This is a genomic window from Legionella maceachernii (genome assembly GCF_900167045.1).
GTDB classification, from domain to species: Bacteria; Pseudomonadota; Gammaproteobacteria; order Legionellales; family Legionellaceae; genus Tatlockia; species Tatlockia maceachernii.
On record NZ_FUXJ01000009.1, the window covers coordinates 1 to 56136 of the forward strand.

Here is a 56136-nt window from a genome sequence, read left to right on the forward strand (position 1 = left end):
CACGCGGATTATGTGAAGAACATGATCACAGGAGCGGCGCAAATGGACGGTGCGATTTTAGTTGTATCAGCTGCGGATGGCCCGATGCCACAAACGAGAGAACATATCTTGTTATCCCGTCAGGTTGGTGTGCCCTATATTGTTGTATTTTTAAACAAAGCGGACATGGTTGATGATGCAGAGCTGTTAGAGCTTGTAGAGATGGAAGTACGTGATTTATTGAGCAGCTACGAATTTCCTGGCGACGATATACCGATTGTGGTTGGTTCAGCGTTAAAAGCCCTGGAAGGTGATACGAGTGAGATAGGTGTTCCAGCGATAGAGAAATTAGTTGAGACGATGGACTCGTATATTCCTGAGCCAGTAAGAAATATCGATAAGAGCTTCTTGTTGCCGATTGAAGATGTATTCTCAATTTCTGGACGTGGAACGGTAGTAACAGGCCGAATTGAGAGCGGAATTGTTAAAGTGGGTGAAGAAGTTGAGATTGTGGGCATCCGTGATACGCAGAAGACGACGTGCACAGGGGTTGAGATGTTCCGCAAATTGCTTGACGAAGGTCGAGCTGGTGACAACGTTGGGATTTTGTTACGAGGTACGAAACGAGATGAAGTGGAGCGTGGTCAAGTTTTGGCTAAGCCTGGTACAATCAAACCTCATACGAAGTTTGAAGCTGAAGTTTATGTATTGTCCAAGGATGAAGGAGGACGTCATACGCCGTTCTTTAACGGATATCGGCCCCAATTTTATTTCAGAACGACAGACGTAACGGGTTCATGTGATTTGCCTGAAGGAATAGAAATGGTAATGCCAGGTGATAACGTCAAATTGATTGTTAATCTGCATTCCCCAATTGCTATGGATGAGGGATTACGTTTTGCAATCCGCGAAGGTGGCCGCACCGTTGGTGCTGGTGTTGTATCTAAGATCATTGAGTAATAGAAATGAGCAGCAATCAAAATATTAAAATACGTCTTAAATCTTTTGACCACCGGTTAATCGATTTATCCACTCGTGAGATCGTGGAGACAGCAAAACGTACGGGCGCCCAAATAAGGGGCCCCATACCTTTGCCCATTCGCAAAGAGAAGTTCACTGTATTGATCTCTCCGCATGTCAATAAAGATGCGCGCGATCAATATGAGTTACGCACCCATAAGCGCTTAGTTGTTATTGTTCATCCTACTGAGAAAACAGTGGATGCATTAATGAAGCTAGACTTAGCTGCTGGGGTGGACGTGCAGATTAGCCTTGATGACGAATAGTCATAATAGGGTAAAGGTTATTTAACGAGGTGTTAAAATGACGATTGGGTTATTAGGCCGCAAAGTCGGCATGACACGTGTATTTACCGAGGAAGGGATTTCTATACCAGTATCGGTTATAGAAGTTTTACCTAATCGCGTGTCTCAGATCAAAACCATGGATAAAGACGGTTATCTTGCGATCCAGGTTGCAGGTGGCATGAAAAAATCTAGCCATGTGAATAAACCATTGACGGGTCACTTTGCTAAGGCACAGATCGACGCAGGCGATATGCTTTGTGAGTTCCGCGTAGACTCGATTGATGAGTTTACTGCGGGGCAGGTTATATCTATTGGTGATGTTTTTGATGAGGGGCAATTAGTTGACGTTGCCGCAAATTCTAAAGGTAAAGGATTCGCCGGTACTGTAAAACGATACAATTTCCGTACACAGGACGCGACTCACGGTAACTCCAGATCGCATCGAGTAGTAGGTTCTATTGGACAAAACCAAACTCCTGGTCGTGTATTTAAAGGCAAAAAAATGGCCGGACATATGGGAAATGCGCGTTGTACAACACAAAATTTAGAGTTGGTTCGTGTGGACAAAGAGCGTAATTTACTTTTGATAAAAGGTGCTATTCCCGGGTGCCCAGGTGCAAAAGTTGAAGTAAGGCCCGCTGTTAAGAAAAGAGTGAGGGGCAAATAATGGAACTTAAAACAATCGATACTAACACTGAGTTAAAAGTAAATGATGAAGTGTTTGGCTACAGCTATAATGAAGGCTTAATCCACCAAGCAGTAGTTACATTTATGAACAATGCGCGAAGTGGAAACAGTGCACAAAAGACACGTTCTGAAGTTCGCGGCGGCGGAAAGAAGCCTTGGCGTCAGAAAGGAACGGGTAGAGCAAGAGCTGGAACTATCCGCAGCCCTCTGTGGCGCTCGGGAGGAGTTACATTTGCTTCAAAGAAACGAGATTATAGCCAAAAACTTAATAAAAAAATGTACAAACGCGCATTGCGTAGTATAATCTCCGAACTTCATCGCACCGGTAATTTAATTGTAGTCAGTGACTTCCAATGTCAATCGCATAAAACGAAAGATTTCATTGCCAAAATGAAAGAGCTGAATTTGCAGAATGCATTAATAGTTATGCATGAAGTAGGAGAGCAAGAATACTTGGCTTCTCGTAATTTAATACAGTTTGATATCTGTGACGTAAGTTGTCTGGATCCAGTGAGCCTACTGCGTTTCGAGAAAGTGCTTATGACTGAAGAGGCCATTAAAAGTTTAGAGGAGCAGTTGCAATGAACGCTGAACGCTTATTAATGATATTACGTGAGCCTCATACCTCTGAAAAATCAACAGTGATGGCTGATAAATTTAAGCAGTTTACTTTTAAAGTGCTAAAAACTGCCACAAAAGATGAAATTAAATCGGCTGTTGAGCAGATGTTTAATGTTAAAGTTAGAAGCGTGTCCGTTGTGAATGTTAAGGGAAAGAGAAAGCGTTTCAGACAACTGAACGGTAAGCGATCCGATTGGAAAAAGGCTTTCGTCTCTTTACAAGAAAATTATGACATCGACTTTAGCGTGACAGAATAAGGTAGACTAAGATGGCATTATTAAAATCTAAACCGACATCACCAGGAAAACGTGGTGAGATAAAAGTTGTCCACCATCATATTCACAAGGGACAGCCTCATGCTGCGCTTGTAGAAAAGTTAAATAAAACTGGCGGAAGAAACAATCAGGGCCGAATTACAGTCCGACATATTGGCGGTGGTATTCGTGCTAAATATCGCATAATAGACTTTAAGCGAAATAAAGATGGCATTGAAGCTAAAGTTGAACGAATAGAGTATGATCCAAACCGTTCCGCATTAATTGCATTAATTGTTTACAAAGACGGTGAACGACGGTACATTATTGCACCTTCCGGATTGGCTGCGGGTGATACAGTTGTAAGCGGTGAAGATTCTCCGATAAGCGTCGGAAATTGCCTTCCCTTACGCAATATACCTGTTGGTACTACCATTCACTGCGTGGAAATGAAGCCAGGCAAAGGCGCGCAACTGTTAAGAAGCGCTGGTTGCAGCGGACAGATTGTTGCTAAAGAAGGTATCTATGCAACTTTAAAATTGCGTTCCGGTGAAATGCGTAAAGTATTAACTTCATGCAGAGCGGTTATTGGTGAAGTAAGTAATAGTGAACACAGCTTGCGTGCCCTTGGAAAAGCCGGTGCCAAACGTTGGCGAGGTATAAGACCTACAGTTCGTGGAGTTGCCATGAACCCTGTGGACCATCCGCACGGTGGTGGTGAAGGACGGACTTCAGGTGGGCGTCATCCTGTTACTCCATGGGGTGTACCAACAAAAGGATATAAGACAAGAAGTAACAAACGTACTGATCGTTTTATTGTCAGAAGTCGTAAGAAAAAGTAATTAGCTAAGAGGATATCAAGGTGGCACGTTCTATTAGAAAGGGTCCTTTCGTCGACCATCACTTATTAAAGAAAGTTGAAACGGCGATTGAATCTAAGTCCAAGAAACCAATTAAAACCTGGTCCAGGCGCTCAACAATTGTTCCAGAGATGATTGATCTCACAATTGCAGTTCATAATGGTAAAGATCATGTTCCGGTTTATATCACTGATAATATGGTTGGCCATAAACTGGGCGAGTTTGCCATGACTCGTACATTCAAAGGCCATTCTGGAGACAGAAAAGCCAAAGGTAAGTAAGAGGGTCAATGATGGAAGTTACAGCAAAATTAAGAAATGCACCACTTTCTGCCCAAAAGGGTAGACTTGTTGCCGATATGATTCGCAAGATGAATGTTTCAAGAGCAATAGATGTTCTAAAATTTACCCCTAAAAAGGGCGCGCAATTAATGTTGAAAGTATTAGAGTCAGCTATTGCGAATGCAGAAAACAATAATGGCGCTGATATCGATGAACTAAAGGTTGGTGTGGTATGTGTAGATGAGGCAGCAACTTTAAAAAGAATTAGTCCTCGCGCTAAAGGACGTGCAAATCGTATATGTAAGCGCACTTGCCACATTACAATTACAGTGTCTGACGAGGAATAGCAATGGGACAAAAAGTAAACCCAATAGGTATACGATTAGGTATAACCCAAGATTGGAATTCAAAATGGTTCGCTAGTAAAAATTACGCACAACTTTTGAATCAAGATATCAATCTGCGAAAAATGCTAAAAAAGAAGTTGATGGCTGCTGCAGTAAGTAAGATTCGAATTGAAAGGCCAGCGAACAATGCCGTCGTTACAATTCACACTGCACGTCCAGGCGTCCTTATTGGCAAAAAAGGTGGCGGTATCGAAGCCTTGAGAGCAGAAATTGCGGATAAACTCGGCGTGCCTGTGCATTTGAACATCGAAGAAGTACGCAAGCCAGAACTGGATTCTACTCTAGTGGCCGAAGGCATTGCTCAGCAGTTGGAGCAACGTGTGATGTTCCGCCGTGCAATGAAACGAGCAGTTACATCAGCGATGAAAGCGGGTGCTAAAGGAATCAAAATTTGTGTGAGCGGACGCTTAGGCGGCGCTGAGATCGCCCGAAGTGAATGGTACAGAGAAGGAAGAGTTCCTTTGCATACTTTCCGTGCAGATGTTGATTATGGTACTGCTGAAGCAAAAACCACCTATGGAATTATTGGTGTTAAAGTTTGGATTTTCAAAGGTGAAGTACTTCCGCAGAAAAACCGCAATATTGAAAGCGGTAAGTAAGTGAGGAATTAAATCATGTTACAGCCAAAACGTACGAAATATCGTAAACAAATGAAAGGGCGAAACCGTGGTTTGGCTCAAAAGGGTTCTACAGTCTGCTTCGGTGAGTTTGGTCTTAAAGCTCTTGAAAGAGGGCGGCTAACAGCGCGCCAAATCGAGGCAGCACGGCGAGCAATGACAAGACATATTAAAAGGGGCGGTAAAATCTGGATCAGAGTTTTCCCAGATAAGCCAATTACACAAAAACCCCTCGAAGTTCGTCAAGGTAAAGGTAAAGGTAATGTTGAATACTGGGTTGCGCAAATTCAACCTGGAAAGGTCCTGTTTGAAATGGAAGGTGTTACCAAAGAGCTAGCAATGGAAGCATTTGATCTTGCTAAAGCAAAGTTACCTTTCAAAGTTATGTTTGAAGAGCGCAAGGTGATGTGATGAAAGATTATGTTAAAGAGTTAAGAGGCTTTACTCATCAGCAACTGGAAGACGAATTGCTTTCGCTGCGTAAAAACCAATTCAATTTACGAATGAAAAAGGCAAATGGCACTCTTGATAAGACACATCAGGTTGCTCAAGTTAGAAAAGCTATTGCTCAAGTTAAAACAATTATGTCTGAGAAGGTAGGAAAGAGCGATGACTAATAGCAGCGAAACAAACGGTAGAACCCTTGTAGGTAAAGTTGTCAGTGATAAAATGCAAAAAACTATCGTCGTCATGGTTGAGCGCACTGTTAGACATCCTAAGTATGGAAAAATCATGAAGCGCAAGACTAAGCTTCAGGCGCATGATGAGAATCAAGTTTGTAAAATTGGAAATATCGTTAAGATACGTGAATCTCGACCAATTTCGAAAATGAAAAGCTGGGTTTTAGTCGAAGTAATTTCCTAATATCCTTATTTGATTACTTTTAAAAAACCGAGAGGGCTGATATAATCAGCAGCCTTTTTCTGGTCGAATTTAGAGCTGGAGAATAGAATGATACAAATGCAGACAGTGCTCGATGTTGCAGATAACAGCGGAGCACGCAAGGTGATGTGTATCAAGGTACTTGGTGGGTCACATAGACGTTATGCCCGCGTTGGTGATGTTATTAAAGTAAGCATTAAAGATGCGATACCACGCAGCAAAGTAAAAAAAGGCGCGGTGATGAAGGCAGTCGTGGTTAGAACAAGCCAGGGTGTGCGCCGTGATGACGGATCTCTCATTCGCTTTGATGGTAATGCTGCTGTGCTTTTGAACAACCAAAATGAACCTATAGGTACACGTATATTTGGGCCAGTAACTCGTGAGCTAAGAGAGCGGTTTATGAAAATCATTTCTCTGGCAGCAGAAGTATTGTGAGAAGGATTAGTTATGAAGCGCATAAGATCAGGTGATACTGTCGTTGTTATCGCTGGCAAAAGCAAAGGCCACATTGGTAAAGTGAGCCGTGTTTTAGGTGAAAAACTTGTTGTTGAAGGTGCAAACCTCATCAAGAAACATGTGAAACCTAATCCACAACTCGAGCAAAGAGGCGGAATTATTACTCGTGAAGCTCCTTTAGATGCTTCTAACGTTGCTATTTACAATCCCGTATCCAAGAAAGCGGATAAGGTGGGATTTAAATACCTTGAGAAAGACGGTAAAAAGCACAAAGTTAGATACTTTAAATCAAACAATGAAGTCATTGACTTTGTCTAATTAGGTGATGGAAATGGCAAGACTTAAAGAGTTTTATAAAAAAGAAGTAGTCGATATGATGATGAAGAAATTCGGCTACAAAAGTGTGATGGAAGTACCCAAGATTCTAAAAATCACTTTGAACATGGGTGTCGGCGAAGCTGTGGGCGATAAAAAAGTCATGAATCATGCTCTTGAGGATATGGCTTTGATATCAGGTCAAAAGCCTGTCGTAACAAAAGCTAAAAAATCTATTGCGGGTTTCAAAATTCGTGAAGGTTGGCCAATCGGTTGTAAAGTGACTTTAAGACGCGAGCGCATGTATGAATTTCTTGACAGACTAATAACAATTGCCTTGCCCCGCGTACGTGACTTTCGTGGTTTAAGCCCAAAATCATTTGATGGTACAGGAAACTATAGCATGGGGATCCATGAACAACTCGTTTTCCCAGAAATTGATTTTGATAAAACCGATGGAATTCGTGGGCTTGATATTTGTATAACAACTAGTGCAAAGACGAACGAGGAAGCGAAGGCTTTGCTAGAGGCATTCAATCTGCCTTTAAAAGACAGAGATAAACACTAAGAAGGGTAAACTATTGTGGCTAAAAAATCGATGATCGCTCGTGAAAGAAAGCGCACAAAATTGGTTGCGAAGTATCAAGAGCGACGAAATGAATTAAAAGCTTTGATTAAGTCGTCTCAGGATTCTGATGTCATTGCGGATGCTCAGGCTAAGCTGGCTAAGCTTCCACTGAACTCAAACCCTGTGCGGCATTGTACGCGCTGTCAACAATGTGGTCGCCCGCATGCCGTTTATCGTAAATTTGGACTCTGCAGGATTTGTCTAAGACAACAACTGATGACGGGTAATGTCACAGGTGGTCGTAAATCCAGCTGGTAAATTTTATTCTACGGAGAATAACTGTGAGTATGCATGATCCTGTCGCTGACATGTTGACTAGAATTCGTAATGGTCAGCAAGCTAAACATCGAACTGTTACCCTTCATTCTTCTAAGTTGAAAGAAGAAATTGCAAGGGTGCTGAAAGAAGAAGGCTATATATTAGATTATGATGTAGAGTCTTCAGAGAATAATCTTAAATCAATAACAATACATTTAAAGTATTATCATGGCAAACCCGTAATTGACAGAATTTTGCGTATTAGCCGTCCTGGTTTAAGAGTATACAAATCATCAAAAGAGCTCACTTCAATTCCGGGCTTTGGTGTAGCTATTGTATCCACTTCAAAAGGGGTAATGACACATATAGCTGCAAAAAGAAATGGTCTTGGTGGCGAAGTTCTTTGTGAAGTGGCCTAATACTTGAGAGGAATAAAATGTCTAGAGTAGCAAAAGCCCCGATACACTTGCCAGCCAATGTTGAACTGACTGTAGGCAAAGATACTTTAACGGTTAAGGGACCAAAAGGTTCTTTGGCTCAGTCTTACAATAAGCATGTAGAGGTTAGTAAGTGTAAAGAAGATAATAACAAAATTGTCTTCAAACCGGCTTCTAATGATCCAAATGCTTGGGCGCAAGCAGGTACTGTTCGTGCTTTGGTTAATAATATGGTTAAAGGCGTGACCAACGGTTTTGAATTGACTTTAGAGTTGGTCGGTGTTGGTTATCGGGCGCAAGCAGGAAATAAAGCAGTAACTTTATCATTAGGTTATTCGCACCCTATAGAATATAAATTACCTCAAGGCGTAACCGTAGAAACACCAAATAATACAACTATTATAATCCGAGGTATTGATAAACAGCTCTTAGGTCAGGTTGCTTCTGAAATCCGCGCTTTTAGACCGCCAGAACCTTATAAAGGCAAAGGTATTAAGTATGCGGGTGAAGCAATTGCTCGTAAAGAAGCCAAAAAGAAATAAGGTGTAAATCATGATGAATAAACATAAAGCCCGAATTCGACGTGGTTTAAAAGCAAAGGCTATCCTGCGTCATTCAACTAGACCAAGACTAGTTGTTCATAGAAGTGGTGAACATATCTACTCACAAATTGTCGTTCGCGGAGAAAAGGGTGATATCGTTATTGTCGCTTCGTCTACTCTTGATAAAGAGCTCAAATCTTCACTAGCAAAAACAAAAGTAGAGCAGGCTCAACAAGTTGGCAAGCTACTCGGCGAGAGAGCAAAAGCTAAAAACATTATTGACGTCTCTTTTGATCGTGCGGGATATAAATACCATGGCCGCGTAAAAGCTTTAGCCACTGGAGCACGTGAAGCTGGGCTGAATTTTTAAGGAACGGTTATGGCATTTGATGAATCTACAAAAACCGAAGGTTACCAAGAAAAGCTTGTATCAGTAACCCGTACAGCTAAAGTAGTTAAAGGTGGTCGTGTTTTTGGTTTTGCAGTATTGGTGGTTATTGGTGACGGTAAAGGCAAAGTTGGTTACGGTCGTGGCAAAGCACGCGAAGTGCCAATCGCGATCCAAAAGGCGATGGAACAAGCCAGAAAGAATATGACTTACATCCCTTTAGCTGGAAAATCTATCCATCACGAAATTACCTGGTCTTATGGTGCTTCAAAAGTATTTATGAAACCAGCCAGTGAAGGTACGGGAATTATTGCTGGTGGCGCAATGCGTGCCGTGTTAGAAGTGCTTGGTGTGCAAAATATTCTTGCTAAGAGTATCGGTTCCACTAACCCTAGCAATATTGTTCGTGCTACTATTGCGGCGCTTACTAATATTGGAACTCCTGATTATGTAGCTGCTAAGCGCGGTAAATCAGTCGAAGAAATAATGGCGGAATAGTAATGAGTAAAAAATTAAAAATTACTTTGGTGAAAAGTACGATTGGCCGAAAGCCTAAGCATGTTCAGATTGCGAAGCAACTTGGTTTGGGTAAATTGAATTCCAGTGTTGTTCATCAAGATAATCCTGCCATAAGAGGATTGGTCAATTCAATCTACTATATGGTACAAGTTGAGGAGTGCGCAAAATGAATTTAAATTCGCTATCCCCAGATCCAGGTTCAAGACACAGTAAAAAGCGCCTCGGTAGAGGTATTGGTTCTGGCTTAGGAAAAACATCTGGTAAAGGCCACAAAGGACAAAAAGCACGTGCTGGCGGATTCCACAAAATTAATTTTGAGGGTGGGCAAATGCCTATCCAGCGTCGTTTGCCAAAAATGGGTTTCAAATCCAGAGTCGGTAGAACCATTGACCAAATTACATTGGGTGAATTGGCTGGCTTAAAAGCTGAAGCAATTGATTTAGAAGTGTTAAAGGCCTCAGGTTTGGTGAATAAGTCAATCCGTGAAGTTAAAGTTATTCTTTCCGGTGAAATTAACGTTCCGGTAAAGCTTAAAGGGCTACGCGTTACCAAAGGAGCGCGCTCAGCCATTGAGCAAGCTGGCGGTAGTGTTGAAGAGTGACTATGAATAACCAAAGGCTACCATCAGGCCAATCTAAAAGTGGATTGGCTGAGCTTAAATCACGCTTGTTTTTTGTTGTCTTAGCAATATTAGTCTATCGATTAGGGGCCCACATCCCTGTACCCGGGCTTGACCCCCAAAAGTTGGCTAACTTTTTTGGCGAACAGCAAAATACGATTTTTGGTTTATTCAATATGTTTTCAGGGGGAGCATTGTCTCGAGTGACAGTGTTTGCCATTGGAATCATGCCTTATATTTCTGCATCCATTATCATTCAATTGTTTTCGGTCGTTTCACCGAAACTTGAGCAGTTGAAAAAGGAAGGAGAATCGGGCAGGAGAAAAATTAATCAGTATACGCGCTATCTAACTCTTGTTTTAGCTGTATTTCAGTCTTTAGGCATGGCTAGATGGTTAGCAGGGCAGCAAATTGCTCTCCATGCAGATGTGTTTTTCTATTTTACTGCAGTAGTAACCTTGGTTACTGGAACAATGTTTCTTATGTGGCTTGGAGAGCAAATTACAGAGAAAGGAGTAGGTAACGGTATCTCATTGATTATTTTCTCTGGGATTGTATCCAGTATGCCGAATGCAATTGCTTCCGTTTTCCAACAGGTTAGAGAAGGGCAGATGCAAGCTTTGACTCTGATTCTGATTGCATTAATTGTAGTAGTTGTAACAGGTTTTGTTGTATTTATGGAGAGAGCTCAGCGTCGCATAAGGGTTAATTATGCGCAGCGAACGCATGGACGTAAGGTTTATGCTGCACAAACGAGTCATTTACCGCTGAAAATTAATATGTCTGGAGTGATTCCGCCTATTTTTGCTTCTAGCATAATACTTTTGCCAGCAACGTTAGCTCAGTTTTTTGGTAAAGGGAAAGGCATGGATTGGTTGGCTGACATTGGTATGGCTTTGTCTCCTGGGCAACCGCTATATCTCATCGTTTATGCTGCTGCTATTTTGTTCTTTGCTTTCTTTTACGCGGCGCTAGTGTTTAATCCAAAGGATACTGCGGATAATTTAAAAAAATCGGGTGCGTATATCCCGGGGATTCGACCAGGTGAACAGACGACTCGATATATTGATTCGGTTATGACACGTTTGACTTTGGTTGGAGCAATCTATTTGGTATTAGTTTGCTTATTGCCACAAATTTTGATGTATACCTGGCATGTGCCCTTTTATTTTGGCGGAACTTCACTGTTAATCATCGTGGTTGTAATTATGGACTTTGTGGCACAAGTACAAGCCCATCTTATGACTCAACAGTATGATTCATTGATGAAAAAGGCGAATTTCAGAGGGACTAAATTGCCTGGTCTTTTATGATTAGTATCGGAGTTATTAATGAAAGTTAGAGCATCAGTAAAGCGACTTTGTCGGAACTGCAAAATTATTAATCGCAATGGCATTATCCGCGTTATATGTAAGGATGCACGACATAAGCAAAAGCAAGGTTAATACCTGCTTGATTTTGGTTCATTATAATAGTATTCTTCTGTCCCTTTGTGACAGAACAAATTACGTTCGGAGAAATTAATGGCTCGTATTGCAGGTGTTAACATACCGGATCACAAACATATCGTGATTGCATTAACGTACATTTATGGAATTGGTAAAACAAGTTCTATAAATCTATGCAAAACTGTTGGCATAGACCCGTCAACCAAAGTGTCCCAGTTATCTGAAGAGCAGCTGGAATCTTTACGGACGGAAATTGCAAAAATGACAGTTGAAGGTGATCTGCGCCGTGTAGTTACAATGAATATAAAGCGATTGATGGATCTTGGTTGTTACCGTGGTCTTAGACATCGTCGTGGGTTGCCACTAAGAGGACAGCGTACGAAAACCAATGCTCGTACTCGTAAAGGTCGACGCAAAGGCAGTAACTAATTTATATGTAGGAAATTGAGATGGCTATATCTAAGTCAAAGCAGCAAAAAGCAAGAAAGAAAGTAAAGCGTGTTGTCTCAGATGGGATTGTTCACGTACATGCATCATTTAATAATACTATTGTGACTTTTACTGATCGGCAAGGTAACGCGCTATGTTGGGCAACTGCTGGTGGCTCGGGGTTCCGAGGCTCTAGAAAAAGTACTCCCTATGCTGCGCAGATTGCTACCGAAAGGGCATCAGCAGTAGCAAAGGAATATGGTATGAAATCAGTTGCTGTGTTTGTGCATGGTCCTGGTCCAGGTCGCGAATCTTCCATTCGCGAATTGATATCGCAGGATTTTAAAATTGTAGAAATAACCGATGTGACGGGTATTCCTCACAATGGTTGTAAGCCACCTAAAAAGCGTCGTGTATAAGATTCAGGAGTTTATTAATGGCTAGATACCTTGGTCCAAAATGTAAATTATCACGTAGAGAAGGTACTGACCTATATCTAAAAAGTGGTGTCCGTGATTATAAGTCAAAATGTAAGGCTGAAAAGCAACCTGGTCAACATGGCGAAAAACGTCCACGCTTGAGTGATTATGGTATCCAATTACGTGAAAAGCAGAAAATCAGACGACTTTATGGCGTCTTGGAAAAGCAATTTAGTAATTATTACAAAAAAGCAGCTAGACAAAAGGGTTCTACTGGTGAGAATCTTATGATCTTACTAGAAAGAAGGCTTGATAATGTTGTTTACCGCATGGGTTTTGCTTGTACACGTGCGGAAGCAAGACAATTGGTTGTTCATAAAGCCATATTAGTCAATGATCAAGTAGTTAATATACCATCCTATTTGGTTAAACCTGGCGATGTTATTTCTGTTCGCCAAAAGGCAAAGGGGCAAGGACGAGTTCAAGCTGCTATAGCTCTTTCCGAACAGCGTGCTCCTTGTGATTGGTTAACTGTTGATTCAAGTTCTTTAAAGGGCACTCTTACAACCGTGCCAACGCTAAATGACTTATCTGCTTTATATAATGTTAATTTAGTTGTAGAACTTTACTCTAAGTAAGCTCGGAGAAATAGCCGAATGTATACTGAAATAAATGAAATGCTAACCCCGACTGTACTCAAAGTGCATTCTGAGTCACCATATCACTCGCGTATTGTTCTTGAGCCATTAGAGCGCGGATATGGCCATACTCTTGGTAATGCCCTGAGACGAATACTTTTGTCATCGATGCCGGGTTGTGCTATTACAGAAGTAACGATTGATGGTGTTCTGCATGAGTACAGTACTATCGAAGGTGTACAGGAGGATGTTGTTGATATTCTCTTAAACCTCAAGCAAGTGGCCATCAAGTTAACAACCGGCCACGAGGCACTCCTGACATTAAGTAAGGAAGGCCCTTGCCAAGTGACTGCTGGCGATATTCAATTGACTCATGGTCAAGAAATTGTCAATCCCGATTTGGTTATTGCAACCCTCAATGAGAATGGAAAGTTGAACATGACTTTGAAAATCGAAAGAGGTGTTGGCTTTCATTCAACTGATTCTTTTATACGTTCTTACGAAGATGAGTTGGAGCATAAATCGGTTGGTAAATTGAAAATTGATAATACATTTTCTCCTGTGAAGAAAGTCGCTTACTTCGTCGACAGTGCTCGGGTTGAGAATCGTACAGACTTAGATAAGCTTACTATCGATTTACAAACTAATGGAACGTTAGATCCAGAAGAAGCTATCCGCATCTCTGCTTCTATTCTTCAGCGTCAATTGCATGCTTTTGTGGATATGAAGTTTGAAGAGTCTCGTACGGATAATAAAGAGCGAATCGATTTTGATCCTATTTTATTGAGACCTGTGGATGATTTAGAACTTACTGTTCGTTCAGCAAACTGTCTGAAGGCTGAGAATATCTACTATATTGGTGACTTGGTTCAAAAAACAGAAAATGAATTATTAAAAACGCCCAATTTGGGTAAAAAATCCTTAACCGAGATCAAAGATGTCCTTGCTTCACGTTCTTTATCTTTGGGGATGAAGCTTGAGAATTGGCCGCCAGCTAATCTTGGCGAGTAATATTAGGAGTTTTAGTCATGCGTCACCGTAATACTGGCCGAAAATTGAGCCGTACAAGTAGCCATCGCAAGGCAATGTTTTCTAACATGTGCACTTCTCTTATTGAGCATGAGTTAATCAAAACAACGCTACCCAAAGCGAAAGAGCTACGTCGTTATATTGAGCCGTTGATCACCGTTAGTAAATCAGACTCTGTTTCCTCACGACGATATGTGTTTGATAGATTGCGCTCAAAAAGTGCAGTTGGTAAATTATTCACTGTTCTAGGCCCTCGCTACAGTGAACGCCCTGGTGGCTATGTAAGAGTTTTAAAATGTGGCTACCGTGCTGGTGATAATGCGCCAATGGCAATTATTGAACTGGTAGATAGACCTGTGGCAGAGGAAAATTCTGCTGAAGAGTAGTTATAGAAGGGCTGATTGCCTGGTAAGGTGATTGGCCTAGGTGTGCTTCTCTTCTTTCCGGTTATAAATTGCTTTTTCTTATAATTCCCGCCTAAGCGGGATTTTTTTATTTAATTACTGTCTCATATAAAAGATGGAGTCTCTTATGTGTTTCTTTAATTCATCACCCGTTATTCTGTGAGCTCAATGCCTGCCTTATTTAGTTTATTTCTGCTGCTTCTGTCAACAATTTCTTATGCACAAGAAAATTTATCGTTTAAGCTTTTTATTTCAAATAATACGGACACAATTGAGACAAGAGAGGCTTACTCCCGATTAACCAGTTCCCTGCAAGAAGAATTGAAAAGCAACATCATAGATCTCTTACAAAAAAATCAGGTAAAGCAAGGAAAATTTGAAACTATTCTTGGTGTGTATCAAATGAGAGGTACGCAAACAGTAACTGTGGATAATAGTGAGCTTATTTCAGGCCACACTTTGGATGAGAATTTGATCTTTCCTTTGGCCCAGCATTTAGCAAAAAAATTTAACCAAGAAAGCATCGCTATTTTTATCCAGGCTGATGAGGCTCCCGTAGGGGAGGCCATCTTGCTTTTTGCGCTTCCGCGGACAATTACTGAAACCGTTGGTCTAATTCAAAAAAAATTGCCTTTTACTTACGCTAAGGCTTTTTCCATCCACTTAAGCAACACACATGCTGATTTTGCTTCAACAAGGGTGACTGCAGTTGAATGGCTAGGCCAGCAAACTGATGCTGAGCTGATTAGAAAAGCATTCCCCAAGGATACTGTGATCCTAGCTCATGGCAAAGCCTATTTAGCCTATCAAGATGGTTCAAAAAGAAGATTATAGCAACTGACTTAAAGGGCAGTTGCTGTTTATCGATAAGGTGTTAGTCGAAACTACTAGGAATATCGGATAATTAAAATGGAATATCATCATCCAATTCATCAAAAGCGTCTTGTGGTGAAAGAGCGGCTTGTGGTTTTCGGGAATTTTGGTGTTGTTGTGTTTGAGGTGAAGAAGGCATCTCTTCATAATTAGCAGAACCACCACTTTTGCCGTCCAGCATTTGTATATCAGAAGCAACAATTTCTGTCGTATAACGATCTTGCCCTTGTTGATCCTGCCATTTACGGGTACGTAGGCTGCCTTCGACATAGAGCTTAGAGCCCTTCCGGATATATTCGCCCGCAATTTCACCGAGACGATTGAAACAGACTACACGATGCCATTCGGTACGTTCTTGCTTTTCTCCAGTTTGCTTATCTTTCCATGTTTCACTGGTAGCTACTGATAGCGTAGTCACCGCATTTCCATTCGGCATATATCTTACATCTGGGTCAACGCCGACATTGCCTACCAAGATAACTTTATTGATCCCACGAGCCATTTTTTGTTCTCCTGCATGCGAAAGTTAGAGCAGAATTATATACCCAAGCTACTTCAAAATGCTATTTTTAACCTATCGCTTTTTCACTCCAGAGTCTTTTAAGTCTCGCAATAGAACAGGGTATAAGTTTCCTGAGCAAAAAAATCAAATTTAGCATTTTGAAGTAGCTTAGGATTAACGATTTAGCGAAAAGTTAATCCTAGTGCCCTATCTAAAGCGATTGATTCAATATTTTTTCAACACTGCCTGGTTGGTATGTGTATCTATCAATGCGCAGGTAAATTACCTTTTCTTCTCTGGCAATAAAGACGTCTTTGATTCCAACAAGGGTTTTTAATTGCTCAATTAATGTGGTTTCATTTTCTACTGTAGGAGGGTAGTTTACAATTAAAGTGGAAAGATAAACTTCAGGTTTCATGAAAGAAGCAATAACTAACCAAATTAGACTAATTAGCGCATTACAAAAGAATACCCCTTTATTTCCAGCCAACTGATATAACAATCCTGCTGCTGAGCCACCCGCAAAAATTCCCAAGAATTGGCTCGTGGAGTAAATTCCCATTGCTGTGCCTTTTGTAGTGGGGCCAGATTGCTTCGAGACAAGAGATGGCAGGATAGCCTCAAGAATATTGAATGCAATGAAATATAAAAACATTAAACCGCAAAAAACCAACCAATACCCGCTCGCTATAACGAGAAACAGTTGGGCAAGACTAATTAATAAAACAGATAGCAAAAAGACTAATTTCATCTTCTGCCTTTTTTCTGCTATGAGAATAAAGGGTATCATTAATACGAAAGAAAAAAGCATCAGCGGAAGATAAAAATACCATTGCTCCGTCAAATTTCCTTGCCGCACTTGTTGCTGTAAAAGCATAGGTATCACATAAAAAGTGGCGGTTAAAATAAAGTGTTGAAAGAAAATACCAAAATTTAAACGCTGCAAGTGTTTATTCAGAATAACCCGTTTCAAAAGGGAGGAATCAACTTCGCTATCAATATGAAAACATTCCCTTCGGGGTGAGGGGATGACGGCATGCACAAAAAACAGAGCCAGTAGGGCTAAAGCAGTGGTTAAATAGAAAATGCCGGCTAGACCAAAATGGTTTGTAAGTGCAGGACTTATTACCATGGCTAAACTGAAGGATAAACCAATTGTCATACCAATCACTGCCATGGCTTTTGTGCGTTGCTCATCGGGTGTGAGATCAGCAAGCAATGCAATTAAAACACTACCAATTGCTCCCGCTCCTTGTAATGCCCTTGCAAGAATCATGGTATAAATGGAATGACTTAGCGCCCCAATTAAACTGCCGCAAATAAAAAAAAGTAATCCCATCGTTAGGATGGGTTTTCTGCCAAAACGATCAGATAGCATACCCATGGGCATCTGCAAAATGCCTTGGCTTAAACCATAACTTCCTAATGCCAAACCAATAAGAGCAGGTGTTGCTCCTTGAAGATGAGTTGCAAAAACGGTAAATACGGGGATTAACATAAATAATCCCAGCATACGAAAGGAAAATATGGCAGCAATCGGTAAGACACTGTTTAACCAAGAATGCTTCATTATGTACTGATGTAGTTATACGGTTTGCAAATGGTACAAAGTTAGACGCTCTGACACAAGGACATCTGTGGATTGAAAGGAATTTACTTAAGCAGAAGGCGCATTGACAGGACAATCAAATCCCTGTAGTTTGAGGCATTTTAATCGAGAGGACAGAACGAATGGCGCTCCAATTTACTGATAAAGTTGCGTTGATTACTGGTGGGGCACGAGGTATTGGAAAGGCAACGGCACTGAAATTGGCACAATGTGGAGCTGATGTTGGAATCGTTTATTATAATAGTTCAGATGAAGCACAGGCTGTAGTGGAAGAAATCAAGGCATTGGGTCGAAAAGCGATAGCTATTCAGGCGAATGTCGCTGATCAACAATCCGTAAGGGAAATGTACTCCGCTTTTTGTAATTACTTCGATCACCTTGATTTTCTAATCAGTAATGCTGCAAGTGGTGTTTTAAAGCCTGCATTGAAAATGTCGACCAAACATTGGCGATGGTGTATGGAAACCAATGCATTGGCATTAAACCATTTGGTGGTGGAGGGCTTACCTTTACTTCGCAGAGAGGGGCGTGTGATTGCCTTATCCAGCTTAGGCGCCCATCGAGCAATTCCTAATTATGGGTTTATTGGTGCTTCAAAAGCAGCCTTAGAGGCCTTGGTTCGTTCATTAAGTCTGGAGTTGGCGGAATACGGAGTGACGGTGAATACCGTCTCCGCCGGTGTAGTCGACACGGATGCATTAAAGTATTTTCCCAATCGAGAACAATTGCTTGATGAATATCAAGCGCATTCACTGGCTGCTCGTCCATTAACCCCGCAGGATGTAGCAAACACCATTTATTTATTATGCTTACCCGAAGCAGGAATGATTAATGCGCATACTTTATTTGTCGATGCCGGTTATAGCCAGGTAGGATAACCCCAGATGCGGTCGTCTTCCTTTTTTGATCAGTGGAGTGCCTATCGCCTGTGATTCCCTGCTCATCGATGCAAGTATTAACTGGGTTAAATGCAACGAAAAGTCTCAATTTCAGGGTTTCTTATATTGGAGAGTGGGCCTAAGAGAGTCAACGATAACGGCGTTGTGTCTTGGGCAGTTTTCCTAATGGTAAGTCGAGCCGTGATTTGACGAATTTAAAGGAATTCTTAATCAAACATGGTCGGGCCAAAACCGACCTACGGATTATTTTGAGGTTTCAGCAATAAGTAAGGTCAGCAATTCAGAAAGCATGGTTTGACATTCTTTGGCTTTATCCAGGTCATAAGTAAATGGGAACGATTCATCCATGTAGTTAAGTTGGGTGAGTTCCAATTGGATTGCATCGATATTAGCAGCGGGGTTGCCATAATGCCTCGTAATGTATCCGCCCTTAAAGCGCCCATTCAGCACAGTAGAGTAAGCGGTATTTTGGCAATAAGTGGTCACTTTATCGATCAGGGCTTTGTCAGCGGATTGGCCATCTGCTGTACCTAAGTTAATGCTGGGTAACACGCCCTCAAATAAGCTGGGTACTTTCGAGCGAATGGAGTGTGCATCAAATAGAATAACACGACTTTTGGTTTTCAATTCATCAATAAGTGATTGCAGCTTATGGTGATAAGGAAACCAATAAGTTGCAATGCGATTTTGTATTTCCTCTTCACTGGGCTCCATCCCTTTTTGATAGATAGGGCCGCCATCAAATGACGTTATTGGGCATATGCCTGTAGTGAATTTGCCAGGGTAGAGCGATTTTCCATTAGGCGGGCGATTAAGGTCTACCACATAGCGAGAGTGGGTGGCAATTAAGAGATGAATCCCCATGTCTTGTGCGAAGCTATACAGTTGTTCTAAATGCCAATCGGTGTCAGGAAGTTGTTTCGCCGATGCAGAAAAGCGCTGCAATAAGCTATTGGGAACATAGGTCCCTGTATGAGGAAGACTCAATAAGACAGGCACGGTTCCAGGGATGTATTGGTATAATTCCATTCTAAAGTCACCTAGTGTGAAAGTTTTTTCATCGTGTTTACGTAGGCTTTGAATACCTCATCCTCCGCAACATGCCTAAAGTTTTTTACGACATGTTTTCCTCCCGCAATCACATGCCGAACAGGATTAGTGTTCGTAGCAAAAACTAAGGCATCTAAAATGTGACTGTTCGATCGAAATAAAAGCGAAGGGCTTTGGGTGTCGAGAACAATGAAATCAGCACGTTTACCCATTTCAATAGTGCCTGCAGGACGTCCTAATGCTTGCGCTCCTCCCTGCAGCGCCATACGGTAGAGTGAGGTGCCAACAGAGGGTTCATTGGGTGTTTTTACAATAGCGCGTTCCTGGTGAAGGAGTCGCTGACCGTATTCAAGCAGGCGTAATTCTTCAATACCACTCACGGCGATATTACTATCAGTACCAATTCCCCATTTCCCTTTTTCACGAAGGTATTCGGGTAAATTGAATAAACCGTCACCTAGATTTGCCTCGGTGATCGGACAAAGCCCAACAACCGCATGACTACGGGCAAGGCGCTGCGTTTCGAGCGTTGTCATATGAGTGGCATGAATAAGGCACCAATGCTGGTTGACGTCCACATTACTCAATAACCATTCTACTGGACGTTGTGCACACCAGTGTAAGCAATCTTCGACTTCTTTTGTTTGTTCCGCAATGTGGATATGAATGGGGCTTTTAGGGGCGATGTGGTGCATGCCAGCCGTGGCGTATTGCAGCATCTCTGGTGTGACGGCGCGAAGTGAATGATGAGCCAATCCAATCGTGACTTGCGGATTATTTTTATAAGTTTTTCGAAGCGATGCGATCATCTCAAGGATGTGTGTCTCATCATTAATAAATCGTTTTTGATTGTCTGCAGGTTTTTGTCCGCCAAATCCACTGTACTTATAGAGTACAGGCAAATGAGTGATTGCAATCCCAACTTCCAAGGCAGCAGAAATGATATGGTGTGAGGTTAAGCCTCTTTCCTGATAAGGCTTGCCGTTCGGTTGATGATGAATATAATGAAATTCGCCGACAGTCGTAAATCCAGCTTTAAGCATTTCGATGTACACTTGAGCTGCAATTGCCTGCAAATCATCCGGGGTTAGTTTTTCAAGAAATCGGTACATGATTTCTCGCCAAGTCCAAAAGCTATCTTTCTCTGCGGTTGCTCGCTCAGCAAGTCCTGCCATAGCACGTTGGAATGCATGAGAATGAAGATTCAGCATGCCTGGAAGCAGGAGCCCTTCAAGGCGAATGGCATGCCTGGATGTTTGATTACCGCTAATGTGGGTAATGTATCCTGTCTCGTCTACCTCAATCAGCACATCATCAGCCCATCCGTTGGATAAAAGTGCGCTGCTGGCTAAATAACTACAGTGAGGATGCAAGGCAACCCCCTTTTGAGGTTATTATTTTAGTTGTCATAAATCATTATCCACTCATTTTTAGAAAGGGGGCAAGCAAAGCCACGACGATAGGCCATTTTAGCTTTCACCGATCCGTTTCAATTCTTGTTCGCCAAAAATCGCAGACGCATGAGTGTAATATTTAAATTCGAGTAAATTATTACTGGGATCTTTAATAAAAAAAGACTGATGTTCTATCTTAGACTGAGGAAAGCGCGTTTTTAACGGCACCTCAAATTGCATTTGCTGCTTCGTTAAGTGGTGTACAAATGCGTCAAACTCGGCTTTTTCAAGAAAAATCAAGCCAAAGTGTCGGGGATAAATACCTTGTTGCATTGGTAGGAGGGTATCGATTTTATGAGCAACAATTTGATGATTCCCGAATTGAAAAATGAGGGCATGCTCTGATTCACGCCCAAGCTTACAGCCGAGCTGTTCTAGATAAAAACGTTTCGCTAAGTCAAAATCATGAATTGGAAAAGCTAAGTGGAAGAGTGTATTCGTCGTATCGTTAATCATCAAAGTTAATCCCAATGCATTTGTCGATTTTGTTGAAATATAAAATAATTTCTCATCGTTTTTAGAACATTGCAAGAGTAAAAAAACATCCTGAAGAATAGTATCCATTCGCAATCATTTCATTTTCCCCTTAATGGCCAAACAATTCGAGTGCAAAAGGGGTCTCATTTATAATGGTTGATTCTGATGTAAAGTATCGAGAAAATCGGTCATTGTTGCCAAATCTGGTCCTGGATGAAGCAATAATGGCCACTTAAAGAGCATTATCGTTAACACATTCCGATGCTCCGCTAAGTTTAAATCATCACTTCCTGATTTATTGGGAATCATTTGCTGGATAGCATCGTATTTACTCTTTAAATGTTGCTTAATCTTATTGATGATTGAGGAATGGTTGTGGCTATCCAGTAAGCAGAAAGCGAGCCCCACTTCAGCGACAATATCGGGTTTAACTCTCTTTAAGATGATCTCAATGTGTTGCTCAAAATAGCGATATATCCACTGGAAATGCTTATAGTTTACTCGCTTTTGATAATAGTTGCTTGCCGCAAAAATGATATGAGTCATGCCATAAATTTTATCTTCAAACGCCTTGTCATTAAGGTAAGAATCGTTACTGTCCGTAAATAAATTTTGAAAGAGATGAATGTATTCTTTTCTAAGATCGATCAACTTAAGCCGATTAAGAAGAAAAATAAAATTAGCCACTTGGGCGGGTGATGTTTTTATCACTGAACGATTTAAGAGAAACCGGTTCAGGGGGCGCAGGTTTTTTTTGATTTGCGACATCGCTAATTGGGCATGAGGATATAACGGTGAATTTAAGAGATGGAACTGCTGTGCATGATCAAGAATAAGGAGTATTTTAAGTAGATGACTCATTTCCGGAAATTGAGCGAGAAAGGTTTTTCGTTTTGCTGCTTTTGAGAGGCTCTTATGAGCAGGTTTTAGGCTCGTATGAAAATGGGCACGTTTAGAATTTATTGTGTGTAATAAATGATTGAGCTGGGTGCTTTCAATATATTGAAAAGCGATAATCGGATATAAATACGCTTTTTTACCCGTGATTCGGTATAACCGGACAGCATAATGCGCTTGGACAATGGGTTTGAGTTTAAAGAGGTTACTGTCGAATTTTTGTTGTATCTGGTCGGCTATAGCTGCATTGCAAGCCTCTGAGAATTGGCTAAGCAAATATAAAAACAAAATGAAGTAAAAGTTTAAGTTTTTTAAAACTGCCATAGACGCATATTTACGAGGGATTTTCACCAAAAAAGCGAAACTTTATCATTTATCACTAAAATTGCAATTCTTAATTTCCTTGATAGAAAAATCCAAATTAATAGTGGTTCCTTATTTTTCGGCGATCATTGAGAAAATTATTTGCTATTGATTGAGCAGAAACCAAAGAAGAAATTCATTGTAAAAAGGTGGAATGTGAATGACACAGCTGTATTTTTTTATTACAATAGTGCAATCTCAATAGTGGGGGCAAAAATGATTATCGCTGTTTTCTCTATAGGCCAATTTATATCCTCCGATGTGCAAAAATTGAAAGACGGCTTTACACAATATTTTGCTAGTCGAAATCCGGAAATCACTGGACAAAAGATTTGGGATTGGATGGTTCCCAATTTAAAACCTTTAAGAGTAGCTGATATCACTCTTGAACAATTTTGTGAAAATCTAAACCAGCATTTCAAGGTTCAAATGAGCTTCGCTGATTTTCAGGCGATTTTTAATTCCATGGCCCAGGTTAATGAGGAATCGTTAAAGCGAATTTCCGAATTTAAAGCCTTATTAGAGGCAAACAAGGATATCCAAATTTTATTAGTCTCGCACACGAATTATTCCCATTTTAATTTTGTTCTTAAACAAATTGGTGAGCGGTTACCTCCTTTTGGAATCATCAGCGCGAAAAACGATTGGCCTAAAGACGCTCAAATTTTGTTTGTTCCTTCAATGCATTCCAAATGCCCTGAACATCCTGACACTTTAAAGTATGCATTAACAAAACTTGAAGTAGGCCCCGAAATACCTTTAGTTTCTTTCCTAAATACCATTCTGCAATTTGAGGGACATCCTCATTTCCGATACATCAATGCAGGTGCCGTTTTAAATCCGCAGGCCATAATGGCCCAATTAGGAGAGGTGCGTGCAGAAATTGTTGGACCAGAAAGCAAAGAAGGAAAAGAGGTAACAATAAGGTTGTTTTCTCATTAAAGAGTGGCCTAGATCGATAAGAAGCACCTTATTTTAGTGAACCTGGTATTGAAACACTCGCCTCGATAAAATGAAGCGATTAACTTTAAGCTCATCGAGCACAATGACAAAAGTACGTAAAATTATCCATATTGATATGGATTGTTTTTATGCCGCGATAGAAGTTCGTGACAATCCTTCCTTGGCTCATAAACCTGTGGCTGTAGGAGGTGCATCGGATAGACGAGGCGTGCTATGTACTTGCAATTACATTGCTCGACAATATGGCGTTCGCTCAGCAATGCCGACGGCCATGGCCCAGCGTCTATGTCCCGATCTTTTAGTCCTACCAGTCAATATGCCTAAGTATCGGCAAGTCTCTCAGGTGATCAATTCCATTTTTAAAGAGTTTACTGATTGTGTTGAACCGTTATCGTTAGATGAAGCGTTTCTTGATGTAACCGATTGTACGCAGTATCGAGGAAGTGGCACATGGATCGCAGAAGCAATTAGTTTAAAAATTTGGCATGCGGAAAAATTAACCGCTTCTGCGGGCGTGGCACCTAACAAGTTTTTAGCAAAAATAGCGAGTGCTTGGAAAAAGCCCAATGGATTATGTGTGATTCGTCCTGAGGATGTCATGTTATTTGTGAACCAATTGCCGGTAGCTAAGCTTTTTGGCGTTGGAAAAGTCACTGCCACAAAACTAAGAAGCATGAATATTATGACATGCGCTGATTTACAGGAAATTCCTTTACGCGTATTAATTCAACATTTTGGGAAGTTGGGACAGCATCTTTATAATCAATGCCGAGGCATTGATGATCGCCCAGTCCAGCCTAATCGAGTGCGTAAATCGTTAAGTGTTGAAACCACGCTGACTGCGAATATTAATGATTCAGCACAAGCACGGCAGATTATTGATGATTTATATAAAAAATTGTTAAAGCGAATTGCCGATTCAGCGTCTGATTTTTTGATAAAAAATCAGTACATTAAAATTAAGTTTGAGGACTTTCAATTAATAACTGCAGAAGTTAAGAATAGTCAAGTAAATCTGCAGGCGTTTTATGATTTATTCAATAAAATCTATAACGAACAAAAGCCAATCCGTTTAATCGGTTTAGGGGTTCATTTCCATTCTGATGAAAAAAACGATGGATTTATTCAGCAATCCCTTTTTTAATTTTTGGCTTCTTACTTTTGTAAGTTGGCCGTAGCTGCCTATTAAAACTTTATGATATACTCTGAAGTTTTGTGAACTAGGTGAGCTTTGAGGATAAAAAAACATGAATGTAGATAGCGTTTACCCAAAAGTAAGGGAGATTATCGCTGATGTGCTGGTTATTGACGAAGAAGACGTGTCTTTGAACAGCCGATTGATTAGTGATTTGGGTGCCGAGTCCATTGACTTTCTTGATTTGGTTTTTCAATTAGAAAAAGAATTTAGTATCAAAATTCCGCGCGGTCAATTAGAAAAAAATGCCCGAGGCGATTTAGCGGAAGATGAATTTGAAAAAGGTGGTGTATTGACAGTGAAAGGCATGCAAGCCCTTAAAAATTATTTAAGTGAAGTGCCTGGGGAATACTTCAAAGCAAATATGAAAGTAAGTGAAATCCCAATGCTGTTTACTGTGGAAACTTTTTGCAAGCTGGTTGTTACAGCTACTAATGAACAAAAAACTTGTGAAATTGTTGCCTAATGCGATTCTTATTTGTTGACCGAATATTGCAATTATCGCCTGGTGAAATAGCCCGGGGGATAAAACACATCACGCGTGATGATGCCTATCTTTGTCACGATGAACAGGGAAGACTTTGCTTTATTCCTTCCCTGATAGGCGAAACATTAGGCCAATTGGCCGCTTGGAATGTGATGTTTGCTAATGATTTTACGCTAAGACCCGTGGCGGGTGTTGTTTCAAGCGCACGATTGCATCGCCCTGCGTATGTGGGAGAAACCTTATTCCTAGAGTCCGTTATTGAGTCGCTCGATAACCGCGCTGTCCAATACCACAGCATTGCTTATGTCGGTGATGAAGTGGTATTTACCATTGATGGCGCTTTGGGGCCATTGTTGCCCATGGCTGGTTTCATCGATGAGCAAATTGTCCGCAGACAGTTTGCTGAAATAAACCGGCCAGGCGATTGGTCTCAGCGACAGGCGCTGACATCTAGCTCCGAGTTAGCTTCTGAATTAGCTTCTGCTAAAGCCGGGCTACCTGGCAGCCAGATGTTGTTTGATCGCATACTCGATTCTGAACCCGGGGTAAGTTTAACCGCTGAAAAATGCATCACGCGAGCCGCCTCCTATTTCAACGATCATTTCCCTAACAATCCTGTTCTACCAATGACTGTTTTGTTGGAGTGTAAACTCAATTTGGCGCGTGAATTTATAGCTCGTGCATCGTTTAACCAATGCTATCAGGTCAGTGAATTACGTAAAATCAAAATGAATGAATTTGTTCATCCAGGTAGCGTGCTAATTACCCATCTTAAAGTGAAAGAGCAAAATGATCAGCAGTTAATTTTGCATTATCGAAGCGAAGTGGATGGTAAACGAGTATGTGTTCTAGACCTGGTAATGACGACGAAAGGTAATTAATCATTATGAAAAACAGACGAGTCGCAATTACAGGCTTGGGCGTTGTTTCTCCTTTGGGCAATGATGTACAGACGACTTGGCATAACTTATTGGAAGGTAAGTCTGGAATTGCTGAGATAAGTCATTTTGATGCCAGTGCTTTTCCTACATACATCGCTGCAGAAGTAAAACAATTCCAGCCTAATCCTGCTATTAAGGGCAAGCATACTCGATTTTCAATGCAGTTTACTCAGTATGCTTTGGATGCTGCGTATCAAGCATTCATCGATGCTGGGATAAGACCAACACCACAAAGTGCTTCCCGTTGGGGCGTGGTTACTGGCAGTGGTATGATGACAGCAGAGTTTTCATACCTACAACGATTCCAAAGCACTTGTGCTGCCGAAGGCAAACCGAATTGGGAGCAACTTCAGGAGCGCACTCACCAATTTTACAGCCTAGTTGATTTTGGAAAGACCACCTCAAATTCTGGATTGTCCTTATTAATACAACAATTTGGAATTGAAGGCTATGCCTCTTCAGTGCACACTGCTTGTGCTTCAGGTGGACAAGCGCTCGGTTTGGCAATGCAAGTGATTCGGCGTGGTGAGGCTGATTTTATGTTAGCAGGCGGTTTTGATTCAATGATTAACCCCTTAGGGCTATCGAGTTTTTGCCTGCTTGGCGCCTTGTCCACTTATAATGACACACCAGAAACGGCTAGCCGACCCTTCGATGCCACCCGCAATGGTTTTGTTTTAGGCGAAGGAGCTGCCTTTCTAATTCTTGAAGAATGGTCTAAAGCGAAAGCGCGAGGCGCTCGAATTTATGCTGAATTAGCAGGTGAAGGCAACTCATTAAGTTCATATCGTATTACCGATTCACACCCAAATGGTGATGGGGCAATTCAAGCCATTGAGAGAGCCCTTAAAGATGCGGGTGTAAAGGCAAGCGATGTAGACTATATTAATGCGCACGGCACATCGACGAAAATGAATGATTTGAGTGAAACCAATGCGGTGAAAGCGGTGTTTGGTGCTCAAACTAAGCGATTGCCCATTAGTTCGACAAAAAGCCAGACTGGACATCTTATTGCAGCTGCAGGTGCGCTGGAAGCGGTGTTATCTGTGTTGTCCATCAACCACGGCCAAATTCCGAAAACTGCCAATTTGACTACGCCTGATCCAGAGTGCGATCTTGATTACGTTGTCGATGGTCCCCGTGAAAAATCGGTGGGCGTTGTCTTATCCAATTCTTTTGGCTTTGGTGGTTCAAATAGCTGTTTGCTATTTAAGCATCCTGAATTTGATGGAGTGATTAAATGAGCGACTCCAACCGAGTTTTCATTACCGGCTTAAGTGCGCTGACACCTTGCGGCGAAACTGCTGAGCAAACGTGGCAGGCTATACTTGCTGGTCAGAGTGGAATAGCTGAGCTGACTCAATGGGATTTATCCTCTTGGTCGCATCGTTTAGGCGGGGAGCTTAAACATTTCCAGCCTGCAAAAATGTTACCTGATCGCAAGTTGATGAAAGTGATTTCCCGCCAAGACGTGCTAGGGATTAATGCAGCAGTGCAAGCCGTACAGCATAGTGGTTTGCTTAATTACCGAGACACTTTAGACAACTTGGATGCGTTTAACGAACAAACCGCTATCTATGTTGGTTCACCGGGCAATAAGTATTTTCAACAAGAAGATTTCTTACCACTTCTCGCCAAAACGGGCAATGACATGCAAGCTTTTGCAGAGCAGCTATTTGATGAAGTGCACCCGATGTGGCTACTACGCATTTTACCGAACAACGTTTTAGCTTATACAGGGATTAGTTACGGATTTAAAGGGCCGAATCACAATATCACAAATCATGCTATTGGGGGTATGCAGGCTATCTGCGAGGCTTATCAAGCATTAAAGCATGGGCAGGCGGAGCGGGCAGTTGTGGTAGCCTATGACGTATTGGAGCCCCAAGCTCTCTTTTATTATGAAAAAATAGGCGTAATTAGCACTCGCCATCTGAAACCTTTTGATATAGAGCGTGACGGAACAATTTTAGCGGATGGTGCTGCAGCATTCATTTTGGAAACAGAAGCGAGCGCAAAGGCCCGTTCAGCAACCTGCTATGGTGAAATCCTTGCTGGGAGGGCTGCTAGTGAAGCTTCCGGTTTATTTTCGATCGAAGCGGAAGGTAAGCATTTAGCTAATTTATTATCAAGGACATTGGAAGAGGAATCCATTAACCTCACAGAGATTGGTATGGTTGTCGCTCACGGTAATGGTAATCATAAATCAGATGATAGCGAAGCTCAGGCCATTCAAACGGTTTTTGCTGAAAATAAAGTTCCAGTAACTGCTTTAAAATGGTCATATGGCCATACCATTTCAGCTTCGGGTATTTTAGATGCGGTTATGACCACTTATGCAATTCGTGATAATTGCGTTCCAGGTATCGCAAATTTTGTGAAGCCAGCACCTCTTTGTGAGGAGCTTAATATCAGTGCCGAACATAGGCCATTAGGGGCTAGTAAAACTGCAATGATAATCAATCGTGGTTTTGCAAGTATGAATGCGTGTTTAGTGATTAAAGCGTGTGACTAGTTTATCTAACAAAATAGCTAATTTGCCCATTTCTTGGGCCGGGCGTTTTTTATATCGCTATTTGCCTTATCGACGTACTGTTGTGAAAGCGAATATCGAGCAGGTTTTTGGCAGTCAGCTGAATGATGGGGAAAAAGTACGCTTGGCAAAAGCGTTTTATTCCCACTTAGCTAAGTCAATCAAAGAAGCCATTCAACTCCGATTCATGAGCGAAAAGAAACTGTGCGAGCAGGTGGAGGTGCGAGGTTATGAGCGCTTACTGGCTATTGTTGCTGAAAAGCGGGGTGTACTCATTTTAACCGGCCATTTTGGAAATTGGGAGTTTGCCCCCATTGGCGGGATCCTCAATTTTAAAGAATTTCAAGGACAGTTCCACTTTATCCGTCGAACACTACGCTATAAATTTATCGAGAAAATTTTATTTAAACGCTATTACCAAGCGGGTCTTAACGTCATTCCTAAAAAGAATTCCTTACAGCAAGTTTGTGATGCGTTAGAGCAAAATCATGCTGTTGTGTTTGTTTTGGATCAACATGCTTCTTTGGCCAATCGCGATGGTATTGCTGCTGAATTTTTTGGAAAAAAAGCGGGGACTTATCGCAGCTTAGCCAGCTTTGCTCGACATACAGGAGTACCGGTTGTTCCTGCAGCGGGATATCGCCTTCCTAATGGCAAGCACGTGCTTGAGTTTTTTGAGCCTATTTGCTGGCAAGAATATGCTAGTGCACAAGAGTCTATCTATCGTAATACGTTGAGCTATAATCAAGCGTTGGAAAAAATAATTTTGGCCCATCCTGAACAGTGGCTGTGGCTACATAAGCGCTGGAAGTTAAAAGAGCTGTAGCAGCTCATTTGATCGGGCTTTTTTCTCCTTACCCTTACTTAAGCTTAAATTTTTCTACCTGTGAGTGTTTACGGAGTAGCCTACATGCAGCGCGCTATATTGAGGAACAGCCGGGATAAGTCGCGGGACATAGTGATACGTTCGATTGCTTACCTTAATAATTAAGCTAAAACTGACGCTGTATGGGAAGTTTCTTGGAAATAAAGAGTTTTCCCTGATTTGTGGCCAAATAACCCTAAATGCCCTAACGTTTGACCTGCCTTGGGAGTAAGGTCATCGGAGTCGACTTGATGCCTTACCTCTATCAGTTTGCTACGTAAATAATGAATTATATCACCCTGTTTAGTCGAAATTGCTTTATTTAATGCAAGTCTGAGCATTTTGGGGGTGGGTTTATTTTCAGGTAGTTCGCACAAATAAGTAACAATAACCGGATGGCACCATTCAACAGCTAATGGGATTGCAAAGTCTAAATTTCTTTGAGAAAGCGGAGTAAAAGTTTGACAAATGGTCTTTACAATATCCAACTCTCCTCCCTTAATGGCTTCCTGTAGAAGTTTTACAGAAAATTTAGGCTGTAATTTGTTAGTAGTTAAGTTGCAAAACAGCGCTACGGTTTGAGATTTCTTAGATTTGATTGCCCATTGTAGTAACGAAAAAATGGCATTTTGTACTGTTGAAGAACTAGAGAGATTGCAAAGATAATCGACGACGTCTAGTTTACCTGATTTTGTAGCGGCCGTTAGGGCAATGACTAGGGCATTTTGTTGAGTTTTTAAGTCGTTTATCGAACTCAGTAGATGTTTAACAATGGGTAAATGGCCATTGGTTGCTGCTTCCTCTAATGTTTCGTTGATGATTTTGGGTGTATTTAAAATATAACCTGGCAAATTGCCAAGGCAGATGACCATATTCAAAAGGCCCATCATGGCTGCTTTTTTAAAGCTTCGCTCAATAACAGCCTGCCCTGGCTTGAGGGTTTTTAAATGACCCAGACAGAGGACAATGTCTTCATTATTGTTTAAAACCGCGTGACTAAATGCTTTATCAATCTGCAGCTGGTGAGGTGCATTTTCCAATAACTCAGAGAAATAAGCGACAAGTGTTAAATGCTTGCGCTGTAAGGCCAAATGAAAGAGTTTTTCAATAAGACTTTTATTAGGTACCGGTGAAGACAGAGTACAAAGCAACTCCACGACAGGTAAGTGGTTATTTTCAACTGCCGTTTCTAACACTCGTGCAAAAGTTTTATCCGTCACGCGCGAATAAATCTTGACATTACAAAGTTGTTTTACAATCTCTACCTCTCCATGTTGCGCTGCCAAAATGAGTGTCTCAGCAACAGTGGTACTTCTTACTTTTTTAGGAGAGAGCTGGCAAAGGTAAAAGACGGTGAGCCAATGTTGACTTTCAGTTGCCATACGAATGGCGTTATTTAAGCTATCTTTATCGGGCACTTGATGGGTTGCAAGCAGTTTAAGAAGAGTATTATTTCCCTGTCCAGCTGCTTTGACAAAAAGAGAGAGACCCCCATAATCTTTTGTCATCCAATTCGTGCAGGCAATGGGCTCACTCTCTAATCGCATAGTGACTTGTGCTTTTATGACTTCGTCATCAATTGCAGCCAATATTTCAATAAGCACGCGTTCTTGGATACTTGTTTCGCCAAGTCTAGCTTCTGGTAATGAAAGTGCTTCAATAAATGCAGCAAGATCAAAATATTGACCCAGGTTTCTATAGGAAGCTCTAGCGATTTGAGTGTATAAAACATACTTATCTATTACCTCGGTATGAGGCGCTAGGCCGTGTAAAAGATTTAATTTTCTATTGACTTCGAGCCAACTGTCTTCAATGCAATTATAGCCTGTTGTATTTAATGGACTTTGGGTGTTTGCTTCTATGGAGTCCTGAAGCTGTAAGTGCAACACCTTACTGAGATGACTAAGACGAGAAACCCACGCTGGGTGACGTTTTAGCAAATAGGCTACTTCATCATCTTCAATGAGACTGGATGGCTGCGAAAGAAGATAATCGACGAACTGCTCAAAGACTAAATCGGCAGATTCATGTTTATTTTTTACTAAGAGCTTTAATAATTCAAGCAGCTGCATCGTGGTCTCAAAATCAGAAGAACTAGCAGAAATAATTTGTTCCACATAGGTGCTCATATTCATCGAGTTGATCGTTTTAAGAAGAAAAGGTTTATATGCCAATAGATGAAAAATAGCGCCTTGATGCTGAGAAAGGAGCTGCTCGGCTGTTGAATCCTCAATGAGCATAGCCAGTGCTTTAGTTAACTGAGAATTTTTTGCTTTGCTAATAAAGTTAATCAGCATGGGTAATTGTTCTGTGGTCACTCGGGGTTGATTTAAATGCTTTTTTAATAGCACAAGCCAGTCTGCGTTTTCAGTGCGTACAGCCCAACTTATCGCTGCGATTAAAAATGATGGACCAAACAATTGAAGCAATGCATTAAAATTGTAAACGGTAGGGGAGAACTCATACAGGGCAGGCTCAACTTCAACATATTGCAATGGCTCATCATGCTGTAAAGAGCCATTCAGGGCATAATTCAAAAAACCACGTTCGCCGCAGCTGACCTTCTTTGCTTTTTCAATCAGGGTTTTTGCCTCAGGAAATTCGTCTAATAGGCTGTAAAAATGGTCGATAGCACTATCAGGCGAACTAAGCGCATAAAGGTTATAACTCATAAAATGATGTAAGACGTGTGTGGCTATAATCGTTTTGTTTGGAACTTTGCGCTGAAGAAGCCACAGAATGAGTGCAGCATATTTTTCTGTATCAGCAATTTCCTCTTTGAATAATGCAATGATACCTAAGGGATTTTCTTGATCTTTTAAGGCGTCAGTGAAATATTCCAGATGGGCGTTAAGGGTGGACAGCGCTCTCTTTTTTTTAACTAGTTTTTCTGCAATTGAGTTAATTTCAGGATATGCAGCAAATAATCCTTGATTAAGAAGATAAAATTGTACAGTAACGGCTTGGTTTTCTTGTAATAATGCTTTAAATAAATGGAGTATTTTTTCTGCAGAATTGGCCAGGCGAGCTTCTTTTGGAAGCGATAATAAATAGCTTAAGGCGACTAAAAACAAAGTAGCCCCCTCGTGTTTTTTTATAGTTTGCTGACAGAAATCAATAAAATTCAGTAAATTGGTGTTTTCATCAAGCGCATTAATGGTCGAAAGGGAGGGTGAAGATGAACTGAGTTTTGCGATTCTTATGTCAGCGATTAAACGCCGATTGAGCTGGTGAGCGTCTGAATACTCCTGTTCTAAATCCCTTAAGCTGATTTTTTGGTCCGAAAAATGGACGATGTTATTGTTATTTATCCACTGCAATAATAAATGGAGTTTCATATTCGTCCTTAATGAGTCCAGATTGACTCATTATAAGGCTCTCCTCGGCAAACACAAAATATTTTTTGTGCGAAGGGAAGATTTTTAAAACCATTAGGTCATTTACTAGTCTATACTTTAAAAAAGTGTCGCTTTAAGCAGTAAAAGCTGCATTGGCGCGATAGTAAAAAAATAACTACTCAACCCTCTTTCCAGAATAAAAATTAAGTTAGGGACAGAAGCATAGGTTAACTATGTATGATGTTTAAGGAGACGAAAAAAATTTGTATGTTGTTTGCTAATATTTAATTAGGAGTAGGCAGGCTAAAAGCTTAAGGTCTGTAAAATTATCGTCAGTCAAATGTAGGACATTTTATGGGAAAATCTAAGTTTACGTTTTTTAAAAATGCCAATCCATCCTCAATAGCACAATTAATTGAAAATATTACTAATAATAAACCTCTCATTCAGGAATTGATTCAAAGGATAACCATTTTCAAAAATTCTTTTGATGAAGAATTAAGGCAATCGCACAGGAATCGAGAAGAAATATTGGCTGCTTTCAACAGGAGCAAATGTTGCTTAGATACCTTAAAAAAGATGGATGCTAATCAACCCATTACCGCTGAGGAGCAACGCGTATTATTCGATTACATAAAACCAATGCACCTATCTGGAGCTCAAATTATTGAAGAAATTCCTAAAGATAAAACGGATGTTGAAGAAATAGCCAAAGATAGTCCAGAAGAAAAATCAGCAATGCCATAGGCGATTGTAGACGGCTCAATGAGTCTTTATTTAGCAAAAAATTGGAAGTAATAGTTATAGAGTCTCACATAGACGCCATTGGATTCATATTTTGTAAGCATTTGATTAATTTGTTCTATTTTGTCCGCATTATTAAAAGAAGTCGCAATTCCGATCCCATAACCGAGATCAAACGGCCGATGCAAAACGCGAGCTAAATCAGGATATCGATGCTCTATGTAGAGTGCAGTGTAATAATTAATAAAAGCTGCATCAGCTTCACCATTTTTTACTGCAAGCATTAAATCATCATAGATAGCATAAGTTACAATTTTAATTGGAACCGGCGAATTTTGCGCAAGAAAAGGTCCGTAGACTCGTCCGCGCAAGGTGGCAATTCGTTTGTTTTGTAAATCGCTTATAGTATAGATGGCAGATTGATTCGGGACGATAAAACCTCCCTCACTGGGCAAATAAGGTTGGCTAAACAAGTAAAGCAACTGGCGTTCTGGAGTAATAGTCAACCCTCCGATGATAAAATCCACCTGATTCTGATTGAGAGCTGAGAATAAATCATTATTTTGTACCGGAATGAATTCGCATTGCCAATTCAAGTCTGAGCAAATTAAGTTCATTAATTCGATATCGAACCCTTCAAGCATGTAGTGTTGTACATTCACTGCAAAAGGAGGTGCAAATACGGGAGTCCCAATTTTTACCGTAGCATGAAGAAATGAAGAGCAAAAAATGCAGCATAGTAAAAGGATGATGCGGATAAACCTTCTCTCCATAATGGTATCCATTGGCTCATATGTTATCTAGTATAGATCGAATTACCTATTCTGCAGCAAGATAGCCACAAACCCAACGAGCACTGACTGGCGTTTGGCAAAGCTGAATGAGCTGTTCATTCCGACCGAGATACGCAGCATAATTTATCCAAAGGTAGGCTGGATTTTTATTTACTTAGCACTAATGGTTTATAATTAAACAAATTGCCTCATCATATGGAATCGCAATGATTACTAAAGCACAGTTAAATGAATTATTAGACAATAAGTCAGTTCGTTTTTTTCTGGCAAAGATACCCAATCTAACTACCTTGCAAGACATAAAAAATGCATATCCTGATTATAAAGAGCAACTTTTAAAGAGGATTTCAGAGCCGGAGTTACTTAGTCAATTTACTGCAAATGAAAGTATTGAACGTTTTATGGGTATTTTTGACATTTCACCATATGATGAGGATTTTATAAATTCCTTAGGAGCAAAAACGGTATTAATGACTGACTCTTTTCGCCTTGAACCCCATATTATGCTGCATCATACCCTTACCAGGAATGAGTTAAATAATTTAACGCCTGAAAGTGAAGAGATGCTGGTTGCTAGGTTGGAGATTTTTATTAATTCGTTGCCTTATAATTATCATCTTACAACTGACCATAAAGACGATAGCCTATTAAAATTACAATTGGAAATTGATAAACAAAAAACGCTTTGGCAAGGTAAAAATGCCATTATTGCTCAGCTTGAGAAAATTGAGGCTGCTGCTAATCGACTAAGACCTATACCAACGCCAGCTTTATCAGAAAAACTAATTGTTTTTTTTAAGCAAAATAGGGAATATTTAAAGCCTGAAGAGTTAGACGAATTACCTGATGACCTTAAAGACAGGTTTACCCCTCCCGGTTAATCTCTTGGAGTTAAGGGTGCCATAGTATCTCTATCTATAATATTATTCCCTCTGTCTAGTGATGTTTAAAAAAGTGATTATCTCTTATTTAGAATCCTTTATATTTGGCCCTTGTTTCATTGAAAACATAATATATATTTTATTGTAATTTAATATCCCTTTAGCTTCGAAATTGCGCTGAAGCCTCAAATTGAAATGAGGTGCAACTAACGATAGATATTTGCTTTAATCTTTGGAGCCTATTCAGAGGAATAAACTCCAAAGCCAATTAACTCTAACAAAAAACAATAGCTCCTTTGCGTATCATTTAAATCACAAAGGGCCATTGCTTCAGATGCTCTTTTTAACTTAACGGCAGTGCGTGGGAAGAGGCTTGTTTAAGTAAGCTTAACATTGCTGTTTTGCTAATGTAGCCTACCGAGGTGAATTGATTTAATCGCTGCCCTTGAGCGTCAAAAAATAGCAGGGTGGGTGTGCCATAAATAGCAAAGCTCTTTTTGATGTCTGCGACCTCTTGATTATTTTCACTGAGATTAACTTTTACAGCGAATAAATTTTTCATTGCTTTAATCACCTCTGGTTGATTAAAGACTTTGGTGTCCATGTCTTGACAGTCGCTGCACCAGCTGGCCGAAAACTCTAAAAAGACTGGCTTATTTTCCTTTTTAGCACGCGCTAATTCCTGCTGAATTCCTTGCAAGGTATTTACCTCAAGAAAACGTGTAGAGGTATTAGCTTTAGTTACTGCTTTTGCTGGCACGAAGGGAGATACCATACTGTAAGTGAAAATGCTACCAAATCCTAAGACGATGATTCCTAAGATTTGCGATAGACGAGCAGATTTGTCTTCTATGGATCGTTGCATGGCTAAAGTGAATCCAGTGGCAATAAACAGTACAGCCCATAATAAATGGGTGATGATGACAGGTAATACTCGTCCTGACATCCAAATGGCGATGGCAAGCATCACAATACCAAAGAGCTGTTTTATTCTAATCATCCAAGCTCCCGTTTTAGGCAATAGTGAGCCGTAGCCTGCTGCCACTATAATCAGAGGAATACCCATCCCTAGCGCCATGACGAACAAGATTAATCCACCATTAAGTGCTTGCCCACTTTGGCTAATATAGGTGAGTACACCAATCAAGGGTGCTGTGACACAAGGCGAAACAATGAGCGTGGAAATCACCCCCATCAACAACGTCGACAAAAAATGAGACTTATTCGAGCGTTGACTGAGGCGATTTAAACGGGCATGCAGATGAGTGGGAAGTCGCAGCTCAAATAAGCCCAACATGGACAAGGCCATTAAGACGAAGAGGAGACTAAATCCCACAATGACTACAGGACGTTGCATGAGTGTTTGCACGGTAGAACCCATAAAACCGGCAAGCATACCTGCTGTAGCGTAAGTGATTGCCATACCTAACACATAACCTAAGGATAATTTAATTGCCTTTGGTGTCGATAAGGAATCTTGTCCTACAATGATCCCTGAGAGAATGGGTACCATGGGTAGGACGCAAGGAGTGAACGCCAGTAAGATTCCAACTATAAAAAAGGTACCTAAATAAATCAAAGCATTATTCTGCTGAATAAAATTGATGACAATGTCTGGATTTGCACTGTCAAACCCCCAAGAAAAAGACCAAACAGCATGTGAAATCAGCATTAATGTCATAGCGCCAAAAAGACGTATTAAGTGTTTCATTTTAAACCTCATAAAATCAATTGATTGATAGCCGATAAAAGCGCATGCTAATCGCTATAAACAAGCTCAGTGCGATTTATCGGTAATAGACTATTTTTGCTTTATTTAAAGCGAATAGGAGGTTTGAACGGTTGGGAGAGCGGTGAATTTGAAGTGAGTTGGGTAAGAACAAAAAAGAGCGCTCCTGCAAGGATGAATAAGAAAGGCGCAGTATTCAATTCATTTTCTGTCAAGGTGTAATAAGTCGATAATTGGCAGTAGCTTATGCTTGATGTCCGACTTGAACAATCGCTCGTTGTCATCGAGTAATGGGTTGAATTAAGTGGACTTTTATTCTGATTAAACGAACAGAATGGTTTTAAAAATAATAAAACCAGACAGAGGATCATTAAGCAGAGAAGTGGTTTTGTGCTAATTTTCATCAAATCATGATAACAGTAGAAAAAGGAAGTGTAAATATTTGCACTTGGCTCTGGATGAAAACAAATCGCTCTCAATTTGAAAAGTGGGTGTACTAGAATAGTAGTTATGATTAAGAAAATTCTCCTGCCAAAAGAATTAAATGACAATTCCTCTGTTGCCCTGCATGAAACAGGGAGAGAAAGAAAATTATTGTCGTTTAATTTAATTTTTATTTGTGCATTTATTTTTATTATTTTTTTCTATTTTTTTTCATATAAGCAGATTGATCGATTGATGTCAGCGAATGCATTAGTCATTCACACTTATGACGTTATTGAAGCCACCGATAATGTACTCTACTTAGTTATTGATAGTGAAACCCACCAGCGAGGGTATTTCATTACTGGGGATAGGCAGTTTTTAATAGAAAGAGATGAATCAGTCGCTGCTTTAAGGAAAAATTTAAAACGTCTTAAAAAATTAACACAGGATAATCCTTCACAAACTGAAAGAGTAGCTGAATTGGCTGATTTGATAGAAAAGCGCATTGGTTTACTTAATCAAACCAAGCAGATAAAAGAAAGAAATTTAGCAAACACAGAAGGAGGTTTAAATGTAATCAAGCTTGGGCAATCAATGTCAAATCATATCCGCTATTTGACTGAGGAAATTAAATCCGTAGAGCTAACCTTATTAACTGAACGAAATCGTACCGTTTTCGTAAATACCACAACAGCCAATGTTATTCTAATGGTAGGAAATTTAATTAGCTTAATCTTTCTCATTATCGCTTTTATCCTCTTTAACCGCGAATTAAAAAAACGCATTCTCTCCGAAGAAAAAGGGAGAAATACTGAATCTCGATTACGAAGCATTCTCGAGGGGGCGCATGATAGGATTGCTGCCATTAACACCGAATACCAATATATTCTTTTTAATGAGTCCTATCAAAATGAATTCAAACGGCTTTTTGGAGTATCAATCAGCCTTGGAATGTCTGTGCAGGATGCCTTAGCGAGTATACCTGAAGCTAGAGCTAAACTATTAAATGCCTGGGAAGCTGCGTTAGAGGGTAGAGAATGCACCCAAGATATAGAATTGACTCATGAACACAAGAAAGAGACTTATGAAATTACTTCGAGTTCCATAGCAAACGATAAAAAGCAGATTATTGGTGCAGTACAGATTATGCGCAATATCACTAAACGCATTCAAGAGCAAGCCAAGCTTCAGGAGTATAATGAAAAACTTAACCATGGTATGAAAGAATTACAGCATAAAAATCAACAGATTACTCTATTGGTTGAAATGAGTGATAACTTATTGGCTTGTGCTTCTCAAGAAGAATTGGGCACCGTGATTAAACGATATAGTCAAAGAATGCTAGATTTTTCGAAAGGCATTTTATACGTTATGCATCCATCAAAGAATTTTTTAGAAGCCATCGAAAGATGGGGAGAGCCAAACGAACAAGACAGGACATTTTATCCTGATCAGTGTTGGGGTATTCGACGGGGAAGACTGCATCACGTGAAAAGTGCTCATGCAGAATTGATCTGTAATCACATCAAAAAAACAGAAAACAATACGTCTTATCTTTGTGTACCCTTAATGGCACAAAACGATATTTATGGATTGTTGTTTATGGAAATGCACGTAGATCAAGAAAAGCAATTCACAGAAAGCACGAAGCTTATAGTTAATGCATTTTCTGAACTTACTGCTTTGGCTTTGGCAAATGTCAGATTGCGAGAAAATTTACGCTATCAATCCATTCGTGATCCACTGACTGCACTGTATAACCGACGCTACTTAGAAGACTTTCTTCAAAAACAAATTCATCAATCTGAACGGGCGAAAAATAATCTTGCGGTTTTAATTTTAGATTTAGATCACTTCAAAAAAATAAATGACACGTATGGCCATGATGCAGGTGATATTTGCTTAAAAGAGATTGGACGATTGCTAGAAGGTGATATTCGAATGGGAGATATTGCCTCCCGCTATGGTGGCGAGGAGTTCGTTATAGTTCTCTATAATACTGATCTTATGGCAGCAAAAAGACGTGCTGAAAACATCAGGTGCGATGTTTCTATGTTATCCATAAAATATGGTGCCCAGCATGTGGGTCCGATAACAGTATCCATCGGCATTTCGATTTACCCACAACACGGTTTAACGATTGCCGAATTAATTGATGCAGCGGATAAGGCTCTCTATGCGGCGAAAAATTCGGGTAGAAATAAGATCATTGCCTACGGGGAAAAGGGAAGTGCTAGCCTTTCTAATCCACATAAGGATGGCTAAAATTAATTATTTCTGCCAAAAATACGGCGAAAAAAGAATAAGCAAGGAGAATATCTCCAGCCGCCCGGCAAGCATGGCAAATATCATTACCCATTTACTGGATGGATTAAGGTGCGCACAGGTTTCATGAATGCTTCCAATACCCGCCCCAGAGTTTGATAAAGAGGCCGTAATTGCCGAAAAAGAAGTGAGAAAATCGTTTCCCAGTGCCATAAAGAGAAGCACTAAACCAAAAAAAAGAGCAATGAACACGGATAAAAATCCCCACATCGATTGTAAGATGGGCTCTGCTAAACTGTGTTTACCGAATTTAATAGGGATAATGGCATTAGGATGGATAAGGCGGACAATTTCGCGTTTGCTTTGCTTATAAATTAATAAAGCACGAATGACTTTGACACCCCCACTGGTTGATCCAGCACAGCCTCCTATGAGAGCTAACAAGGTAATAAGCAAGGGAATGTAAGTAGGCCAATTGCTAAATTGAGCGGAAATGAATCCTGTTGTTGTGGCCATTGAAATGACATTAAATAAGGATTTAATGAAAGCATGATGATTGGCTCTAAAAAAACCATAAAGCACAAGACTGATGCCCACAAGAACAGTGGCGCTAATCAGGAAAAAAATATAATTGCGGAATTCTTCATCATGCCAGTAATGGCGTAAACTTTTTTTCTGAAAAGCAATAAAGTGAAGCGCAAAATTGGTTCCACCTAACAGCATGAAAAAGCAAGCAATTAACTCAATAATATCATTTTGATAGAAAGCAAAGCTGTTATCATGCATGGAGAAGCCCCCCGTGGAAACGGTAGCAAAACTCTCCCCTAAGGCGTCGAACCAATCCATTCCGGCTACCCAATAACAGCCCATGCAAATGATGGTCAAAAGCAGGTAAATATACCACATGGCTTTGGCTGTATGAGCAATGCGTGGGGTTAGTTTGGCGTCTTTCATTGGACCTGGTGTTTCAGCTCTAAAAAGTTGCATTCCCCCCACGCCAAGCATGGGCAAAATGGCTACTGCTAATACCACAATACCCATACCGCCTAAAAACTGCAGTTGTTGGCGATAAAATAAAATAGCCTGAGGTAATCCCTGTAAGTGCTCGATGACTGTTGCTCCAGTTGTGGTTAAGCCTGACACGGTCTCAAAAAAAGCATCCGTCATGCCGTGGCTTTGCTGGTGAAGCACGAAAATAAAAGGAAGTGAAGCAAAAAAACAGAGGACGAACCAAAATAAGACAACAATAATAAATCCTTCGCGAATTTTAAGTTCATGATGCTGAGAACGACAACATAACCACAACAGGAATCCCGTGAGGAAGGTGCAAATGAACGCCACCACAAAGGGAAACCAGAAGTTTTCCCAAAAGATAACATTAATAATCAGAGGGGTAAGCATACTTAGGCTAAACATCATTAAAAGCAAGCCTAAAAGGCGAAGAATGGTTTTAATCTGCATTCATTAATTTCCCTGAGAACCTCTAGGACATAAAAGTCAAATTCACTTGAAACAGCGATTCTACTTGGCGAACGTAACGTTTTTTTAACAGCAAGAGAATAACGTGGTCGCCTGAAGCAAGAACTAACTCAGGATTTGGCATGAGAACCTTCTCGGCTCGAGTGAGTGCTGCTATAGAACAACTGGGAGGTAGCTCAATTTCTGATAGTTTGCGACCAACCACTTGTGAAGTCAACTCATCACCGTGAGTAATGAGCTCAATGGCTTCTGCTTCATTATCTTGCAATCGATAAACCTTCACCATATTGCCACGGCGTAACTTGGCAAGGATACTGCCAATCGTAATTAATTGGGGTGAAATGGCATGGTCGATGGGACTGTCTTCAATCAACTCCACGTAAGCATTTCGATTAACCAAGGCAATGGCATAACGGGCTCCTAATCGCTTTGCTTGCAAGCTAGACATGATATTGGCCTCATCGTCATTAGTGACCGCACAAAAGACGTCAGTGAATTCAATGTTTTCATTGATGAGAAGATCGCGATCAGCAATATCCCCTTGTAAAACGGTGCCTTTATGCAGATGGGAAGCAAGAAAGCTAGCTCGCATTAAATTGCGATCAATCACTTTAATGCGATAGTGGTTTTCTAATGCTTGGGCCAGCCCAGCGCCTATATGGCCGCCTCCTGCAATCATAATGCGATGATTGGGATGCGTGTAGCGACCTAAGGCAATAAGCACTTGTTGCGTTGCAGCAGGAGAGGCGGCAAACAATACAGTATCACCCATGACAATCTCACAATCCTCACGAGGTTCTAAGGCAACTTTATCACGGAAAATAGCAACCACTCGGGCTTCAATAGAAGATAAGTGTTGATAAAGCTGCCCAATGGTCTTTCCTACTATGATCCCTTCTTGCGAAAGTTTAATGGTCATTAATAAAATTTGCCCGTCAGCAAATTCAAGGATTTGAGTGGCACCTGGATAATGAATCAAATTTTCAATGTGCTCAGTGACCAGTTTTTCGGGGCTGATACACACATCCACTGGAACATGATCATTGCGAAATAGTTGCGGGTAATCGTAATAATGTTCGGAGCGAATACGGGCTATTTTTGTCGGTGTGCGAAACAAGCTATAAGCAATCTGGCAACCCATCATATTAATTTCGTCGCTGTTGGTGACTGCAATTAACATATCGGCTTGTTCTATACCTGCTTCAATTAAAACATTAGGATGCGAACCAGAGCCCTGAACAGTTTGAATATCAAGCCGATGCTGTAATTCACGTAGACGCTCTTCGCTTAAATCCACTAAAGTAACATCGTTATCTTCTCGCGCAAGATTGCGAGCAAGCGTAGCCCCCACTTGCCCTGCGCCTAAAATAACTATTCGCATGGCATTAAGACTCCTTCATAAACGAAGGCAGCAGGTCCAGTCAACGAGAGAGGACCCTTAGTGTCTGGCCAATCTACCCTTAATTCTCCGCCTGGTAGCTCAATATGGATTTGTTCAGCTAAATGATGATAAAGGCGTCCAACTGCCGCTGCCGCTAAAGCGCCGCTGCCACACGCCTTTGTTTCGCCACAACCGCGTTCGTAAACGCGTAGGCGAATACGGTGAGTATCGATAATCTGCATGAATCCTGCATTGGTTTGCTCAGGAAAAAGAGGATGTTCGCTGATTTCTTTACCTAAAGTTGCTACAGGGGCTTCGCTCACATCATCGACGATACTCACTGCGTGGGGGTTGCCGACATTAATGGCATGAACTTTACAACCGGAACCGTCTTCTAAAGGAAGTTGATAAAGAACGGCCTGATGATTCACTAATAAGGGAATGTCTTCCGGTCTATGCTTAGGCTGTCCAAAATCGACGGTGACCGTATCATTTTCATTAAGTATAAGACGCATTGTGGTGGTACAAGTTGCCACTGAAATGGTTTTTTTAGTGGTTAAGCCATAATGGTAAACAAACCGAGCAAGGCAGCGAGCACCATTACCGCATTGTCCGACTTCTTGGCCATCCGCATTAAAAATGCGATAAAAGAAATCGATTTCAGGATCTTTGCTTGCTTCTACGAATAAACACTGATCAAATCCCACACCGGTATCGCGGCGAGCAAGCGCTTTGATTTGGCTAGGGTTTAAGTGGATTTGCTGGCGAATTGCATCGATTACCATGAAATCGTTCCCTATCCCATGCATCTTTGTAAATCGAATTGTCATTTAGTATCTCATCGCTTTTGGCAGTTTGCTCTGATGTGCTTTCTTGTTTTCAGGTAGATAGAGCGGTCCTTTTTGTCCGCAAGCGGATAAAATTCCTACTGATATACAAATAATAAGTATAAAAGCAAATAGGCGCATCATAAATTACCTGGTCATGTAAAGCGTAAGGGATTAAGCTTAGCACATGTAAGGTGGTTAGGATAATTTCCAATATACTCGTGATCCTTCAAAATGCTATGTTTTGAAGGATCACGAGTATATACCTCGTCTTATGCTATTAAAATAAGTTAATTGGTGTATTGTCATTCTCGCCCTCGACAATGACAAAATTCTTAACTTAATGCAGTGAGCCTTGCCATAATCCCACGCTTTAGTGATAATTTGAGTTTTTTTGGAGACATGGGTTGAACGTTTATATTAAGAAACCACAGCAGCAAGCCCATTCTTGCGTAATTTGGATGCATGGATTAGGTGCTGACGCTTCTGATATGGCAAGTCTTGCAGAGCAATTGTTACTTGAAGATTTAAGTCTGCGTCATGTCTTTCTTGATGCCCCGGTACGTCCGGTCACTCTCAATAATGGCATGGCCATGCGTGCTTGGTATGATATTGTTGGGATGAAATTAACGGATAGAGAAGACAAAGAGGGAGTTCTTCAGTCTGCGCTGTTTATTCGTGAAGTGATTGACAGCCAAATTAAAGATGGGTTTACCACGGAACAAATTTTCTTGGCTGGATTTTCTCAAGGTGGAGCGATGGCTTTGTATACCGCCTTACACATGCCTACCGCACTTGCTGGGGTGATTGCCTTGTCGGCCTATTTGCCGTTAGCAGACCAGTGCAAAGCTTCCCTGCCTAAAACCACACCGGTATTTATGGCTGGAGGACAGTATGATCCCATTGTCTTGCCGATTTGGACAAAGCAAACTGCTGAATGGTTAACCTCTGCTGGTTACCCGGTGAGTATGCATAACTATCTTATGGAACATTCGGTTTGTGCTGAGGAAGTTAACGATCTTTCTCGTTGGCTAATTACTCAGGTAAAAGGAGAACATTGATGACTGTGGTTCAAAAATCAAGAATAGTTCCTTTTACTTGTGAACAGATGTTTGTTTTAGTTAATGATGTTGAGCATTATGCCGAATTTTTACCTTATTGTTCTCAAAGCTTGGTGCATCATCGTGACGAAGATGAAGTGCAAGCGACATTAGTTATTGCCGCTGCCGGAATGAGTCGATCATTTACCACTCGCAATCGTCTTCAAACCAATAAAATGATAGAAATCCGCTTAGTGGACGGTCCGTTTAGTCATTTGGAAGGTTTTTGGCGCTTTGATGAAGAACCGAATGGGTGTAAAGTTTCTTTCGATTTGGAGTTCGAATTTGCAGGCCGCATGTTTTCCATGCTTTTAGGACCTATTTTCGAACAGGTCACTGATAAAATGGTTGACGCGTTTTGTGACCGTGCTGAGGCCATATATGGTAAAGGTTGAGCTGGTTTACATTGCCGCCGATCAATCATTAGTGCAGATACCTCTGGTTGTAGACAATGGTGCGACAGTTGCGGATGCATTGACGCAATCAGGGATCCTTAGCACCCACCCAGAAGTAAAAGAGTTGCCTCTCGGTATTTTCTCAAAGCAAGTGTCTTTAGACACTGTATTAAAATCAGGCGATCGTATTGAAATATACCGGCAACTTACTCTTGATCCCAAAGAGAGAAGACGCCAGCGAGCAAAAAACAGTGCGCGTTGAACATTTCGAGTATCGAGGGAATAGCCAACGTGTTCTTAGCGTTAACCGCAAATTTCACCAAAGCAAAGGTTGCTAAATGATCAATTATACAGCTACTTACACGGATAAGTATCAACTCACTATGGCTCAGGTTTATTTTTTAAAAGGTCAAAAAAATCATGTCGCCGTTTTTGATTATTTCTTTCGTAAACTTCCTTTTGGCGGAGGCTATGCCATTTTTGCCGGACTAGAGGATTTATTAGAAATACTGGAAAATTTTTCTTTTAGTCCCTCAGATATTGCCTATTTACATACTCAAGGGTTTCACCCTGATTTTCTTGAATATCTTAAAACGTTTCAATTCAAAGGAACGGTGTATGCGTCACAGGAAGGTGAGCTTGTGTTTCCCACTTGTCCGGTAGTAACTGTAGAAGCTGATATTATTGAAGCACAACTCATAGAAACTCTATTGTTAAATCTGTTAAATTTTCAAACGCTTATAGCCACTAAAGCCAGTCGCATGCGATATATAGCTGGGCCACGAGAATTGATTGATTTTGGCTTACGTAGAGCGCAAGGACCTGGGGGGTACTATGCAAGTCGGGCTGCCATTATTGGTGGCTTTAACAGTACAAGTAATGTGTGCAGTGGGCGTGATTATTACATTCCCATTTCAGGAACAATGGCTCATTCTTTTGTGCAAAGTTACGATGATGAACTCGCTGCGTTTCGGGATTTTGCAGAAGGTTGGCCTGATCATTGTGTCTTACTTGTGGATACTTACAATACCCTGGAATCTGGTGTACCCAATGCCATTATCATTGCAAAAGAGATGGAAAAACGGGGGAAAAAACTGAAAGGCATTCGACTAGATAGCGGCGATTTAGCCTATTTAGCAAAAAGAGCCCGAGCTATGTTGGATGAGGCAGGATTAGCCTATGTTAAAATCACTGCTTCTAATCAATTGAACGAAGAGGTCATTAGAAGTCTTCTTGAACAGGAGGCGCCCATTGATTCATTTGGTGTGGGTACCAACTTGGTTATTGGAGTGCCTGATGCGGCGCTAGACGGTGTGTATAAGTTGGCTTTTGCGAATAATAAGCCCCGCATTAAACTGTCAGAAACGTTATCGAAAGTAACCTTGCCTTATAAAAAACAAACCTATCGTGTTTTGCAGACCGATGGAACATTTTTAGGCGCTGATGTGATAGCGCTTTCTGATGAAGAGGATTTGGAGATAATGTACCATCCTTTTGAAGAGACGAAGTCTCTTTCTCTAAAAAATTATAAAAAAGAACCGCTATTGCGTAAGGTGATGGAAAAAGGTAAACGATTATTCGCCGTTAAATCGCTTAACGAAATCGCCGCTTTTAACCAACAGCGGTTAGCTTGTTTATCCGATGAATATAAACGTTTGATTAACCCTCACGAGTATAAAGTGGGCTTAAGTGAGCAGCTGAAACGGCAACGCGAACAGTTAATCCAAAAAATGAAAGGATACAGGCAATGCGGGTCTTAATCCTCATTGATCTTCAGAATGATTTTATGCCGGGTGGGGCATTAGCTGTTCCGCAGGGGGATTTAATTATTCCTGTTATTAATCGGTTGCAAATGCATTTTGATTTAATTGTAGCAACCCAAGACTGGCATCCGGCTGATCATAAAAGTTTTGCCTCCCAGCATTCTGGCAGAAACCCTTTTGACAAAATCATGCTTTACGGTGGCGAACAAACACTTTGGCCAGACCACTGTGTACAAGGTACAGTAGGTGCCGATTTTCACCCGCACCTTGACACCAGACCCATTGAAGCTATTTTTCGCAAAGGTACCGACAAGGAAAATGACAGTTACAGCGGATTTTATGATAACAAGCGCAAAAAAAGCACGGGATTGGCTGGCTTTTTACGTGATAAAGGAGCGCAAAATCTTTATTTCTGCGGTTTATGTGCAGATATTTGCGTGTATTACACGCTTAAAGATGCGATAGCGGAGGGTTTTTCGAGTTGGTTGATTGAAGATGCGACAAAGCCTTTAGATCACGCCAAATTCCAAGAGATAAAAAAAGAACTGGTGCAGCAAGGAGTTGGAATTATAAAAAGCGCTGACCTGTAAAGGATGTTTTGGCAAGGGACGCATCATCCCCAGAAGCGTTGTCTTTCGTTTCAGTTTCCCGGTTTATGTCCTTCTGTATTACCCTGTTCCCTGGAAAAAAACGCTGTAAATGGTTATTCGAGAGCAATTTTACTGATTTGATGCAGCTTACTGAGTTGAAAAAAGTGTCTGAGGATTGACCGAGAGTCTTTTTATCTTGCGCATAATTGAGAACGGAGTAAATTTGCCCGAGTGAAAGCAAGTTTTCAGCGACAAAACTTAAAATATATACTTTTATTTCTGGAGGCAATTCCAAAATGGGAGTCTTATCCTCTGGTTTAAAGCAACACAAAATCCGAGAAAAAAGAAGCAAATCAATGGATTTTCTCCTTACAAGAATATCCACACGTTGAATATGATCAATTAACGTGGCCACTTGACTGACTGGGTCTCGCTGTTTCTTGGTGAGCAGGATAGAGGCTTTAGTGGATTTTGCCTGAGGTAAAGTAGGGCTAATCTTGTTATGCATAAGATTAACCGATTCTAAAGAGTCATTCACTTCACAAGTAAAATAAAATTCGGCAAGGGTTTGATTAGAGAGAGCCGTTTTTTTCAACCAAATTGTTTTCAATGTTTTATTATTTCTTAAGCTATAAGCGATATTAACCGTGCTATTATCCGTTAAGGCGTTTTCTGAAAGATTTAAAAATAATAAGGAATGGTTCGTTTGCAAAACGTCAGCAACCCAATCGCCTTCTTCATCCGCTAAACCGCATTTTTCTAATGATAATCGCTGCAGTGTAGTACTCGCTTTTAAACGCTCGAAAAAATTGGTTTTGGCTAAACCACTTAGTTTATTTTTACTGAGGTTCAATTCAGTTAATGCATTATTCTCGAGAATACCGCAAGGAGAAATTGCCTGCGTGCAAGAATGTTCAATTTCATTACTGCTTACGTCAAGGTGTTGCAGACGAGACGATTTGATTGCTTTAGCTAGACCCTGTAATCCTTCAGCAGTTATTCGATTATCACTCAAGTCTAGAGTAAGCAGGTGGGTAGAAGGCAAGACATCCGCAAGCAGTAAAATTGAACGGTCATCAAGTTGATTGCCTCTTAGTGAGAGTTTACTAAGACGGGTGTTGTTTTTTAGTGCATTAGTAAGAAGTACTATGTCCTCATACTGGAGTTTTTTACTGGATAAATCCACACTTTTTTGTTTCTCAGAATTATCAGAAATCTCCTGAATTATTTCCTTATCAATTGTCATTTTTACTCATTTATCCCAATAAATTTCACGTATTTTAACGGATATTACTATACTAAATCTATAGCCAAATAATAACGATAAAAAATAAGTGCGTGTGATTTTTTTTTGGAGATTTTATGGCTAAGATAAAAGCACTGCTTAGAGAGTTAAATAAGGCATTAAAAACAAATGATTACACAAAATTTTTGGATTTAATCCGAAGTGATACAAAATGCTTGCGTCATAAATTTGGTCCAGAAAATAGAACGCTTCTACACCATTTATGTGCTGTGAATGTAAGAAAAATCAATTTCGGTGGAGGTTCTCTTGAAAATATCGAAAGTGATGAAGAAGATGAAAAAGTTGAAAAAAAGGATGAATTTGAAATTGATGAGGATGCTTTTATTGAAATGTTAGATACGTTTATTAGTGAATTTGATTGCGATTTAAACGTAAGAGATAAACAAGGAAATACTCCCCTGCATTATGCGACAAGTACAGATAACGAACGTGTCGCGAGTTTGTTACTTGATTTTGAAGAAACTATCCCTGATTTGCCCAATTCTAGAGGAAATACCCCATTAGAAATAGCAGCTCATAATCAATTTTCAGCGATAGAAAAACTATTATTACAAGCATCCAATCAGCAGGTGCATAATCAAGAAATCCCTGAAGGAATGGACATAAAAAAATTTCAAAGGGCTAATAAAGAGGCTATTGTCGACCTCGGTCCTTTAAAACCACTTAAATCTGAAAAGCCCAGTGCGTATGAAGCAATAGAATCTACTTTATTTATTCAGAATGAAGCGATGAGAAAGCAATTTGCCGGGGTATTTAAAGTGGCTTACGAGAGCGAAATTTTAAGGCCAATGCTCAATCTTATGGGGTTGTGTGCATTAAAAGGAACGATAACACACTCCAGACGCATAACGTTGTTTATGGAATACCAACAGCTGCAGGAGCTTAAAAAAGAGGCCTCAGAAGATGATCTGGATTTATATGCTTTTGCATTGAAGCAAAAAGAGAAAGAATTAGGTAAGCGATTTAAAATCATCTGTGTTGATGCCCCTGACGTTGGCTCGCTCAAACCCTTGGCAGCCGAACCTCGGGGCCTGTATACGCATAAGAATTCAGTATTCGCTGCGACTGAAGGATTAGACTTATATGGGGTATTAGCAGTTATTCTTCATGAATCTTCTCATTTTGGTATTGATCACCTCTTTAAAAATTCGTCTGCACCTTACCCTAAAGGTTTCGACATACATCAGCGGAAGGAAAGATTTCAAAAAATTGTCCAAACAACGAAGGAAAATTTAACGCAAATCCTATCCTCTGTGAGCAGTGAGGAAGAGTTAGCCGCTTACAATGCGATTCAAACGGTGTTCACCGCCTATCCCAAAGAAGAGTGGGATATCGAGCTGATCGTTAGAGTTCCGCAGATTATCGCTTTACTTGGTCCAGAGAAGGGGCCACAGTGGTTACAAAAGAATACTCCTGAATTATTAGAGTATTATTTAACAGTCATCAACCCTGCCATAATGGGTTATTTGGCAGAGTACGATGCCTCTAAATATCTGAGTGATCCGCATTCCCTGCTGGCCGCTAAAGTGTTGTAATTTTTTAAGGCCAACAGAAAGGTGGTTTAAAAATACTCTAGGGCTTATGTTCAATACGGACCAGCGTATTATGTGAGAAATACAGGCTTAAATTATGCACCATCAAGGATCCATTTCCCTTGCGAAACGTATAAGCGTAATCCCAACGATCGGTGTTGAAGGTAGGGCTTAATAGACTAGTACCCATTAAAATGGCGACATCATTTTTGCTCATACCCGTTTTTAAGCGTTCTATTTTTGATTGTGGTAATAAATTTCCTTGCTCCACAATGCGGCGAGAAAAATCATAGGACGCACAATGAGTAAGAGTTAATGCTAAGCTAATAGCTCCAAGAATTGTAACGATACGCATTTTTTTGCCTGCCATGAAAAATTTCGCCATAATACCATGTCATCCATAGAAAGACACCTCCTAAGCTGCTTCGTTTGCAGCGGGAATACGTGATGGATATAGCCAAAGGAGCGCTTGTGGAAGAAAGCCAACAGTTAAAAGATGCAGGATTAAAGATTACTATGCCGAGGGTGAAAATATTGCAAATTTTAGAGCAATCCCCAAAGCATCATTTAAGCGCAGAAGGCGTTTATAAAGCGTTATTAGACATGGGTGAAGATGTTGGATTAGCGACTGTGTACCGGGTTTTAACACAGTTCGAAGTAGCAGGCTTGGTGACTCGTCATAATTTTGAGGGCGGACATTCGGTGTTTGAACTCAGTCAAGGGGAGCATCATGATCATCTCGTTTGTGTTAAGTGTGGTCGAGTCGAAGAGTTCGTCGATAAGATCATTGAAGAACGGCAACAAATGATTGCTGAAAATGCGCAATTCAAAATGACTGACCATGCCTTGAATATTTATGGTTTATGTCCTGATTGTCAAAAACCATAAGGGATGAATTATAATATAATTAAGTCTCTTGAGCCTATTCATAAACAAGGACGTTATGCATGTACGATGATTTACGCAAACCCTATCAGGTAGGGGATTTACCTGCAGTGCAATTGGGGGGAATTTTATTAAATGACCAATTATTGCCTGATGCACCCGTCAATTTGGTCGTAAAATCATTTAATCGCCATGGCCTAATCGCAGGAGCAACGGGTAGTGGTAAAACCAAAACCATGCAAGTGCTCAGTGAGCAACTCTCACTGCTAGGGGTTCCGAGCTTGGTCATGGATATCAAAGGTGATATTTCAGGCTTAGCAGAAAAAGGAGAGGCTAACCCCGCCTTGGAAGAACGGGCAAAATCATTAGGTTTAACTTACAGTCCTCGCGCTTTCCCTGTCGAATTATTGAGTTTAAACGAGACATCACAGGAGGGAATCCCTCTACGCTCAACTGTCGAAGCGTTTGGCCCCGTGCTGTTTTCTCGTATGCTCGATGTCAATGAAACACAAGCGGGGGTGGTTACCATTCTTTTTGAATTTGCCAAAGTAAATAAAATCCCTTTAATTGATTTAGCTGACCTTAAAGCCTTGTTACAGTTCGCGCAAAGCGATCAGGGCAAAGGAAAAATTGAAGCCAGTTTTGGCGGTGTATCTTCGGCGTCTGTTGGTACGATTGTCCGCAAGATCATTGAACTCGAATCTCAAGGAGCAGACCAGTTTTTCGGTGAGCCAGCATTTAATGTAATGGATTTAGTGAGGACAAATGCTCAAGGGCTCGGCATTATCTCTATCTTACGGTTGCTCGACATGCAAGATAAGCCAAAGCTATTTTCAACGTTTATGCTCAAATTGCTATCTGATGTGTACAGGCAAATGCCCGAACTCGGCGACCCTTTGAAACCTAAACTCGTGATTTTTATTGATGAGGCGCATTTAATATTTAGTAATGCGAGTAAAGCCTTACTCAGCTTGTTGGATACCATGGTCAAGTTGATCCGTTCTAAAGGGGTGGGGCTCATTTTTTGTACGCAAACACCAAACGATATTCCGGATTCCGTATTAAGCCAATTAGGTTTAAAAATACAACACGCTTTACGCGCTTTTACAGCAAAAGATAGAAAAGCAATGAAACTGGTTGCGCAAAATTTTCCGCCCACTGACCATTATGACACCGAGGCGCTTTTAACCTCGCTTGGTATTGGTGAGGCTTTAGTCAGTGGATTAGATGCTAAAGGGGAACCCACGCCATTGGTGGAATGTCGAGTAAGGGCACCGGAGTCGCGCATGGGGGTTATTAGTCCTCAAGAAATTACTGCAGTAGTAGCCAGTTCAACGTTAATGCTGCATTATGGGAAACGAATGAAAGAAACATCCGCGCAGCAAGTTTTAGCGGCACAAGTAGCTGTTGCAGCGAGCGATAGCACGGTGGAGGTGAAAGGTAAGCGTAAAATGAATGATGAAACGCTGGTGGAGAAAATCAGCAAAAGCACCTTGTTTAGGCAAGTAATACGTCAGATAATGCGGGATCTAACACGATCATTATTATCCGCGTTGGGTATAAAACGACGCTAAATGGAATAAAGACTTAAGGAGAAACAATGCGCGTAGGCCATTTTTTTAAAAAAACGAAGATCGCAGCTGCAATGGTAGGTTTAACTTGCTTAATAACCAGTTTCGAATTGTCAGCAGCAGAGAGCCAAACCTCGACCCAAACCCCTAGTCAAACGGTCACAAACCCGGATGGTTCCTCGGTACAAACCTATCCTAATGGCACAAAAGTGATTACTAATTCAGATGGTTCTTCTGTTCAGACTAATACTGATGGTACAAAAATCGTTAAAAACGCGGATGGATCCTCCGTTCAGACTAGCCCTGATGGTACAGAAATGGTGACCAATGCGGATGGTTCATCGGTAAAAACCAGTCCGGATGGCACAAAAATTGTCAAAAATGCAGACAATTCATCTGTGGAAACGAGACCCGATGGTACACAAATCGTGATCAACGCAGATGGTTCATCAGTACAGACCAATCCTGATGGCACCAAAGTCATTAAAAACGCAGATGGCTCGGTTGTTAACAATGCCCAGTAATTGATCAAAGAACTTCATTCCTTCTCACAGTAAGGATGGGAAGAGGCTCAAAGAGTAGTCCTTGCTTATGTTCTAGGCCTTGGCCACAGGCTCTGATGATTTTAAGTAATTGACGGATTCTGTGGACAAGCCGCACGACGTAGCGATGAGATTCAATGTTTCAACAGCAGTGTCGATGAGCGATACTGATTCGGGTTCTTGTTTGACGATTAGACTGATTCAAAATCGAGAGATAGTATGAGTAGAACACCAAAATGGGAGCGACTTTGGCTTATCCCATTGATTTGTGTAATCGCGTCGAGCGCTTTTGCTGATACTAATGATAGTCCTTGCAATGGAATGCTCGCCATTGTCAACAGGCCAACTATTGCAGACAGCCCTTGTACCGCACCCAATAAAAAATTTATCCTCGAATTCGGTTATGAATACCTTAATTTGCTCGAGGGCATTCAGGGGCAAAGTTATCCGTTTGCTGAGTTGCGTTATGGTCTACCTGCGAATAATGAGATTTTTGTTTTTTTTCCTACCTATATCCATCTGTCAACAAGGCCGCGTTCAGGATTTAGTGAGATGGCGGTGGGTTATAAACATGAGCTTTTTTATACCAGCCGCATGATTGCTACCCTAGATGGCTCTATTGTGCCTTCGTCAGGCAGTAGAGCTTTTGGCAGTAAGGGGTGGGGCGGGGTAATTAATGGTATCTTCAGTTTTAACTTGAGTGAAAAATTAAGTTTTACTTCTCAATTAGGTTTTAGTAGTCAAACTCAATCAGTTCTTGCTGGTGGTAAGCGCTTCACTAGCGTAAATCCAGATGCTTTTTTCAGTTGGTTTCCAGTCGATAAATTGGAAATTTACGCAGAAATTTACGGGCAGAGCAAAACAGCACCCGATGAAGGCAGTGGTTTTAATGCTGCCGCAGGCTTCATTTTTCTTCCTTTCAAAAATATGACCATTGATTTTGAGGGCGGCCAGCGTATGAGGGGCTTTTTAGGGGGCGTGGAAAATTATGTGGCGGCAGGCGCAGCAATTCAATTTTAGGCAAGGTCGGAAATTCCTGTATTGATTTACTCAAAATTATCAAGTAGTATGCCTCCAACCCTTGGAAAGGTTAATGGAAATTATGGAGTTTTATCATGAAGAATAACAGCAAGAATAACACCTCTAAAACAATGGACATTCTCGGTTGCTCAATTTATCCCCCAAACCCTTATTTGTTACCTCGTAATCAATTAGCTTCTCTATAGCTTATAGCGCAAGTCAATTATCGAAGGAAACGAAGATGGATCATTTTGGAAACTCAGCGCTGTTTGGCGTAAGTACTGCTATTAATACCCCATTTAAAAAAATCATATTGCCCTTTTCTCCTCCCAGTTTCTCTGGTTTATGGAAGTGCGTAATTCACGCAAGGGAACTTTTCAGTTCGACGTGAATTAAAAGCAAGTTCATCCTCTAATGGAAACAAGGATTGTCTAAATGAAACGGGTTTCGTTTTTGTTGTTATTGAGCTCATTACCAGTATGGGCTATGGCGTCTCCCTATCCGAGTGTTGTTTTTCAAAATTTAACGCCTTTTGAAAACACCGTGTATTTTGGTGAGCAGAAAGTCATTAAAATAAAAATGCATTATGAATTCTTGAAATACGCTCAAGAATGGTACTTTCCTCTCGGTGTAGGACTCCTTATTAATGCAGGGGTATGTCCTTATTTTATAAGTGGTTTTATCAATTTTCCTTATGTTGGCGATTGCTATTTCAGTTTAATTATTTCAGGTAACCAACTCGGACAGACGATTACCGGAAACAATATGTTCCGTCTATCTGGTGGTGAAGATGGTGTGTACTGGGATATTGGATCGAGCATTCCCTTTGCAATTACTGTTATCCCTCATTCATTATCAATGACGGCTATTCCTATTCAGAAAGGAACAGCGAACGTGCCTTTTATACTCAATCTTAAGCCATACGTTAATTACTATGGAGAAAATGTTCAGGCTGGAGTCCCTCCTCAGGGAAACGTGATTCCTGCTTCGCAAGATGGGTTATTTTTTGATTCGTCGAATTTTGCGATTTTTGGTAAACCAACAAGAACTGGAACTTATGTATTTAGTATTGGCGCAGCCAATGCTTATAGCAGCGCTGCACCAGCGCATTTGATTATTAATGTTGGGATTAATCCCGAGGATACACCTATTTTTAAAGCACAAAACGCTATTCCCAGCGCCTCTCCCGGCCAAAACTTCCAATTGAATCTCATTGAATTGATTGAATCAAAGAGCCAACCGAGTAATCCGATACGTTTTCGCATCGATCAAAATGAACCCCACCCTCATTGGCTTACGGTTGGTGGAGTAGACAATAACTACCTGGTTGGTATCCCTCAATCTGCGGATGCAGGCAGCGATGATGAGGTAACTCTCATTGCTTCTACTAACACAGGAGGAGACTCTTGGCCATTAAAAATTCGTATTCCTGTCGCCACCGATCCAAATAGTAAACCAACGATTAAGGCTTTTTCGCTTAAAAAATCAGTGGGCGATGAGTTTTCCTATGATGTAAGAAAGCAAATTGTTGATCCGACAAATGATCGTAATCTTCAGTTAGTTATCGAGCGTATTGAGCCTGAAGTCACATGGCTGCAAGTGTCTCCAAACGAACCAACAATTTTAATGGGTTCTGTCCCTATGGATGTTACTGGACAGAAGTATCAGCTCAGTTTACACGTTAATACGCGGATTGGCGGTGATTCGGAGTCCGTTAAAGTGTCTTTAAGTATCGCTACGGACAACGAGAAGAAGCCCCGTTTTAAAGAAGCAAATCCACAATTACCAACAGTTTATCCAGGGCAACCGTTTTATCATGATTTTGTACTCAATCACGATATTTTTCCCGAATACGAAGCCATCCCTTATGCCGTTGAATTCGCAAAAGATCATGAAAAGCCGAGTTGGTTACGCATTGAAGACAATAAATTGATTGCTGATTTAGTGCCCGAAATGGAACAGCAATTTTTGCGAATTTACCTCACTATCAAAAATATTCCTGGAGGTAAGTCAGAGATTATCCCTTTATCGTTGTT

The 56136-nt window shown here is 40.8% G+C and carries 67 protein-coding genes (1 of these 67 only partly in view); 52 read left to right on the forward strand and 15 right to left on the reverse strand.

The features are described 5' to 3' along the window. The 30 genes from tuf to B5D33_RS08900 all read left to right on the forward strand — a co-directional run. Positions 1-939 (forward strand): elongation factor Tu (gene tuf / locus B5D33_RS08755; RefSeq protein ID WP_058452003.1); only part of this gene is annotated, 939 nt, incomplete at its 5' end. A gap of 5 nt (positions 940-944) precedes the next feature. Next, positions 945-1265 carry a 30S ribosomal protein S10 gene (gene rpsJ, locus B5D33_RS08760; RefSeq protein WP_058452004.1) on the forward strand — a complete coding sequence of 107 codons (321 nt, stop codon included), beginning with the start codon at positions 945-947 and terminating at the stop codon, positions 1263-1265. A 37-nt stretch (positions 1266-1302) separates the two neighbouring features. Next, complete coding sequence (gene rplC, locus B5D33_RS08765) at positions 1303-1953, forward strand: 50S ribosomal protein L3 (protein WP_058452005.1); 651 nt, start codon at positions 1303-1305, stop codon at positions 1951-1953. Then, positions 1953-2558: a 50S ribosomal protein L4 gene (rplD, locus tag B5D33_RS08770; RefSeq protein ID WP_058452006.1), complete on the forward strand. Its 606-nt coding sequence runs from the start codon at positions 1953-1955 to the stop codon at positions 2556-2558. Before rplC ends, rplD begins: the two co-directional genes overlap by 1 nt. Then, positions 2555-2851: a 50S ribosomal protein L23 gene (rplW, locus tag B5D33_RS08775; RefSeq protein ID WP_058452007.1), complete on the forward strand. Its 297-nt coding sequence runs from the start codon at positions 2555-2557 to the stop codon at positions 2849-2851. Before rplD ends, rplW begins: the two co-directional genes overlap by 4 nt. Positions 2852-2862: 11 nt before the next feature. Further along, positions 2863-3690 (forward strand): 50S ribosomal protein L2, encoded by an 828-nt coding sequence (rplB, locus tag B5D33_RS08780; protein ID WP_058452008.1) that lies wholly within the window; start codon positions 2863-2865, stop codon positions 3688-3690. 20 nt (positions 3691-3710) lie between these two features. Further along, positions 3711-3989 carry a 30S ribosomal protein S19 gene (gene rpsS / locus B5D33_RS08785; protein WP_045098313.1) on the forward strand — a complete coding sequence of 93 codons (279 nt, stop codon included), beginning with the start codon at positions 3711-3713 and terminating at the stop codon, positions 3987-3989. An 11-nt stretch (positions 3990-4000) separates the two neighbouring features. Further along, positions 4001-4336: a 50S ribosomal protein L22 gene (gene rplV, locus B5D33_RS08790; protein WP_058452224.1), complete on the forward strand. Its 336-nt coding sequence runs from the start codon at positions 4001-4003 to the stop codon at positions 4334-4336. A gap of 2 nt (positions 4337-4338) precedes the next feature. Beyond that, entirely contained in the window at positions 4339-4995 is a 657-nt protein-coding gene (rpsC, locus tag B5D33_RS08795; RefSeq protein ID WP_058452009.1) for a 30S ribosomal protein S3, read from the forward strand. Between the two features lie 15 nt (positions 4996-5010). Continuing rightward, positions 5011-5424: a 50S ribosomal protein L16 gene (rplP, locus tag B5D33_RS08800; protein ID WP_058452010.1), complete on the forward strand. Its 414-nt coding sequence runs from the start codon at positions 5011-5013 to the stop codon at positions 5422-5424. After that, entirely contained in the window at positions 5424-5630 is a 207-nt protein-coding gene (gene rpmC, locus B5D33_RS08805) for a 50S ribosomal protein L29 (protein WP_058452011.1), read from the forward strand. The genes rplP and rpmC overlap by 1 nt, the downstream gene beginning before the upstream one ends. After that, entirely contained in the window at positions 5623-5877 is a 255-nt protein-coding gene (gene rpsQ / locus B5D33_RS08810; protein WP_058452012.1) for a 30S ribosomal protein S17, read from the forward strand. The genes rpmC and rpsQ overlap by 8 nt, the downstream gene beginning before the upstream one ends. Positions 5878-5964: 87 nt before the next feature. Next, positions 5965-6330 (forward strand): 50S ribosomal protein L14, encoded by a 366-nt coding sequence (gene rplN, locus B5D33_RS08815; protein ID WP_028388517.1) that lies wholly within the window; start codon positions 5965-5967, stop codon positions 6328-6330. A 12-nt stretch (positions 6331-6342) separates the two neighbouring features. Next, a complete protein-coding gene (gene rplX / locus B5D33_RS08820) occupies positions 6343-6669 on the forward strand; it encodes a 50S ribosomal protein L24 (RefSeq protein ID WP_058452013.1) in 327 nt (108 codons plus the stop codon). A 13-nt stretch (positions 6670-6682) separates the two neighbouring features. Continuing rightward, a complete protein-coding gene (gene rplE, locus B5D33_RS08825; protein ID WP_058452014.1) occupies positions 6683-7234 on the forward strand; it encodes a 50S ribosomal protein L5 in 552 nt (183 codons plus the stop codon). Positions 7235-7249: 15 nt separating this feature from the next. After that, positions 7250-7552 carry a 30S ribosomal protein S14 gene (gene rpsN / locus B5D33_RS08830; protein WP_058452015.1) on the forward strand — a complete coding sequence of 101 codons (303 nt, stop codon included), beginning with the start codon at positions 7250-7252 and terminating at the stop codon, positions 7550-7552. A gap of 29 nt (positions 7553-7581) precedes the next feature. Next, a complete protein-coding gene (rpsH, locus tag B5D33_RS08835) occupies positions 7582-7971 on the forward strand; it encodes a 30S ribosomal protein S8 (RefSeq protein WP_459166962.1) in 390 nt (129 codons plus the stop codon). A gap of 17 nt (positions 7972-7988) precedes the next feature. After that, positions 7989-8531, forward strand: a complete 543-nt coding sequence (gene rplF / locus B5D33_RS08840; RefSeq protein WP_058452017.1) for a 50S ribosomal protein L6 — start codon at positions 7989-7991, stop codon at positions 8529-8531. A 13-nt stretch (positions 8532-8544) separates the two neighbouring features. After that, positions 8545-8901: a 50S ribosomal protein L18 gene (rplR, locus tag B5D33_RS08845; RefSeq protein WP_078767403.1), complete on the forward strand. Its 357-nt coding sequence runs from the start codon at positions 8545-8547 to the stop codon at positions 8899-8901. A 9-nt stretch (positions 8902-8910) separates the two neighbouring features. After that, on the forward strand, positions 8911-9417 hold the full coding sequence (gene rpsE, locus B5D33_RS08850) for a 30S ribosomal protein S5 (protein ID WP_058452019.1): 507 nt from the start codon (positions 8911-8913) through the stop codon (positions 9415-9417). A gap of 2 nt (positions 9418-9419) precedes the next feature. Beyond that, positions 9420-9608: a 50S ribosomal protein L30 gene (gene rpmD / locus B5D33_RS08855; protein ID WP_045098326.1), complete on the forward strand. Its 189-nt coding sequence runs from the start codon at positions 9420-9422 to the stop codon at positions 9606-9608. Next, positions 9605-10039: a 50S ribosomal protein L15 gene (gene rplO / locus B5D33_RS08860; RefSeq protein WP_058452020.1), complete on the forward strand. Its 435-nt coding sequence runs from the start codon at positions 9605-9607 to the stop codon at positions 10037-10039. The genes rpmD and rplO overlap by 4 nt, the downstream gene beginning before the upstream one ends. Before the next feature lie 2 nt (positions 10040-10041). Continuing rightward, entirely contained in the window at positions 10042-11370 is a 1329-nt protein-coding gene (secY, locus tag B5D33_RS08865; RefSeq protein WP_058452021.1) for a preprotein translocase subunit SecY, read from the forward strand. 18 nt (positions 11371-11388) lie between these two features. Beyond that, on the forward strand, positions 11389-11502 hold the full coding sequence (rpmJ, locus tag B5D33_RS08870) for a 50S ribosomal protein L36 (protein ID WP_074454232.1): 114 nt from the start codon (positions 11389-11391) through the stop codon (positions 11500-11502). A 78-nt stretch (positions 11503-11580) separates the two neighbouring features. After that, complete coding sequence (gene rpsM / locus B5D33_RS08875) at positions 11581-11934, forward strand: 30S ribosomal protein S13 (RefSeq protein ID WP_058452022.1); 354 nt, start codon at positions 11581-11583, stop codon at positions 11932-11934. Positions 11935-11954: 20 nt separating this feature from the next. After that, complete coding sequence (gene rpsK, locus B5D33_RS08880) at positions 11955-12353, forward strand: 30S ribosomal protein S11 (protein WP_058452023.1); 399 nt, start codon at positions 11955-11957, stop codon at positions 12351-12353. A 17-nt stretch (positions 12354-12370) separates the two neighbouring features. After that, positions 12371-12991, forward strand: coding sequence for a 30S ribosomal protein S4 (gene rpsD / locus B5D33_RS08885; protein ID WP_058452024.1), 621 nt, complete (start codon positions 12371-12373; stop codon positions 12989-12991). An 18-nt stretch (positions 12992-13009) separates the two neighbouring features. Continuing rightward, positions 13010-14002 carry a DNA-directed RNA polymerase subunit alpha gene (locus tag B5D33_RS08890; protein ID WP_058452025.1) on the forward strand — a complete coding sequence of 331 codons (993 nt, stop codon included), beginning with the start codon at positions 13010-13012 and terminating at the stop codon, positions 14000-14002. Between the two features lie 17 nt (positions 14003-14019). Further along, complete coding sequence (gene rplQ, locus B5D33_RS08895) at positions 14020-14406, forward strand: 50S ribosomal protein L17 (protein ID WP_058452026.1); 387 nt, start codon at positions 14020-14022, stop codon at positions 14404-14406. 186 nt (positions 14407-14592) lie between these two features. Then, on the forward strand, positions 14593-15258 hold the full coding sequence (locus B5D33_RS08900; protein ID WP_058452027.1) for a hypothetical protein: 666 nt from the start codon (positions 14593-14595) through the stop codon (positions 15256-15258). A 70-nt stretch (positions 15259-15328) separates the two neighbouring features. On the opposite strand, the gene ssb is transcribed toward B5D33_RS08900, so the two are convergent. Both ssb and B5D33_RS08910 read right to left on the reverse strand, forming a co-directional pair. Beyond that, positions 15329-15799: a single-stranded DNA-binding protein gene (gene ssb, locus B5D33_RS08905; protein ID WP_058452028.1), complete on the reverse strand. Its 471-nt coding sequence runs from the start codon at positions 15797-15799 to the stop codon at positions 15329-15331. Positions 15800-16010: 211 nt separating this feature from the next. Continuing rightward, the gene (locus tag B5D33_RS08910; protein ID WP_058452029.1) at positions 16011-17369 is read right to left on the reverse strand and encodes an MFS transporter; all 1359 of its coding nucleotides are present in this window, start codon (positions 17367-17369) and stop codon (positions 16011-16013) included. 161 nt (positions 17370-17530) lie between these two features. Here B5D33_RS08910 and fabL point away from each other — a divergent pair, with 161 nt between their 5' ends. Next, the gene (gene fabL / locus B5D33_RS08915; RefSeq protein WP_058452030.1) at positions 17531-18286 is read left to right on the forward strand and encodes an enoyl-[acyl-carrier-protein] reductase FabL; all 756 of its coding nucleotides are present in this window, start codon (positions 17531-17533) and stop codon (positions 18284-18286) included. Positions 18287-18550: 264 nt separating this feature from the next. Here the strand turns inward: fabL and hutG are convergent, their stop codons facing one another. The 4 genes from hutG to B5D33_RS08935 all read right to left on the reverse strand — a co-directional run bounded on the left by hutG (position 18551) and on the right by B5D33_RS08935 (position 22509). Continuing rightward, the gene (hutG, locus tag B5D33_RS08920) at positions 18551-19336 is read right to left on the reverse strand and encodes an N-formylglutamate deformylase (protein ID WP_058452031.1); all 786 of its coding nucleotides are present in this window, start codon (positions 19334-19336) and stop codon (positions 18551-18553) included. 11 nt (positions 19337-19347) lie between these two features. Then, positions 19348-20730 carry a formimidoylglutamate deiminase gene (locus B5D33_RS08925; protein WP_058452032.1) on the reverse strand — a complete coding sequence of 461 codons (1383 nt, stop codon included), beginning with the start codon at positions 20728-20730 and terminating at the stop codon, positions 19348-19350. A 96-nt stretch (positions 20731-20826) separates the two neighbouring features. Next, entirely contained in the window at positions 20827-21375 is a 549-nt protein-coding gene (locus B5D33_RS08930; protein WP_234802487.1) for a VOC family protein, read from the reverse strand. Between the two features lie 60 nt (positions 21376-21435). After that, positions 21436-22509 (reverse strand): DUF3541 domain-containing protein, encoded by a 1074-nt coding sequence (locus tag B5D33_RS08935; RefSeq protein ID WP_058452033.1) that lies wholly within the window; start codon positions 22507-22509, stop codon positions 21436-21438. 195 nt (positions 22510-22704) lie between these two features. On the opposite strand from B5D33_RS08935, the gene B5D33_RS08940 reads away from it, so the two are divergent. The 7 genes from B5D33_RS08940 (at position 22705) to B5D33_RS08970 (ending at position 29493) form a co-directional block, all read left to right on the forward strand. Next, on the forward strand, positions 22705-23490 hold the full coding sequence (locus B5D33_RS08940; protein WP_058452034.1) for an MBL fold metallo-hydrolase: 786 nt from the start codon (positions 22705-22707) through the stop codon (positions 23488-23490). A 103-nt stretch (positions 23491-23593) separates the two neighbouring features. After that, entirely contained in the window at positions 23594-24655 is a 1062-nt protein-coding gene (gene dinB / locus B5D33_RS08945) for a DNA polymerase IV (protein WP_058452035.1), read from the forward strand. 103 nt (positions 24656-24758) lie between these two features. After that, positions 24759-25172, forward strand: coding sequence for an acyl carrier protein (locus B5D33_RS08950; RefSeq protein ID WP_058452036.1), 414 nt, complete (start codon positions 24759-24761; stop codon positions 25170-25172). Further along, positions 25172-26074, forward strand: coding sequence for an ApeI family dehydratase (locus B5D33_RS08955; protein WP_058452037.1), 903 nt, complete (start codon positions 25172-25174; stop codon positions 26072-26074). The genes B5D33_RS08950 and B5D33_RS08955 overlap by 1 nt, the downstream gene beginning before the upstream one ends. Positions 26075-26079: 5 nt before the next feature. Continuing rightward, entirely contained in the window at positions 26080-27378 is a 1299-nt protein-coding gene (locus tag B5D33_RS08960; RefSeq protein WP_058452038.1) for a beta-ketoacyl-[acyl-carrier-protein] synthase family protein, read from the forward strand. Next, on the forward strand, positions 27375-28649 hold the full coding sequence (locus B5D33_RS08965; protein WP_058452039.1) for a beta-ketoacyl-[acyl-carrier-protein] synthase family protein: 1275 nt from the start codon (positions 27375-27377) through the stop codon (positions 28647-28649). The genes B5D33_RS08960 and B5D33_RS08965 overlap by 4 nt, the downstream gene beginning before the upstream one ends. Further along, positions 28642-29493, forward strand: coding sequence for a lysophospholipid acyltransferase family protein (locus B5D33_RS08970; protein ID WP_058452040.1), 852 nt, complete (start codon positions 28642-28644; stop codon positions 29491-29493). Before B5D33_RS08965 ends, B5D33_RS08970 begins: the two co-directional genes overlap by 8 nt. A gap of 161 nt (positions 29494-29654) precedes the next feature. Here B5D33_RS08970 and B5D33_RS08975 read toward each other — a convergent pair whose 3' ends face one another. Next, positions 29655-32870: an ankyrin repeat domain-containing protein gene (locus B5D33_RS08975; protein WP_058452041.1), complete on the reverse strand. Its 3216-nt coding sequence runs from the start codon at positions 32868-32870 to the stop codon at positions 29655-29657. Positions 32871-33224: 354 nt separating this feature from the next. Between B5D33_RS08975 and B5D33_RS08980 the strand changes: the two genes are divergently transcribed. Beyond that, entirely contained in the window at positions 33225-33617 is a 393-nt protein-coding gene (locus B5D33_RS08980; protein ID WP_058452042.1) for an SGNH/GDSL hydrolase family protein, read from the forward strand. A gap of 26 nt (positions 33618-33643) precedes the next feature. Here the strand turns inward: B5D33_RS08980 and B5D33_RS08985 are convergent, their stop codons facing one another. Next, entirely contained in the window at positions 33644-34387 is a 744-nt protein-coding gene (locus B5D33_RS08985; protein ID WP_058452043.1) for a transporter substrate-binding domain-containing protein, read from the reverse strand. A 227-nt stretch (positions 34388-34614) separates the two neighbouring features. On the opposite strand from B5D33_RS08985, the gene B5D33_RS08990 reads away from it, so the two are divergent. Next, positions 34615-35289, forward strand: a complete 675-nt coding sequence (locus B5D33_RS08990) for a hypothetical protein (protein WP_058452044.1) — start codon at positions 34615-34617, stop codon at positions 35287-35289. A gap of 343 nt (positions 35290-35632) precedes the next feature. On the opposite strand, the gene dsbD is transcribed toward B5D33_RS08990, so the two are convergent. Next, entirely contained in the window at positions 35633-37000 is a 1368-nt protein-coding gene (gene dsbD, locus B5D33_RS08995; protein ID WP_058452045.1) for a protein-disulfide reductase DsbD, read from the reverse strand. Between the two features lie 528 nt (positions 37001-37528). Here dsbD and B5D33_RS09000 point away from each other — a divergent pair. Continuing rightward, positions 37529-39709: a sensor domain-containing diguanylate cyclase gene (locus tag B5D33_RS09000; protein WP_234802488.1), complete on the forward strand. Its 2181-nt coding sequence runs from the start codon at positions 37529-37531 to the stop codon at positions 39707-39709. Positions 39710-39715: 6 nt separating this feature from the next. Here B5D33_RS09000 and B5D33_RS09005 read toward each other — a convergent pair whose 3' ends face one another. The 4 genes from B5D33_RS09005 to lptM are packed head-to-tail and all read right to left on the reverse strand — an operon-like array spanning position 39716 to position 43540. Next, a complete protein-coding gene (locus B5D33_RS09005; protein ID WP_058452046.1) occupies positions 39716-41170 on the reverse strand; it encodes a TrkH family potassium uptake protein in 1455 nt (484 codons plus the stop codon). A gap of 22 nt (positions 41171-41192) precedes the next feature. Beyond that, positions 41193-42569: a Trk system potassium transporter TrkA gene (trkA, locus tag B5D33_RS09010; RefSeq protein WP_058452047.1), complete on the reverse strand. Its 1377-nt coding sequence runs from the start codon at positions 42567-42569 to the stop codon at positions 41193-41195. Further along, on the reverse strand, positions 42560-43399 hold the full coding sequence (dapF, locus tag B5D33_RS09015) for a diaminopimelate epimerase (protein WP_058452048.1): 840 nt from the start codon (positions 43397-43399) through the stop codon (positions 42560-42562). The genes trkA and dapF overlap by 10 nt, the downstream gene beginning before the upstream one ends. Next, a complete protein-coding gene (gene lptM, locus B5D33_RS09020) occupies positions 43400-43540 on the reverse strand; it encodes an LPS translocon maturation chaperone LptM (protein ID WP_078767395.1) in 141 nt (46 codons plus the stop codon). It lies immediately after the preceding gene. Between the two features lie 263 nt (positions 43541-43803). Here lptM and B5D33_RS09025 point away from each other — a divergent pair, with 263 nt between their 5' ends. The 5 genes from B5D33_RS09025 to pncA all read left to right on the forward strand — a co-directional run bounded on the left by B5D33_RS09025 (position 43804) and on the right by pncA (position 47244). Beyond that, the gene (locus B5D33_RS09025; RefSeq protein ID WP_078767396.1) at positions 43804-44457 is read left to right on the forward strand and encodes an alpha/beta hydrolase; all 654 of its coding nucleotides are present in this window, start codon (positions 43804-43806) and stop codon (positions 44455-44457) included. After that, positions 44457-44891, forward strand: coding sequence for a type II toxin-antitoxin system RatA family toxin (locus tag B5D33_RS09030; RefSeq protein ID WP_058452049.1), 435 nt, complete (start codon positions 44457-44459; stop codon positions 44889-44891). Before B5D33_RS09025 ends, B5D33_RS09030 begins: the two co-directional genes overlap by 1 nt. Next, positions 44878-45153 carry an RnfH family protein gene (locus B5D33_RS09035; protein WP_058452050.1) on the forward strand — a complete coding sequence of 92 codons (276 nt, stop codon included), beginning with the start codon at positions 44878-44880 and terminating at the stop codon, positions 45151-45153. Before B5D33_RS09030 ends, B5D33_RS09035 begins: the two co-directional genes overlap by 14 nt. 76 nt (positions 45154-45229) lie before the next feature. Then, a complete protein-coding gene (locus tag B5D33_RS09040; protein ID WP_058452051.1) occupies positions 45230-46651 on the forward strand; it encodes a nicotinate phosphoribosyltransferase in 1422 nt (473 codons plus the stop codon). Beyond that, entirely contained in the window at positions 46639-47244 is a 606-nt protein-coding gene (pncA, locus tag B5D33_RS09045) for a bifunctional nicotinamidase/pyrazinamidase (RefSeq protein ID WP_058452052.1), read from the forward strand. The genes B5D33_RS09040 and pncA overlap by 13 nt, the downstream gene beginning before the upstream one ends. Here the strand turns inward: pncA and B5D33_RS09050 are convergent. Then, the gene (locus tag B5D33_RS09050; protein ID WP_058452053.1) at positions 47222-48490 is read right to left on the reverse strand and encodes a leucine-rich repeat domain-containing protein; all 1269 of its coding nucleotides are present in this window, start codon (positions 48488-48490) and stop codon (positions 47222-47224) included. The two genes, pncA and B5D33_RS09050, sit on opposite strands and share 23 nt — an antisense overlap. Before the next feature lie 116 nt (positions 48491-48606). On the opposite strand from B5D33_RS09050, the gene B5D33_RS09055 reads away from it, so the two are divergent. Continuing rightward, a complete protein-coding gene (locus B5D33_RS09055; RefSeq protein WP_058452054.1) occupies positions 48607-50085 on the forward strand; it encodes an ankyrin repeat domain-containing protein in 1479 nt (492 codons plus the stop codon). Between the two features lie 37 nt (positions 50086-50122). Here B5D33_RS09055 and B5D33_RS09060 read toward each other — a convergent pair whose 3' ends face one another. Next, positions 50123-50467: an outer membrane protein assembly factor BamE gene (locus B5D33_RS09060; protein ID WP_058452055.1), complete on the reverse strand. Its 345-nt coding sequence runs from the start codon at positions 50465-50467 to the stop codon at positions 50123-50125. An 86-nt stretch (positions 50468-50553) separates the two neighbouring features. Between B5D33_RS09060 and fur the strand changes: the two genes are divergently transcribed. From fur to B5D33_RS09085, 5 genes are all read left to right on the forward strand, one after another. Then, positions 50554-50970, forward strand: coding sequence for a ferric iron uptake transcriptional regulator (fur, locus tag B5D33_RS09065; RefSeq protein WP_058452228.1), 417 nt, complete (start codon positions 50554-50556; stop codon positions 50968-50970). 59 nt (positions 50971-51029) lie between these two features. Next, a complete protein-coding gene (locus tag B5D33_RS09070; RefSeq protein ID WP_058452056.1) occupies positions 51030-52541 on the forward strand; it encodes a helicase HerA-like domain-containing protein in 1512 nt (503 codons plus the stop codon). 26 nt (positions 52542-52567) lie between these two features. Then, positions 52568-53062 carry a T-complex 10 C-terminal domain-containing protein gene (locus B5D33_RS09075; RefSeq protein WP_058452057.1) on the forward strand — a complete coding sequence of 165 codons (495 nt, stop codon included), beginning with the start codon at positions 52568-52570 and terminating at the stop codon, positions 53060-53062. A gap of 237 nt (positions 53063-53299) precedes the next feature. Further along, positions 53300-54100 (forward strand): hypothetical protein, encoded by an 801-nt coding sequence (locus B5D33_RS09080; protein ID WP_058452058.1) that lies wholly within the window; start codon positions 53300-53302, stop codon positions 54098-54100. Positions 54101-54535: 435 nt separating this feature from the next. Then, a protein-coding gene (locus tag B5D33_RS09085; protein WP_058452059.1) for an Ig domain-containing protein crosses the window boundary here: on the forward strand, positions 54536-56136 show its 5' portion. It continues 13 nt past the right edge of the window; only the first 1601 of its 1614 coding nucleotides appear in the window; its start codon is at positions 54536-54538; its stop codon lies off the right edge, out of view.

Bases quoted from the DNA above. Each gene is read 5' to 3' on its own strand.
- lptM (WP_078767395.1), bottom strand. From the start codon at position 43,540: ATGATGCGCCTATTTGCTTTTATACTTATTATTTGTATATCAGTAGGA.
- rplO (WP_058452020.1), top strand. From the start codon at position 9,605: ATGAATTTAAATTCGCTATCCCCAGATCCAGGTTCAAGACACAGTAAA.
- B5D33_RS09050 (WP_058452053.1), bottom strand. From the start codon at position 48,490: ATGACAATTGATAAGGAAATAATTCAGGAGATTTCTGATAATTCTGAG.
- rpsQ (WP_058452012.1), top strand. From the start codon at position 5,623: ATGACTAATAGCAGCGAAACAAACGGTAGAACCCTTGTAGGTAAAGTT.
- pncA (WP_058452052.1), top strand. From the start codon at position 46,639: ATGCGGGTCTTAATCCTCATTGATCTTCAGAATGATTTTATGCCGGGT.
- B5D33_RS09030 (WP_058452049.1), top strand. From the start codon at position 44,457: ATGACTGTGGTTCAAAAATCAAGAATAGTTCCTTTTACTTGTGAACAG.
- B5D33_RS08890 (WP_058452025.1), top strand. From the start codon at position 13,010: ATGTATACTGAAATAAATGAAATGCTAACCCCGACTGTACTCAAAGTG.
- rpmD (WP_045098326.1), top strand. From the start codon at position 9,420: ATGAGTAAAAAATTAAAAATTACTTTGGTGAAAAGTACGATTGGCCGA.
- rpmC (WP_058452011.1), top strand. From the start codon at position 5,424: ATGAAAGATTATGTTAAAGAGTTAAGAGGCTTTACTCATCAGCAACTG.
- rplP (WP_058452010.1), top strand. From the start codon at position 5,011: ATGTTACAGCCAAAACGTACGAAATATCGTAAACAAATGAAAGGGCGA.
- rpsK (WP_058452023.1), top strand. From the start codon at position 11,955: ATGGCTATATCTAAGTCAAAGCAGCAAAAAGCAAGAAAGAAAGTAAAG.
- B5D33_RS09000 (WP_234802488.1), top strand. From the start codon at position 37,529: ATGATTAAGAAAATTCTCCTGCCAAAAGAATTAAATGACAATTCCTCT.
- ssb (WP_058452028.1), bottom strand. From the start codon at position 15,799: ATGGCTCGTGGGATCAATAAAGTTATCTTGGTAGGCAATGTCGGCGTT.
- rpsH (WP_459166962.1), top strand. From the start codon at position 7,582: ATGCATGATCCTGTCGCTGACATGTTGACTAGAATTCGTAATGGTCAG.
- rpsJ (WP_058452004.1), top strand. From the start codon at position 945: ATGAGCAGCAATCAAAATATTAAAATACGTCTTAAATCTTTTGACCAC.
- rplC (WP_058452005.1), top strand. From the start codon at position 1,303: ATGACGATTGGGTTATTAGGCCGCAAAGTCGGCATGACACGTGTATTT.
- B5D33_RS08980 (WP_058452042.1), top strand. From the start codon at position 33,225: ATGGGAAAATCTAAGTTTACGTTTTTTAAAAATGCCAATCCATCCTCA.
- rpsM (WP_058452022.1), top strand. From the start codon at position 11,581: ATGGCTCGTATTGCAGGTGTTAACATACCGGATCACAAACATATCGTG.
- hutG (WP_058452031.1), bottom strand. From the start codon at position 19,336: ATGGAATTATACCAATACATCCCTGGAACCGTGCCTGTCTTATTGAGT.
- B5D33_RS09040 (WP_058452051.1), top strand. From the start codon at position 45,230: ATGATCAATTATACAGCTACTTACACGGATAAGTATCAACTCACTATG.
- B5D33_RS09055 (WP_058452054.1), top strand. From the start codon at position 48,607: ATGGCTAAGATAAAAGCACTGCTTAGAGAGTTAAATAAGGCATTAAAA.
- fabL (WP_058452030.1), top strand. From the start codon at position 17,531: ATGGCGCTCCAATTTACTGATAAAGTTGCGTTGATTACTGGTGGGGCA.
- rplW (WP_058452007.1), top strand. From the start codon at position 2,555: ATGAACGCTGAACGCTTATTAATGATATTACGTGAGCCTCATACCTCT.
- rplR (WP_078767403.1), top strand. From the start codon at position 8,545: ATGAATAAACATAAAGCCCGAATTCGACGTGGTTTAAAAGCAAAGGCT.
- B5D33_RS08985 (WP_058452043.1), bottom strand. From the start codon at position 34,387: ATGGAGAGAAGGTTTATCCGCATCATCCTTTTACTATGCTGCATTTTT.
- trkA (WP_058452047.1), bottom strand. From the start codon at position 42,569: ATGCGAATAGTTATTTTAGGCGCAGGGCAAGTGGGGGCTACGCTTGCT.
- rplB (WP_058452008.1), top strand. From the start codon at position 2,863: ATGGCATTATTAAAATCTAAACCGACATCACCAGGAAAACGTGGTGAG.
- B5D33_RS08960 (WP_058452038.1), top strand. From the start codon at position 26,080: ATGAAAAACAGACGAGTCGCAATTACAGGCTTGGGCGTTGTTTCTCCT.
- B5D33_RS08990 (WP_058452044.1), top strand. From the start codon at position 34,615: ATGATTACTAAAGCACAGTTAAATGAATTATTAGACAATAAGTCAGTT.
- B5D33_RS09075 (WP_058452057.1), top strand. From the start codon at position 52,568: ATGCGCGTAGGCCATTTTTTTAAAAAAACGAAGATCGCAGCTGCAATG.
- dsbD (WP_058452045.1), bottom strand. From the start codon at position 37,000: ATGAAACACTTAATACGTCTTTTTGGCGCTATGACATTAATGCTGATT.
- B5D33_RS09060 (WP_058452055.1), bottom strand. From the start codon at position 50,467: ATGGCGAAATTTTTCATGGCAGGCAAAAAAATGCGTATCGTTACAATT.
- secY (WP_058452021.1), top strand. From the start codon at position 10,042: ATGAATAACCAAAGGCTACCATCAGGCCAATCTAAAAGTGGATTGGCT.
- B5D33_RS09080 (WP_058452058.1), top strand. From the start codon at position 53,300: ATGAGTAGAACACCAAAATGGGAGCGACTTTGGCTTATCCCATTGATT.
- B5D33_RS08935 (WP_058452033.1), bottom strand. From the start codon at position 22,509: ATGGCAGTTTTAAAAAACTTAAACTTTTACTTCATTTTGTTTTTATAT.
- B5D33_RS08900 (WP_058452027.1), top strand. From the start codon at position 14,593: ATGCCTGCCTTATTTAGTTTATTTCTGCTGCTTCTGTCAACAATTTCT.
- B5D33_RS08965 (WP_058452039.1), top strand. From the start codon at position 27,375: ATGAGCGACTCCAACCGAGTTTTCATTACCGGCTTAAGTGCGCTGACA.
- dapF (WP_058452048.1), bottom strand. From the start codon at position 43,399: ATGACAATTCGATTTACAAAGATGCATGGGATAGGGAACGATTTCATG.
- B5D33_RS08910 (WP_058452029.1), bottom strand. From the start codon at position 17,369: ATGAAGCATTCTTGGTTAAACAGTGTCTTACCGATTGCTGCCATATTT.
- rpsE (WP_058452019.1), top strand. From the start codon at position 8,911: ATGGCATTTGATGAATCTACAAAAACCGAAGGTTACCAAGAAAAGCTT.
- rpmJ (WP_074454232.1), top strand. From the start codon at position 11,389: ATGAAAGTTAGAGCATCAGTAAAGCGACTTTGTCGGAACTGCAAAATT.
- dinB (WP_058452035.1), top strand. From the start codon at position 23,594: ATGACAAAAGTACGTAAAATTATCCATATTGATATGGATTGTTTTTAT.
- rplX (WP_058452013.1), top strand. From the start codon at position 6,343: ATGAAGCGCATAAGATCAGGTGATACTGTCGTTGTTATCGCTGGCAAA.
- B5D33_RS09005 (WP_058452046.1), bottom strand. From the start codon at position 41,170: ATGCAGATTAAAACCATTCTTCGCCTTTTAGGCTTGCTTTTAATGATG.
- rplV (WP_058452224.1), top strand. From the start codon at position 4,001: ATGGAAGTTACAGCAAAATTAAGAAATGCACCACTTTCTGCCCAAAAG.
- rpsC (WP_058452009.1), top strand. From the start codon at position 4,339: ATGGGACAAAAAGTAAACCCAATAGGTATACGATTAGGTATAACCCAA.
- B5D33_RS08930 (WP_234802487.1), bottom strand. From the start codon at position 21,375: ATGGATACTATTCTTCAGGATGTTTTTTTACTCTTGCAATGTTCTAAA.
- rplQ (WP_058452026.1), top strand. From the start codon at position 14,020: ATGCGTCACCGTAATACTGGCCGAAAATTGAGCCGTACAAGTAGCCAT.
- B5D33_RS09070 (WP_058452056.1), top strand. From the start codon at position 51,030: ATGTACGATGATTTACGCAAACCCTATCAGGTAGGGGATTTACCTGCA.
- rplD (WP_058452006.1), top strand. From the start codon at position 1,953: ATGGAACTTAAAACAATCGATACTAACACTGAGTTAAAAGTAAATGAT.
- B5D33_RS08955 (WP_058452037.1), top strand. From the start codon at position 25,172: ATGCGATTCTTATTTGTTGACCGAATATTGCAATTATCGCCTGGTGAA.
- B5D33_RS08975 (WP_058452041.1), bottom strand. From the start codon at position 32,870: ATGAAACTCCATTTATTATTGCAGTGGATAAATAACAATAACATCGTC.
- rplF (WP_058452017.1), top strand. From the start codon at position 7,989: ATGTCTAGAGTAGCAAAAGCCCCGATACACTTGCCAGCCAATGTTGAA.
- B5D33_RS09035 (WP_058452050.1), top strand. From the start codon at position 44,878: ATGGTAAAGGTTGAGCTGGTTTACATTGCCGCCGATCAATCATTAGTG.
- B5D33_RS08950 (WP_058452036.1), top strand. From the start codon at position 24,759: ATGAATGTAGATAGCGTTTACCCAAAAGTAAGGGAGATTATCGCTGAT.
- rplN (WP_028388517.1), top strand. From the start codon at position 5,965: ATGATACAAATGCAGACAGTGCTCGATGTTGCAGATAACAGCGGAGCA.
- rplE (WP_058452014.1), top strand. From the start codon at position 6,683: ATGGCAAGACTTAAAGAGTTTTATAAAAAAGAAGTAGTCGATATGATG.
- rpsD (WP_058452024.1), top strand. From the start codon at position 12,371: ATGGCTAGATACCTTGGTCCAAAATGTAAATTATCACGTAGAGAAGGT.